Below are 57,671 nucleotides of genomic sequence, written 5' to 3'. Positions count from 1 at the left end.
GAAACCGAATTCAATATCAAGGAAGCCATTGAACTTTATCTCGATACGCTTAAAGAAGATAACCAGCCCATTCCAGAACCTACCGTTCGCGTTAAGGCAATTACCGTAGCTGCCTAAATTCGCGATCGCACAATCTTCAAAAGTGTTAAGGTAAAGAACAGCAACGCAGTCGAGCCGGAAGAAAAACTAGGTGTTGAACCCAAGAAAACGAGGAATTACTCGCATCGTCAGTACAACGCTGCTGCTCGTACTCGCAACCGGCTGTACGAAACTATCGGGCAATCGTAACGCTTCCCCCGCCGCAGCCCAACGTTCCCGTTCTGAAGGCGGGCCGATTGCTGCCGATGTCTCGATCGCGCGCCTCGATACCCTAACCGCCCCGATTGAATATGCGGCCACGACGCGCCCCTTCCAAGAAGTGACGCTGCGATCGCAAGTGGAAGGTCGTCTGTTAAGCTTAAATGTTAATGTGGGCGATCGCGTCGCGCGCGGACAAACCCTCGCCCGGGTCGATGATTCCCTCCTCCTCGCCCAAGTCGCCCAAGCCAGTGCCGAACTCGCCGCCCGAGAATCCGAACTCGCCCAAGCCCGCGCCCGAGTGGGCAGCGCCCAAACCCAACTCGAACGCACCCGCGTCGAACTGCAACAAGCCCAAAACGATGCCGCGCGTTACGCCGAACTCGCCAAAGCCGGGGCCACCGCCCAGCGCGAAGCAGAAACCTACCAAACCGCCGCCCGAGTTGCCCAACAAGCTGTTCTCGCCGCCACCCAAGAAGTCCGCAGCCAGCAGCAAGCCGTCGAATCCGCCGCCGGACGCATCGCCGCCCAACGCGCCGCCGTCGCCCAACAGCAACAGCGCCGCGCCTACGCCAGTTTGGTTTCGCCCCTAAGCGGTGTCGTACTCGAAAAACTCAGCGAACCGGGAAACCTCGTCACTCCCGGCGGCGAAGTGCTGAAGTTGGGGGATTTAGCCCAAATTAAAATTGTGGCTTCTGTCTCCGAGTTAGACTTACCTCGCTTGCGCCTCGGACAAAGCGTAACGGTGAGTTTAGATGCCTTCCCCAAGCAGACGTTTAACGGTACGATCGATCGCATTTCTCCCCTAGCCGACGCGACAACCCGCCAAATCCCGATTGAAATTCTCCTGCCCAACCCCAACGGCGAAATCGGTAGCGGTTTGCTCGCGCGAGTGCAGTTTCAAGGCGATAAGCAACAGCGCGTTATCGTCCCCGAAGCAGCGATTCGGGAAGCGGAGGGCAAAGGTGCAACAGTTTTTGTCGTCGGAGAAGATAAGAAGGTGACAGCGAGGGAAGTAACCATCGGCGAGCGATCGGGCGGTAAAATCGAAATTAGAGTCGGCTTGCTGCCCGGAGACCGCTTCGTTGTCAACAGCAACAAACCGCTGAAAAATGGCGACACCATTCGCCCGAGCATTTTATCGCAACCATCCCCGTCTTAAGGGTGACGGGGTGACGGGGTGACGAGGGGACTGGGGAGAGGGAGTGAGAGAGAAATTCTAACAGTCGTTTAAGTGTTTATTATTCACCATTCACCATTGATTATTCATTAAACCGGGGTGATGTTCTTAAATAATGGGCGATTTTGCGGATCTTATATTATTCATTCTTCATTAAGAACGCGAAATTGCGGAAACGCTGCTGCATCATGTGTAGATAACATCAAATTTTAATCTATCGCAAGAGAGGGATGCAGTGAAGCACGAAATTCGCTATAAGCCCGCATTTTCCGCTATTTTTGTCAGATTAGACCCGGGCGAGAGCATCGTTGCCGAAGCGGGGGCAATGGTAAGCATGGATGCAAAACTGACGATGAAAACGCAATTTTCCGGCGGCATCCTCAGCGCCCTGATTCGCAAATATTTCGGCGGCGAAACGATGTTCGTCAATACCTACACCAATCATACCCGCGAACCGCTTTCGCTCGTCCTGACTCAAAGCGTCATCGGCGACATCGAAGCGCTCGAACTCAAAGGGCGGGAAATGTGCTTCCAACCGGGCGCATATATCGCCCACACTCCCGGCGTACAAATGGGCGTGCGCTGGGCGGGTTTCAAAAGTTTAATCGCCGGAGAAGGACTCTTTAAACTGAAACTGGGCGGGCGAGGAATCGTCTTTTTTGGCGCTTACGGCGGACTGACGAAAAAGCGTATTTCTGGGGAATTCATCGTCGATACCAGTCACCTCGTCGCCTACGAACCGGGTATCAAAATGGGCATCGGATTGGCGGGGGGATTAGTCGGTTCGGTGACATCCGGCGAAGGATTAGTCAATCGCCTGTCTGGAAACGGCGTAATTTACCTCCAATCCCGCAGTATTGACGGTTTAGCCGGATTTTTGCGCAATAAATTCCGTTAATTGTAAGGAGAGCGAGCGTGGATATCGAAATTTTACATCAACCCGACAGCGCGATCGCGCGCGTTACCCTCAACGCTAACGAAGAAATCGTCGCCCAAGCCGGTGCGATGATTGCCATGAACGCTAACATCAACGCTAGCACCACCCTGCGCCAAGGGAAAGGCGGCGGCATTCTCGGCGGAATTAAGCGCGTACTCGCCGGAGAATCGCTATTTTTAAGCGTCTTTCGTTCCCCCGTTGCTAACAGCGAAATTTTCCTCGCACCTAAGCTAATCGGCGATTTATTCACCTATAACTTAAGCGGGCAAGAATTAATCGTTCAAGCGACCTCTTATCTCGCTTCCGAACCCGATGTCGATATTACAATCGGCTTTCAAGGTTTGAAATCGTTCTTTTCGGGAGAATCGATTTTTTGGCTGGTTCTCAGCGGACGCGGCAAAGCTTTATTAACGTCTTTTGGCGGCGTTTACGAAATTGATGTGAATGGCGAATATATCGTCGATACCGGGCATATTGTCGCTTTTGAAAAAAGCTTAACCTTTAAAATTGGCAAAGCCAATTCAAGTTGGGCGGGTGCAATTTTTGGGGGCGAAGGTTTAGTTTGTCGCTTTCAAGGTCGCGGAAAACTCTATTGTCAAACGCATAATCCAGGTTCCTTCGGAGCGACAATCGGAGCCAAATTACCGCCTCGATAAACTGTTTGAGTCTTAATACTGTTCATCCGTTCAAATATTTGCAAATCTCGAACGATAGAGTAAAAAAAATCATGGTTCAGGAAATTGCTTACCAAATAGAACATTCTCCCGCTTATGCTTCGTTAATTTTAACCTTGCAAGCCGACCAGATGGTATTAGTCGAATCGTCGGCAATGGCAGCGATGGATGCAAACATTAAGATGAAGTCAAAAATGAAGGGCGGCGTAATGAAAGGCATCGGTCGAATGCTGAGCGGCGAGTCTTTATTTATGAGCGAATTTACCGCCGAAAAAGCGCGAGGAGAGTTGTATATTTCTCCTGGGGTTCCGGGCGACGTGCAGCATTATCGCCTTCAAGCAGGGCGTGCTTTGATGATGCAATCGGGCGGTTTTGTGGCGTGCAGTCCGACTGTTGAAATCGATACAAAGTTTCAGGGATTTAAAGGCTTTTTTAGCGGCGAATCGTTGTTTTTAGTGCGCGCGACGGGAGAGGGCGATATTTGGTTTAGTTCCTACGGCGGGATTATCGAAATTCCGGTTTCGGGGGCGTATATTGTCGATACGGGTTATATCGTCGCGTTTGAGGATTCTTTGCAATACAGTGTGGAAGCGATAGGCGGGTTATCTTGGCGATCGCTAAAAACGGGGATTTTAGGCGGTGAAGGCTTAGTTTGTCGTTTCCGAGGAGAAGGAAAACTATGGGTACAATCGCGCAATCTTTATCCAATGCTAAACTTTTTAAATCCGTTCCGTCCGGTGAATAGTAACTAAAAGAAATTTATGCTCGTGAAAGCTCAACCTAGTGATTTTGATTCAAACGGCTAAAATCGAACAGTTTCCCGCGATCGCACAACTCAATATCGAAGCTTATCGCCAATATAGCGATCGCTTAAGCCCCGAAAATAGGACAACTTTGCAAACGAATCTGCGTTCGGTTGAAAAAGTTGCAGAACGGGCAGTATTTCTAATTGCAATGCTGTCGGACGAACTCGTTGCTTCTGTTGCCTATTGTTCGTCCGGAAATTCTCTTGCACCAATCCCCTCAGATTGGGCATCGGTTTTGTTACTCGCCGTTTCACCGCACCACCGCAGACAAGGAATTGCGCGAGCTTTACTTCGGGTTTGTATCGATCGCGCGACGCAAGATAAAGCCAAAACCATCGGATTATTCACCAGCGAACTAATGACAGATGCAACACAACTTTATCTCTCTGTTGGTTTCGAGCGAGATTGCGAAATTCCACCGCGACTCGGATTGTATTATTGGCGATACAAGCTCGATCTTAGCGCCCTAGAATCTTCGGTTTGAGCCAAACGAGCCTGAGTTAGTTTAGATTTTATCGTTCAAATTTTACGACGTACTCAAACTCTCATGACGCGAGAACATTACAGCGATCGCAACCCACCCCCTAACAATCGACAACTGCTCGTTATCTTAGGAATCTTGGTTGCCTTAATTATCGGAGCAATTTGGGCATTAGGACTATTGCTTGATGGATTAATCGGGCTAATTCCTCCCCAAGTCGAGCGCAGTTTAGGGGCGATTATTCTTCCGGCTTTCGAGCAAAAAGCTGAATCTTCTCCGACTCAAGATACGCTCAACAAACTCCTCACTCGCCTCGAAACCTCTCTCCCCCCAGAACAGCAAAAAGAACATAACTATTGCCTTTTTTATATTCCCGATGATACCGTGAATGCGATTGCCCTCCCCGGAGATGTAATCGTCATTTATCAAGGTTTGCTCGCTCAAACGGAATCAGAAAATGAATTAATGATGGTACTGGGACACGAGTTAGGACATTTTGCCCATCGCGATCATTTACGGGGAATTAGTCGTAGTTTGTTGCTAAGCGTTGTTGCTGGCACGATTTTCGGCGATGGTGGCGCTTTAGGAGCGTTGGCCGGAAATCTCGTGCAGAAAGTGGGGAATGCTAGCTTTTCTCAGTCTCAAGAAGCTGCGGCTGACGAATTTGGTTTAACCTTATTAAATGCGACTTACGGACAAGTCGCGGGGGCAACTGACTTTTTTTCCCGCATGGAACAAAAAGAGGGACGAAATTTAGCAATCTTATCGACTCACCCGCCCTCAAAAAAGCGCGTGCAAAAGTTACAGCGTTTAATTAAGGAACGCAACTATAGCATCGGGGAAAAAACTCCCCTGTCTTTATAAGCTAAGAACCCCAAAAATATAAAAGAAACGAAGAAACTGCAAAAATAGTTGTCGAAATATCAACTCGCGATGGATAATAGAATGTTATTCAACGACCGATAAAAGATCGTGCAATTAACCCGAGACAATCGAGTTGCTATCCTCCTCCACCAAGGCGTTCGCAATCGCGGCGGCAAAACTGGTTTAGCCTATCTTCGCTACGGAGAAGCGCCCGTTGTCGCCGTCATTGATGCCGATTGTCCGGGGGAATCATTGCGCGAGTTAACCGGAATTCCCTGCGATGCGCCGATTGTCGATTCTGTCACCGAAGCGCTAGCTTATCATCCCGATGTCCTGCTGATTGGCTTAGCGCCGACAGGAGGTAAGTTACCTCCGGCGTGGCAGCAGGAAGTAAAGGAGGCAGTAGAAGCGGGTTTGTCCTTGGTGAATGGCTTGCACGCTTCCATGCAAGGGATTGTGGAGAATTTGCGCCCCGGGCAGTGGATTTGGGATATCCGCCAGGAACCGCCGGGATTAAGCGTGGCAAAAGGCAAGGCGCGATCGCTCCCCTGTCAGCGTATCCTAGCAGTGGGAACCGATATGCGCGTCGGCAAAATGTCGGCTTGTTTGGAGTTACAGCGCGCGGCGCACAAACAAGGGCTAAATTCTCGCTTTATCGCCACCGGACAGGCGGGGTTGATGATTGCAGGGGAAGGAATTCCCTTGGATGCGGTGCGCGTCGATTTTGCAGCGGGTGCGGTAGAAGCGGCGGTTTTGGAAGCAGGGAAAGATTGCGATATTTTGTTTATCGAAGGACAAGGTTCGCTGCTGCATCCCGGTTCGACAGCGGCATTACCGTTAATGCGCGGCAGTCAGCCGACGGGGTTGATTTTGGTGCATAAAGCGGGACAAGAATCGATTCATAATTGCCCGGATATTTTCATTCCGCCGCTACCGGAAGTGGTGCAGTTGTATGAAACAGTGGTGCGTGCGGGCGGGGCGTTTTTTCCGGCGAAAGTGAAAGCGATCGCGCTTAATACCTCTAATTTAGACGAATACCGCGCCCAGCAGGAAATCGATCGCGTCTCAGAAGAAACGGGATTGCCCTGTTACGATGTGGTGCGGTTTGGGGCAGAAGATTTATTAAAAGACGCGCTTTGCGAAGCCGATGCCGTCTAACCCGTGCTTTGAGCGATTTCAGCCCCGCTTAATTACGTTATACCAATTCTCATTGATTTTGCACGATTCCCGAAGAGGGCATCATTAGCGTCAACTTAAGGTGAAACACTTAGCCCGCCAGGAACTCAAGTTCCACAGCGATTAGCTGAAACCCGTTGAAACGGGTTAGATACATCTGAATTTTCCAGTCCTCTGAAGAGGACTTGAGCTATTAGCCTTGGGTTTGAACCCAAGGCGGGCTAGGTGAGCAGGTTTAAGCTTAAGTTGACACCCATGAACATTGTTATGCCCCTACGACGAAAAATTTAGTGCATCGTAACTAAGAATTGGTATTAGCCGGATTTGAGATTGGCCCCGGCTTAGTTCTAATTCTTCGATTCCCGAACTCAATGCAGAGTTTTTAAGGGAGTCAATAAGCAGCCCCAAGTCTTAACCTTTGGCTTAAATTAAGTTAAATACCCCGCTTTTATAGAGTTGTCAATAATTAAAAGAACCATTCTATATTTCTTGGCTGAATTATCCCTAAAATTTGCAGGGGGCAAGTAGCAGTCGCCATGACTAAAGGAGTTTCTGTGGAACGCAACCAATACCAAATTCCGTCTTTCCGTTTCATGCGGTAATCAATTGAAATCGTCTCGCCCCATTGCAAAACGCTATAGCACTGGTAATGTTCGGAAACTCGGTTTAAGTCGTCAGGGTGAATCAGAGTACCCAGGGCAAGCTGGCCCATAAGCTGAAGATCTTCTTCTGTATAGCCCAGCAGAGTCGCCACAGAGCAACTCGTCCAAGTCACGTGCTGGTCGATTAAGTCATAAATATAGATGCTACCTAATGTATGAGGGAGTTGAGCTTGAAGCAATCCCAAGGTTTGAAGAACCTTTGAAGAAAGCAGGGTTACACGAGGTTTAGCGCAGGTTATAGGGATAGTATTCACTGTTATTGCTCCTTAATTTTTTCTTAGAGCAGCAGTACGATTGCTTTTTCCAGTGTCGTTTTTTTTTGTAAAGAAACTGTGAGGAGCGAAAACGTTGGCGGGTTGCCATTTTGAATATTTCTCTACTTGCCAGTCCTGAATCCCTGCGGCCCACAACGTCAAGTTCTTCTGTTGAAGTTCTATCGGGAGAGGGTGAATCGCTTTTCGAGCGCTGAAAACCTGCAAGGCTTATTTGACTCGGGTTCCAAAAAGCTTGTCATTCTCCTCGTAACATGAGTTAAACTTGCTTTAAAAGAGTATCAAAAAACTTAATAAAAGTTAACTATTGAGCGAGTGAAAACTCATATTTGTAAGTGAATAGCATTGTGCTATAAAAATCTATGAAAATTTTAGTGGTAGAAGACGATTTCACTGTCGCTCATACCTTAGAGCTTTTATTTTCAAGCTATAACTATGCAGTGGATAGCGTGGACGATGGTGAGAGCGGCTTACAGATGGTAGAGGCGTTTGAATACGACCTAATCTTACTTGATGTTATTCTCCCGAAACTCAATGGAATTAGTTTGTGCGAGCAGTTGCGATCGCGGGGATTTAAAAATCCGATTTTATTGTTAACCGGGCAAGGAGCAGCCCAACAAAAAGCGCTCGCGCTCAATAGCGGAGCCGATGATTATGTCGTCAAACCTTTCGATGCGGAAGAATTAATCGCGCGAGTGCAAGCCTTACTGCGGCGAGGAGGCGAGATCGCTCAACCGATTTTAAGCGGGGGAAAACTATCCATCGATCCGGGCCGCCGTAAAGTTATCTACGACACCTCGTTACTATCCGTAACGCCTAAAGAATACGCGATTCTAGAACTTTTTTTGCGATCGCCCCAGAAAGTTCTCAGTGCCAGCGCAATTCTCGATCGCGTCTGGACTTCCTTAGAATATCCCGGAGAAGAAGCCGTTCGGGTGCATATCAAAGAATTGCGGCAAAAATTAACAGCGGCGGGCGCGCCCAAAGACTTCATTAAAACCCAACATCGGGTCGGCTACCAATTAAATCCCCTCTACTCATCGGTATCGAGCGATCGCCTTAACCCAGAACCAACAAAGCCGAAAGTTGACGCGCTGACTGAGGCTAACGAAAAATTGCGTTTAGCTCTCGAACAGTTGCAAGCGACTCAAACCGAATTGCAGCAAAAGAATCGGGAGTTAGAAATTGCCCATCGAACCATCGAGCAACAACGACAACGAGAAAAGGCTCTCAGCGAGAGCGAAGTTCGATATCGCACGCTCTTCGAGGCGATTCACGAAGGAGTTAGCCTCTGCGAAGTGGTGCGCGACGAGAGCGGTTGCGCGATCGACTATCGGTTCATAGAAATCAACGCCGCAGCCGAGAAGATCATGGGGATTTCCCGCAATGATGCGATCGCTCGCCTCAGTACCGAAATGCTTCTCGGTATCGACGACGGATGGCTGTGCAGCTATCAGCAAATGGTAGATTCCGGCGAATCCATGCGCTTTGAACATTACATCGAACAACTCGATCGCTGGTTTGAGGTGACGGTTGTCCCCGATGGCAGCGATCGCTTTGCGGTGCTTTACGACGAGATTAGCGATCGCAAACGGAGTGAGGAAGCTTGGCGCGAGTCGGGAGCTAAATATCGATCGCTGTTCGACTCGATTGATGCGGGTGTCTGTCTGTTCGAGCAACTGCCCCTTCGAGCCGATGGGCTTCGCGACTACCGCTATCTCGCCATGAACCCGGCAATGCAAGCCATGTTTGGCATTCCCGACTTGAGCGGTCAGTCGATCCGCGACAACTTCCCCGACGAGAGCGAGGACTGGTACGACACCTACGATCGCGTGCTGGAGACCGGAGAAGCACTCCGTTTCCAGCGCGAGTCCGAACCTCAAGGAATGGTACTCGAGATGTTTGTTACCCGTGTCGAGGACGGCTCGGGACAACGATTGTTAGCCGTTATGCAAGACGCGAGCGAGCGCAAGCAGGTTGAAGCGGCTTTGTGGGAGAGTGAGGCGAAACTCGCAGCAGAACTGGCTGCTACGCAAAAGTTACAGCGAATCAGCACCCAATTAATTTCCCAAGAAAATATCCAAACTCTTTACGAGCAGATTCTCGATGCAGCCATTGCGATCGTGCAGTCCGATATGGGCAGTCTCCAAATCTTCGACCCGGAACGCAACCAACTGCACTTGCTCTCCTACAGGGGATTTGACCCAGAAATAGCAGCGTCGTGGGAATGGGTGGCAGTTGACGACCAAACGGTTTGCGCGATGGCCCTAGCCAGCAAAGAACGCGCGATCGTCTCCGATGTGGAAAACTGCAATTTTATTGTCGGTACGGCGAATCTCGACTCTTTTCGCCGCTGTGGTATAAGAAGCGTGCAGTCTACACCGCTGATTTCGCGAGATGGTCGCCTGGTGGGAATGTTTTCCACTCATTGGCGCGAAACTCACGAGCCATCAGAACGGGAATTGAATCTAATCGATGTCTTAGCGCGACAAGCTGCCGATCTCATCGATCGCAAGGAAGCTGAGATTGCCTTGCAAGAAAGCGAGATTCGATTCCGTCATTTCGCCGAAAACAGCCATGCCCTAATTTGGATGACAACATCTACCTCTTGGGCGAACTGCTACGCGAGTTCCGCTTACGAGACGATCTGGGGACGGTCTCGCCAGAGTCTCATCGAGCAACCGGAATCGTGGCTGGAGGCAATTCATCCCGAAGATCTCCCCATCGTCGAAGCCCAACTGGAACAGCAACGCCAAGGACGCGCCAGCAATGTCGAATACCGGGTTTTGCATCCAGACGGCTCGGTGCGCTGGATTTCGAGCGCGAGCTTTCCGATTCGCAATGAAACCGGAGAAACCTATGGTTTCGGCGGTATCGCTGAAGATATTAGCGATCGCAAACTCGTTGAAAATGCCTTAAAAGAAAGCGAAGCTCGATTTTCGGCCGCCTTTAACCATGCCGCGATCGGTATGGCACTGAGCGACCCGCAGGGGGACTTCCTGCAAGTCAATCCGGCTTTGTGCGAGCTTACTGGCTACAGCGAAGCTGAATTAATCGGGATGAACTATGCTATCATTACCCACCCCGACGACTTCGAGACCTGCCAGCAGTCCGTTGCTCGATTGTTGACCGGAGAGATCGGCGCGTACCATATGGAAAAACGCTACGTCCACAAGCAGGGTCATATCGTTTGGGGTTTTTTGAGTACGACTTTGGTTCGGGACGAACGGAACCAACCGCTCTACTTTATCGCTCAGATTCAAGATATTAGCGATCGCAAACAAGCCGAACACCGTCTCCGACAGCAAGTTCAGCGGGAACGATTGGTCGCGGATATCGCCGGGGATATTCGGCAATCGCTCGAACTCGAGGTCGTATTATTGCGCACCGTCGAGCGAGTGCGGCAAGCCCTCGATAGCGATCGCGCGGCAGTCTTTCGCTTTAGCTCGGATGGAGGCGCGCAGGGAATTGTCGAATCTGTCGGCGAAGGCTGGCTGTCGCTGTTGGGAACGGTTATCTTCGATCCATGCTTCAGCGATCTCTACGCCCCGAGCTATCTTCAGGGGCGAGTTTCGACTATCTCCGATCTCGATCGCTCGAACCTCAATACCTGTTATATCGAGCTTTTAAAACCCTTGCAAGTCATGGCTAGCCTAGTCGTCCCCATCATACAAGGAGAAAAGCTTTGGGGCTTGCTCGTCGCCCATCATTGCGCCACTCCCCATCACTGGCAAGCTTGGGAAGTCGATCTGCTCGAGCAACTCGCGACTCATCTCAGCATTGCCATTCAGCAATCGGAACTGTACGAGCAAACGCGGCGCGAGCTATTGGAACGCAAAGCCGCAGAACAAAAAATCCAGGAACAAGCGGCGTTGTTGGATATTACCTCGGATGCGATTCTCGTGCGCGACTTCAAGCATCGCATTCTTTACTGGAATCGCAGTGCGGAGCGAATGTATGGTTGGTTAGCTTCCGAAGCGCTCGGTCGGAATGCGAATGAGTTGTTGGGCGAAAATGGCGAGCAAGTTTCGGAAATTACCAACATCGTATTAGAGTTAGGAGAATGGCACGGCGAGCTTCATAAAGTTGCGAAAACGGGTCGAGAAATGATTATCGAGGGACGGTGGACGCTTGCCCGCGACGCGGAGGGTCAACCGAAATTTATTTTGTGCTTGAATACTGATATTACCGAGCAAAAACGACTGGAAGCTCAGTTTTATCGAGCGCAACGCTTGGAGAGTTTGGGGACGTTAGCGAGCGGGATTGCCCACGATCTCAATAATGTACTTACGCCTGTCGTGGCGATTTCTCAGGTGTTGCGGCTGAGGCTGCCCGATCTCGATTCGCGATCGCTGGAAATGTTGAAGGTGCTGGAGGAAAGCGCCAAGCGCGGCGCTAAGACCTTGGAACAGATTTTAACGTTTACGCGGGGTCGAGGAGAAGAGCGCGGTCCGGTCAGTATCGCGCCGGTTTTACAGGAAGTGGTGAACCTGATCCAACCGATGCTACCGAAATCGATTTCGATTCGTCAAACGATTCTCAATCCAATGCTGTGGTGGGTTTCGGCGAACTCGACTCATTTACAGCAGGTGTTTATGAATCTTTGCGTGAATGCTCGCGATGCGATGCCCGATGGCGGGATTCTTTCGCTTTCGATCGAGCATGAGTCTGTAGATCTGGCTTTTACGCAAACGAATTTAGAGGCGCGACTGGGCGATTATGTCGTCGTTACGGTTGCCGATACGGGAACCGGAATTCCCCCAGAAGTGCGCGATCGCATCTTCGAGCCTTTTTTTACGACGAAACCGCTGGGACAAGGGACGGGTTTAGGACTGGCGATGGTGCTGGGTATGGTTAAAAATTACGGCGGTTTCGTGCAAGTTAACAGCGAGATGGGACGCGGTACGGAAGTTAAGGTTTATCTTCCCGCGCTTGAGAGCAATGCAACGCCGACTCGGGAACGACAGAACCAGTTGGATGGGGGTGGGAAAATCATTGCAGTTGTCGATGACGATCTTGCTGTACTTGAAAGCACGCGATCGCTGTTGGAATGCTGTAACTATAGGGTATTATCGGCTAGCAGTGGGGCGGAAGCGATCGCGCTGTTCGAGCGCCACCCATCGGAGATTAGTGCTGTAATTGTGGACATGACAATGCCCGTGATGAGCGGGATTGTTGTCATTCAACGACTGAAGGAAATCGCTCCCACCGTTAAAATTATTGCTATGAGTGGGTTATCCGCCAATTACACCCCCGCCCTAGCTGTTGGAGCTAACTTCTTTGTCAGTAAGCCCTACCATCCGGATAAGCTACTGGAACGACTCCAGGTTTTGCTGAGGGAATGACGCTGCTTCTTAAGAGCAAGAGTAATGTAGAGTATTTAAGAGGTCGATATCCGAGTGAGAGAATCTGAATGACAGTAAACATTTCAACAGTAGATTTGTTTTGTGGTGCTGGAGGATTAACACATGGATTTGAGCAAGCGGGGCTTCCAGTCAAAGCTGGATATGATATAGATCCAGCCTGTCAATTTCCCTATGAATACAACAACAAAGCACAATTTATACTGAAAAATGTGGAAGATGTCAGTAGCGGAGAGCTTGTCCAACATTTTCAGGGAAGCAAAATTAAGGTTCTAACAGGATGCGCTCCTTGTCAACCATTTTCAACCTATTCGAGACGCTATAAAGATAGAAGTTCTAAGTGGAAGCTATTGCAGGATTTCCGTCGTCTTGCGGAAGAAAGTAAGCCGGATATTATTTCAATAGAGAATGTCATCCAGTTGCAGGCTCATTCCGTGTTCGATGAATTTCTTCAGTTTCTCAAGAAGAATTACTATTATTTTGAATTCAAACAAGTGAATTGTATGGATTATGGGATTCCTCAATCTAGAAAGCGGCTAGTTTTACTGGCATCAAATCGGGGAGAAATAAGATTAATTTCACCCACCCATAACTTGAATAATTACGTTACAGTCAGAGAAACAATTGAGGATTTAGAACCGCTTTATGCTGGGCAAGTTTCTGCCAGGGATAGATTGCATAGAAGTAGCAAGCTTTCCGAACTGAATTTACGACGTATTCGTGCCTCTAAACCAGGGGGGACTTGGCGAGATTGGCCTGAATACTTACTAGCTAAATGTCATATTAAAGAAAGTGGAAAAACTTATCCAGCCGTATACGGTAGAATGGAATGGGAAAAACCAAGCCCAACAATTACAACTCAATGTTTTGGTTTTGGGAATGGGAGGTTTGGTCATCCCGAACAAGATAGGGCGCTCTCTCTTAGAGAAGCAGCTTTATTACAAACATTCCCACCAACCTATCAATTTGTATCTCCAGATAGACCAGTAGCTATTGATTTAGTAGGTAGATTAATTGGTAATGCTGTTCCTGTTAAGCTAGGTCAAGTTATTGCAAAAAGCATTTTAATTCATCTCGAAGAGTTTAATTAAGGACTTACCTTAGCGGTTGAATCTAAATAATCTTTATTGTCTAAATACTGTTCAATATTATTCAATATTTGTCTTAAATATCGCACAGTTTTATTTTTTATATCTAATAATTCATCAGCAGTTTTATCTTTCCCAACTTCTTCAAATGTCTTAAATCCGTGTGCTAAATCATTTCTGTTAGTCTTAACAGTTAACAGGTCGCTACCGCGACCTGTTTTTGCATGGTCAGTCAAGTCAGTAAATCCATACTCGGTTGCAGTTTTTCTGATCTGCTTGCTGTCAAGATTACCAGAAAACAGTTCTTGCTTATCAAAGCTTGCAGCGATAATATCTACTGAAATGGAAGTTATGCTTGAAAATATCCTGTCAGGATTCCGCTTCTTCAAATTTTTAAGCACCACTTTTTTGAGTTCGGGTCTAATACTATCGTAAGAAATTCCTTGGGATTGTAGCTCGTCAAATATTGCCTCAATTGCATTTCTCATTGTGGCTTCGACTAAGTTATATAGCAGTAAAAAGCCACTCGCTTTCAAAGTCTTAATCAATTCTGAGTCAATTTGTCGCGTTCTGAGGGTCTGACTTCTTCCACCCATACTTAACTTAATCGTTCCCTGCTCCAAATTTTTCAAGAATACAAAATATCTACTTACTTCCTTGGAGCGCTTTTGAAAGTCTTCAAATAAGGTGCTAGTCATGATTTAGCGAGCAGTTGGTCTCGAACGTATTCAATGCGCTTTATCACTTTAGGTCTAGAGTTACTAGCATCTGAAGTTGTATAGTCTTTAAATTTTGGGGACTCTAACCAATCTATTGAGTTTATGTGAAGGTCTGGCTGCTTTCTTAATGCTAGTGCGACACCTACAGAGATTGCCTCAAAACGGATTCTAGGTGTTTTTACATGACCTTTTGATTTACTAAAGCCATTGGGAAAGTATTTTTCCACAAACTCTAGCATCTGCTGGAACTCAGAGCGCTTCTCTGCTATATTTAGCTCCGAGTTGTTGTGCTTCTCTAAATATTGATTCAGAAATTCATTAACCTTTCTCTCAAAGTTTTTATAGTTATCTAAGTAAGCAAAAAAGCGGAGTACAAATTCTTCAGGCTCGCGTTTATCGATCAGGGCTTTAGAAAACGGGCATAATTTGCGGAATTTAGGCTCTTTTGCTAATTCTTCAAGGAGATCGACAAACGGACCGGGAGATATACCTCTACGTTTTTCCATATCATTGAGCTCAACACTGCCGCTATTAATACGTTCAAACATATCTCTTCTAGTCTCTTCATCCGCTTTTTCTGTCAAGACAATCATGCGAATTGTAGCTCGATTAAAACGTCTTTGTCTTGCCAAAGGCAGATCTCTAAACTTAAATCCATTCAGCTTCTCTAACTTTTTGAGTTCGCGGAGTTGGAGTTCATTACTCAAAAATCTATCTAACGTGCGGATACGCTGCGTTCCATCGACAATTTCTAAACGCGCTAAATCTTCTGTCTCCTCATCTTCTTGTTTCGGGCGTAGATCTGCCACAAAGATGTAGGGAATAGGAAGCCCTAATAAAAGGGATTCAATAAACTTTGATTGTCGAGATTCCTCCCAAATCATCTCTCGTTGATAATCTGGCACATATAATTCGTTAGTATCTTCCTCTTCTCCTTCTCTATATTTTTGAACCAGCACTTCCACTGGGTATTCTTTTGTCTCATAATCGACAACTTTTTTCTTTTCCCGAATTTCAGCTTCGGCTGCCTCTTTCTGCTCTGTTGTAATCTCAACTTCCTGTGAAAGTTTGGAAGATTTCTGCATCTGACTATCTGGCTCCAAAAAAAAGGAGTAAATCGAGAGATTGGAGAGCTTCAAGACGATTAAAGCTCCCCGATGGTGAGTGTTAAATATCCAACTCAGCGAGGTTTAATTTGGGTCCGTAGGTTTCAATGAACTCGCGACGGGGTGCGACGCGATCGCCCATTAATACAGTAAACACGCGATCGGCTTCGGCTGCATCTTCAATTTCAACCCGCTTAATCGTCCGGCTTTCGGGATTCATGGTTGTATCCCAGAGTTGCTGCGGCATCATTTCCCCTAAACCTTTAAACCGTTGGATGGTGTAGTTGGCGTTGGCGGGGAATTGCGCGATCGCTTGTTGCAGTTCGCGTTCGGTGTAGCAATATTGATGGTTGCGTCCGCGTTCTAATTTATAAAGCGGCGGACAGGCAATATAAATATAGCCGCGATCGACCAAATCCCGCTGATAGCGATAGAAGAACGTCAGCAACAGCGTGCGAATGTGCGCCCCATCAACGTCCGCGTCGGTCATGATTAAGATGCGGTGATAGCGCAGTTGCGCCGGATCGAATTCTTCGCCTTTAATCCCCAAACCCAAGGCAGCAATTAAGGCTTGAATTTCGTTATTTTTGTAAATTTTGGCATCGTCGGTTTTCTCGATGTTCAAAATTTTACCGCGTAAGGGGAGGATAGCTTGGAAACGGCGATCGCGACCTTGTTTTGCACTATTGTGAACGAAAATACCGCTCGCTAGCGCAAAGTTATGGGTATGCGGAACTTCGATATCGTAAACATCGACGCGATCGGTCAAATGTTCGATAGAGACAATACGGTGATTGTAATTCGCGACGGCTTCTAACACTTTCTCGGTTTCGCCATTAAAATAGCGATCGCACGTTACCGAAGTTTCCGATCGCATTTCAATTTCCTGCGTCGATAGCCACACTTCCAACTGCGGATCCCAAAGCCTTTCTCCTTCGTCCGATACCTTACGATACAACGGCATCAAAGAATCATCAGGTGTTAACTCCGCTGCCGGTTTATAACTTCCATCCCGCAGCATGAAACGATGATCCGGCGTACAAACTAACACTTCTCCATTATCGAGAAGCAGCCGAACAACTTCTGCGCTAGCCTTCGTCATCCGCGCGTTAACGATACGCTCGATGCCGATTTTTCCATCGTGACGAATTGTATAGCAGAAGTTTTGCTTGCCGCTCGCTTCTTCTGCCACCAATTCTTTAAAACTGAGATTGCGCCCGTCAGCTAATGCGACCAAAGTATCGCCATCAAAACAGCCGCCCGCCGAATCGCCCTCCACGATAAAGATTTCCGATTCGCTCGGATCTCGCGAACTGCAATCGGCTAATTTCCCCGGTAAAGGCGACGATTCCAACACCGATTTGCGCCGTACCAAATCTCGCGCCCGCCGCGCCGCTTCGGCTGCTTTGAACGATTGAATCGCTTTCTCTAATACCGCATCGGCAACTTGCGGATTGAATTCAAAATATTCGTTGAGAACTTCCCCAACTAAAGAATCGACAATGCCTCGAACTTCGGTATTCCCTAACTTGGTTTTAGTTTGCCCTTCAAATTCTGGGTCGGGAACTTTAACAGATATAACTGCTGTTAAGCCTTCGCGAACGTTTTCTCCGCCTAAGTTCGGTTCGTTATCTTTGAGTTTATTTCGCTTGCGAGCGATGTTATTCATCGTCCGCGTCATGACGGTTTTTAGCCCTTCTAAATGAGTTCCCCCATCAATAGTACGAATGTTATTGGCGAATCCTAAAATGTTATCGCTGTAGGCATCAATGCACCATTGAAAGGCAACTTCGATCGCGACTCCATCCCGTTCGCCTTCGACATAAATAATATCTTGATGCAGGGCTTCTTTTTCCCGCGTCATGTAGGTGACATATTCTTTGATGCCGCCTTCGTAGCAGTAGGTTTCAACGCGCTCTTCTTCAAGGCGGCGATCGCTAAAGGTAATCTTAACCCCTGCATTTAAATAAGCCAATTCCCGCAAGCGTCCGGCGAGGGTATTGTAATCAAACTCGATGCCATCGGTGAATATTTGCGTATCGGGGAGAAACGCAACGGCAGTTCCAGTGCGATTTTTCTGCTTATCGGGAGTGACTTCTAAGTCCGTGACGGGAATGCCGCGTTCGTAGCGCTGGCGATGACTTTTATTATCTCGCAAGACCGTTACTTCGACCCATTCCGAGAGGGCGTTAACGACAGAAACGCCGACACCGTGAAGTCCGCCGGAAACTTTATAGCCGCCGCCGCCGAACTTTCCGCCCGCGTGTAAGATGGTCATTACGGTTTCGAGGGCGGATTTACCGGTTTTGGGGTGTTTGTCGGTAGGAATCCCCCGTCCGTCGTCAGCAACGCTGACCGAACCGTCGGGCTGAATATCGACCTCGACATGGGTACAATACCCCGCTAAGGCTTCATCGATCGCGTTGTCCACAACCTCGTAGACTAAATGGTGGAGTCCCCTCGGTCCGGTGGAACCGATGTACATTCCGGGTCGCTTGCGAACGGCTTCAAGACCTTCTAGAACTTGAATTTGCTCGGCGCTGTAAGTGCTTGTCATGAAATTTCTCCAACAATCGTGAGGAGCCGAGTCGGGACTCCTTTATGACAAAATCTTTAAAAATTCTAGCACAAAAGGGTTACTGCCTGCATTAGAGGCGTTTCAGCGCAACTTTCTTGGGGGGATGCACCCTCCCTATTTTGCCGAGATTGAAGGGGTGAGGGTATTGAGGGGCGAGGAATGAGTCGGGTTTGCCGTTGATGGTTGGCGATTGCAGCGTTTAGAAGCGGGATCGCTGCACTAAAAGTCAAAATTACCTAAGAATTCTAACACAAAAGGCTTCGCTGCCTGAAAAGCGCAGATTTAAAGAAAAAATCAAGCTTGACCGGATTCTATGGAATTGACGTTGAGGGAGCGGCGGAGGAAGATAGTGAGGAAAACATGGAGCGATCGAAATCAAAAGGGCAGGAGTTATGGTTTTTAATCCAGTTGCCTTGAAGTTATATACTCTTCAAAAAGGGTCGAGGGGCGATGCAGTCGAGGCTTGGCAGCGATTTTTACTCGATAATAAGTATCCTGTCGGTGCGGTTGATGGCGGCTATGGTAACGTTAGTACGCTAGCAACGCGCAACTATCAGGAAAAAAATGGCATCTTTGCTACGGGTGTCGTTGATATTCCGACTTACACTAAAGCGCTAACGCAAGGTTTTGTGTTTTATGTTGCTAACATTACAGCGAAAATGCTGCTGAGTTATATTAACTTTGGGGAAGCACAGGTTAAAGATCTCCAGCAAAGCTTAAACGCGATCGCATCCCTCAAACCCGCCTTAACCGTCGATGGCGACTTCGGTTCGATGAGTACGCGCGGTTTAGCCGAAGCCTACCGCCTCCAGTCTACTAACTTGCGATCGCTCCTCGCTCAACGCCTCTCCGCCGCCACCAAACAAAAGCTTGGCGCAGACTTAAACCCCGCCCTCGATATTTTCTGCGAATACGCGCGGCGACAGCGACAGCGATTGAGTGGTCCTCATTGGGTGAACTATTTCCCCGCCAGCAACTCCATCGATACCCTTGTTTCCCCCTTCCGCCAAAAGGTGCAAGCTTTTGAACGCGCCCTGCGCGAAGCAGGCGCAACTATCCAAGTCAACAATACCTATCGGCCGCCGGAACGGGCCTACATGATGCACTATAGCGTCAAGCTTAAAAACGGCGACATCTCCCCTACCGACGTTCCGGGAATGCCTGGGATTGATATTTCCTGGGTTCATTATACCAATGCTATATCCCTGCAAGCGGCGCGAGATATGGTCAATGCCTTCGATATCGGCGATAATCCGGCGGCCTTGCGATCGCGCCATACCCAAGGACTCGCGATCGATTGGGTGATTAGTTGGACGGGAACGATTAAAGTGAAAAATGCTAGCGGTACTCTCGTCACCATCGGCGAACCGCGATCGGGCGGCGAAAATCGGACTTTGTGGACGGTTGGTGCATCCTACGGAGTCGTTAAACTAAGTTACGATCCCCCCCATTGGTCGAGCGATGGGAATTAATAATGAATAATGAATAATGAATGGGGGAATTATGAATTATGAATTATGAGTGATGAATGGGGGAATTATGAATGATTAATTTAGCCCTTTTTAATGGGTGTAGGGGCGAATGGCATTCGCCCTTCTTGCTAAAAATATTCCGAGATTCCGGAACTTTAATCTCGAGACAACATCTTAACTTTCGACCCATTGAATGAAGATTGAGTTCGCTATGAAACTCACCGCGATCGCGTCTGCCACTTTCTTAACCTTATCGCTTTCTTTCACGCTTGCCTCGACCGCAAAAGCCGACGAACTGACTCAACCTTGCCGCGCTTCTTTAGATGCGAGCGGACAGGTTGACGAAGAAACCAATAACTGCCCGCTGTATACAAAAAACTTTTCCATCATCGGCACTTTTGCGAGTGAAAGTTGGCAAGCTTCATTCAGTCAGTGGGAGCCCGGTTACTATGTTCTCCATTTAAAAAATAAGAGTAGTGGTAGAACATTAAACCTTGCGGGTTTCAATGTAGGCGGTACGACAAATCGACCTCAATATCGATTCGAGGATGAGGATAGTCACGGCACTTTTATCGTCTCCTTCCGCTACTCAGATGCGAATACCATCCGCTTAGAAACTTTCTATAAAAATCATCCTCTCGACAATCAATTGCTAACTCGCATCTCAGAGCGAGTTCTAGGCGGGCCATGAATTCTCCCCTAATTGTTATTTGCGGCGCGACGGCAACCGGAAAATCTGGTTTAGCCCTCGCGATCGCGCAACGTTTAAACGCGGTAATTATCAGTGCCGATTCTCGCCAAATCTACCGGGAATTCGACATCGGCACTGCCAAACCTACCCTCGAAGAACAACAACTCGTTCCCCACTACCTTATCGATATTTGCGATCCCACCGAAACCTTAACCCTCGCCGAATATCAAACTCTGGTTAACAATTCTCTCCCCCTCTCCCCGTCCCCCCATCCCCTCCTCGTCGGCGGAACGGGACTTTATATCAAATCCATCGTCAAAGGCTTAAAAATTCCCCGCGTCTCCCCACAACCCGAATTAAGATTGAGTCTGCAAACTTTAGGGCAGCCGCAATGCTATGCTTTTTTACAACAAATCGACCCTTTTTCTGCAAAAAAAATTCACCCTAACGATACAGTACGAACGTTAAGAGCGTTGGAAGTTTTTTACGCGACCGGAAAGCCAATTTCCGAACAACAAGGCGAATCGCCCCCTAACTATCCTATCCTTCAAATCGGATTAGATTGCGATGTTCCTGCCTTAGATGCTCGCATTAAACAACGCACCGATACAATGATAGCAATGGGTTTTATTGAGGAAGTGGAAAGGTTAGGGATAAAATACGGTTGGGATTTACCCTTACTCGATACATTAGGCTATGCGGAGATCGGGCAGCATTTAAAAGGAGCAATTACTTTAACTGAAGCGCGAGATTTAACGGTTCTACATACGCGCCAATTTGCGAAACGCCAACGCACTTGGTTTCGTGCCTACCCAGAAATCGAGTGGTTTAATGCGGATAGTCCCGATTTGTTAGAAACAGTCTGGCAGCGAATCGTTAGCTTTTTGTTGTGAGTATTAAAAATTAAGACCGATAAGCAAAAGGATATTCAGGTTGTCGTGCTTTTCCCCAAGCACACATCAAGTCGGTAATCGGTTTAATAGATTCGCCGTCTGGCGTAAGCGAATATTCAACGCGAGGCGGTTTTTCTGGGTAAACATGACGGTAAATTAAACCGTCTGCTTCTAATTCCCGTAAGCGTTCGGTTAACACTTTTTGGGTAATTCCGGGTATCGATCGCTGCAAGTCGCTGAAGCGGTACGTTCCTTGCGATAACCACCACAAAATGACGCACTTCCACTTCCCACCGATCGCGTCGAGGGTGACTTCTACGGGGCAATGATACTTCTTCTCTGGCATCTTTTCTCAATTTTCAGTGAGTTTCCGTTTGGTAACGATTAATCGCTTGTGTTAAGTAAAACTAAAGCGAACCGAACGCTGTTCTAGTCTGTTTCAATTGTGTACCATTATCTGGAACCTCAGCCATGACCGAAACGATTTTAGTAACCGCCGCAAACAGCAATGTTGGGCGCGAAGTTGTTAAGCATCTCGTTGCAATGGGCGCTAAGGTACGGGCGGCAGTGCGATCGCGCGCTAGCGAACTTCCCCCCGAAGTCGAACGGGTTGAATTCGACCTCAATCGACCGGATACTGTGCGTTCTGCCTTCGCTGGTGTCAATAAAGCGTTTTTAATGACTCCCCTCGCACCGAACCTGGTTGAATTCGATTTAACCTGTTTGGAAGCGGCAAAAGCATCGGGAATCGAGCAGATTGTTAAACTTTCAGTAATGGGTGTGGATACTGAACCCGATCTGCTTTTAGGGCAGAGTCACGGAACTTCGGAAAGCGCGATCGCCTCTTCAGGTATTCCTTATACCTTTTTACGCCCGAACTCTTTCTATCAAAATTACATCATTTATACCAGTGCCAGTATTAAAGCCGAAAATGCTTTTTATCTCCCTCTAGGCGACGGCAAAATTAGTTTCATCGATATTCGCGATGTTGCTGCTGTTGCTGCACGGGTTCTGATGCAAGGGGGTTATCAAGGTCAAGCTTACACCTTAACCGGCTCAGAAGCTCTTAACAATTCCGAGGTTGCGAGTATTCTTTCTGCGGTATTGGGGAGAACAATTACCTATGTCGATATCCCGCCCGAAATTGCTCGTCAAGCGATGCAAAGCAACCAAATTCCCGAAATACAAATTGATATGGTTTTAGGGTTGTACGATCGCCAAAAAGCCGGAGATTATGCAACAATTTTACCGACCGTGCAAGATATTACTGGCAAACCTCCGATTCCCTTCGAGCAATTTGTTCGCGATTACGTTGATGCTTTTAAGGTTGAATATTGAAGCGATTTAATTGATCCCAAAAAGCTAACCCGCCTAACTGCCCAATTAGAAAAACATTGCGGCAAGCGGCGGGTTCCGAAACGAACGATGGTAATGAACGATTATTTGATGTTACTCTCTAACTAAAGTTTTACTTTTTTCTAGCAGTATTCCTTCGGTTTTTTTGCATCTTAACGCCGTTTCAGGTGTGATGATTATGGCTCTTACTCGGAGCTAGCTTAAAGCATCCCAACCATTTGTTTCAACTCATTATTACAGTAAACAACAAATGCTAGGCGAATAAGAATCCATCTTCTGTTGTGTTAATGATGCGGGTTTTGGCTAACAGTGCCGGAATTTACTGCCCAGACCCCAAGCCGGAAGCACAAGCTTGAATCTGATTGTTTTAGCGAAGTTTCTTTTGCCTTCGTTGTGCTTACTTATTAAGTTAGCATTCTTTTTGGGTGGCGATCTATCCTTTGATTAATCTTTACAGTTCGTAACGCCCTTAAATATTTGCTTAATGTTTCGTAGAGATCGGCGAGGGTTGTCGGACTTGAGGTGGGTTCCCTCAAAATTGCCTGCGGTCTGGAGCTTACAACTGCTAAGGTAAAGAGGATGTGACTGCTAAGGTGAAGATGTTGCCTTCTTCTTCCGACACCCCGCTAGAAAAATTAACTGACTCCCAAGAGCAGCGGATGCAAGTGCAGAGAAAGCGGGACATTCTGCTGCTGATAGAACATTTAATCTATTCTCAAGAGACGACGGTTAAGATGATTCTGGATGCGCTCTACGATGTGGGTGCGGTGAATTGGATTGATGTTCGCTTTCAGGCACATCCGGTGAATCGCACGATGAAGTCGATCGCGCGACTGTCGAAACCCGCATTCAGAATGTTGGCGTTGCGCTGGTTTAAGCAAAATTGCCCGCAGCTAATCGTGAATTGGCTGTACTCGCAGGTGCAGTTTAAACCGGAAAAGCTGCCGAAAAAAATCGAGCAGACTCTGACAGAGAAGCCCGGAGAGCATAGTAAACTCTTGGTTGTGCGCGATCGCGAGGTGAAAGAGTTGCGATCGCAAGTCCGCCTGCTGACGGGAACTTTGGTAGCCGCGATCGCGCTTTTGGGCGGTACGAGTTTTTGGCTGGGGTATAATCTCCAACTCGTGCAGACCCAGCAAGTCAGCGCCCCCCTGACTAAAACCTCAGTCAGTAGCGATCGCTAGGATTGGGAAAGCTTTGTAGTTCGTAATTCGTAATTCGTAATTCGTAATTCGTAATTCGTAATTAACCCCTCATCCCTCACCCCTCATCATTCACAATTCACGCCTAATGTGCATTAGAAGCCGGAACTCCCATTCTACTGTTCTTTCTCCCCTCGCATTTTCCCCCTTTAGTAAGCTACTGTGTACACACATCTCGATCGCGGAACCGTTTCGGAACATTCCGATGTCTCAAGAGCCGATGGCTCGTTTCTCTTTCTCAATAAGCTTGAGTTGTTAAGAATCAACTCTGAATTGTGAAAGCCTTGCCTAGCAAGGCTTATACAGATTGGGGGTCTCAATTGTCTACTTGTGTGTACACAGTAGCTTTAGTAAGGGGGGTTAGGGGGGATCGGGAGAGGGGCCGGGGGTGAGGGATATCAATGCTTTCGGATAATTCAGCATTCATCATTCACAATTCATAATTCCGCATTCATCATTCTTCACCCCTCCCGGTTCGGATAACCGTACAACGCAAACTGTTGCGTCCTGTCGCCGCAATTCGCTACATTAGCACTCGGAAGGTGAGAGTGCTAAAACTTGCTTTCCGCTTACTTTAACTTCAGGAGTAATTTAGGAATAACCCCTATGGCAGCACTAAGCATTAACGTTTCTACCGTTACCCCCCTCGCCGATCGCGTCTTCGTGAAAGTTAGCGCTTCTGAAGAAAAAACCGCAGGGGGCATCTTATTACCCGACACTGCTAAAGAAAAACCCCAAGTCGGCGAAGTTGTGGCAGTTGGTCCCGGCAAGGTCAAAGACGACGGCAGCCGCGTTGCCTTAGAAGTCAAAGTCGGCGACCAAGTTCTCTACTCCAAGTACGCCGGTACTGACATCAAACTCGGCGGCGAAGACTACGTTCTCTTATCGGAAAAAGACATTCTGGCGGCTGTCGCATAATTTTTCGCGATCGCCCTCGGTCAAATCTTAACTTTAAAACCCTCACCCACTCCATTTAACCTGCATCCATAGATTATGGCTAAGAGCATTATTTACAACGAAGAAGCCCGTCGCGCCCTCGAGAAAGGCATCGACCTTCTCGCTGAAGCCGTTGCCGTGACCCTCGGCCCAAAAGGTCGCAACGTCGTTCTCGAAAAGAAATTCGGCGCGCCTCAAATCGTTAACGACGGGATCACGATCGCCAAAGAAATCGAACTCGAAGATCACATCGAAAACACGGGCGTATCCTTGATTCGTCAAGCTGCCTCGAAAACCAACGATGTCGCCGGAGACGGAACCACCACTGCAACGGTTCTCGCCCATGCGATCGTTAAAGAAGGCTTGCGCAACGTTGCTGCGGGCGCTAACCCGATCGCCCTCAAACGCGGTATCGACAAAGCCACCGAATTCCTCGTCGATAAAATTGCTTCCCACGCCAAATCCGTCGAAGATTCCAAAGCCATCGCTCAAGTCGGTTCTATCTCTGCCGGAAACGACGAAGAAGTCGGTCAAATGATCGCCGATGCGATGGATAAAGTCGGTAAAGAAGGCGTGATTTCCCTCGAAGAAGGCAAATCGATGACCACCGAGTTGGAAATTACCGAAGGGATGCGCTTTGAAAAAGGCTACATCTCCCCCTACTTCGTCACCGACACCGAACGCATGGAAGCGGTTCTCGAAGAACCCTACATCTTGATTACCGATAAAAAAATCACCTTGGTTCAAGATTTAGTTCCCGTTCTCGAGCAAGTCGCCCGCTCCGGCAAACCGTTAATCATCATTGCCGAAGACATCGAGAAAGAAGCCCTCGCTACCCTGGTTGTTAACCGCTTGCGCGGCGTACTCAACGTTGCTGCTGTCAAAGCACCGGGATTTGGCGATCGCCGCAAAGCGATGCTCGAAGATATCGCCGTTCTCACTGGCGGTAAAGTGATCACCGAGGATGCTGGCTTGAAGCTCGAAAACGCTAAGCTCGATTCCCTCGGAACCGCGCGCCGCATGACCATCACCAAAGACAACACCACCATTGTTGCTGAAGGCAACGAAGCAGGCGTAAAAGCGCGTTGCGAGCAACTTCGCCGTCAAATGGACGAAACCGAATCTTCCTACGACAAAGAGAAGTTGCAAGAACGTTTAGCTAAACTCGCTGGCGGTGTCGCTGTCGTTAAAGTTGGCGCGGCGACTGAAACCGAAATGAAAGACCGCAAACTTCGCCTTGAAGATGCCATCAACGCGACTAAAGCAGCGGTTGAAGAAGGCATCGTTCCCGGCGGCGGTACCACCCTCGCCCATCTCGTTCCCGAACTCGAAAAGTGGGCAACCGACAACCTGCAAGCTGAAGCCCTCACGGGTGCAATGATTGTCTCTCGCGCTCTGGCTGCTCCTTTAAAGCGGATTGCTGAAAACGCCGGACAAAACGGTGCGGTTATTGCCGAGCGCGTTAAAGAAAAAGACTTTAACATCGGTTACAACGCTGCTACTAACGAGTTTGTCGATATGTTTGAAGCGGGTATTGTGGATCCTGCTAAAGTGACTCGCAGCGCGCTGCAAAACGCCGCTTCGATCGCGGGTATGGTCTTAACGACCGAGTGTATCGTTGTCGATAAGCCGGAAAAAGATAAAGCTGCTGCGGCTCCCGGTGGCGGCGGCGACTTCGACTACTAATTATCCAAAGGCTGAATCGGTCTAAAAATCGATTTAAATTCCGGTCGAACGAAGGCAGTAAAATGCGCTTTGTTCGACCGGATTTATTTAGCAATTTATAGTTTTGAATTCCGAATTAGAGCGCTACTCACCGAAGAATGAACGCTCTCTAAAGCTGAAAGCATTGGCTGGTGGGCGCTGCCCACCCTACTTAATGTCCTAACCGATCTGCCTAGCGCTATTGACCATTATTCCTAACTCCAATCCGGGCGCAAATGCTTGGCGTTACCGAGGTAAACGTGAATCATTTTGCACTGAGGAAGGGGCGTGTTGATTTGGATGAGGACGCGAATACAGCGCTCTAGGCTCCCTTCAACGTGCATCTGCTGGCAGTCGAGGAGAGGGACGCTATCCCAATGGGGACGTTCGCGCGCGATCGCGGCGGGAAAGATGGCATCTAAATCGCGGGTGGCAGTGAATACGACGTTAACAATTTCTTCGGGATCGAGTTGATTGCGCTCCTCTAACTCGTCGATCAATTCCCGCACTGCGACTGCGATCGCTTCTTCTGTGTTTTCTGAAGCGGTTGTCGCCCCGCGAATAGCCCGAACTTTCCAATCCACAACACAATCCTCCACTGTTCTCATCTCGATTGTAAATTTTGCTGTGGGGATTTTTATCCTTTCTCAGTCAATCTCAACAATCTCGATTTTAAGGACGGTACAACCATAACGGCTGTCCGCTGGTACTCAGTTCAAATTCTACCCAGTTAAGGGCGCTGTGAAAGCGGGGTTTGCTTTGGGTTTGTCCGGAAAGCAGGCGCGAGAGGCGAGATTTTTTCTCTTCGATGGTGGTGCATTTGGTTTTTTCGGGATCCAGTCCGACGAGTTCCGCCGTCCAGCGGCGCGCGTCTTCTTCGGTTCCGAGGCGATCGATGACTCCGAGGGCTAGGGCTTGCTGTCCGGTGAAAACGCGCCCGTCGGCAAAGGTTTTGACGGTTTCGACGGCTAGGTTGCGTTCGCTGGCGACGGTTTCGACGAACTGTTGGTAGCTGGTGTCGATGAGTTCTTGGAGGATGTGGAGTTCTTCGGGGGTGGCTTCGCGATCGAAGGCAAGGATATCTTTATAAGGCCCGGATTTGACAGTTTTGAAGGATACGCCGATTTTATCGAGCAGGCGTTCGAGGTTGTTTCCGCGCAGAATTACGCCGATGCTGCCGGTAATTGTGCCGGGGTTGGCAACGATTTTATCGGCTCCTACGCCGACGTATACGCCCCCAGAGGCGGAAATGTTGCCGAAACTAGCGACGACTTTTACGCCTTTTTCGCGCAGGCGTTTGAGGGCGGCGTAAATTTCCTGGGAGTCGCCAACCGTGCCGCCGGGAGAGTCGATGCGGAGTAGGAGGGCGGGATATTTGGCTTCTTCAATGGTTTTGAAGGCTTTGAGCAGGCGTTTGCGCGTTTCTGAGGCGATCGCGCCCGTAATTTCAACTCGAGCAATTTGTTTGCGTTTCTTGGGTTTAAAAGGCCAAACCATTGAATACTAAGTTTTTGATTATAACTAATCCTATTATAAATAGTTTCAGGAAAAATGGCAAAAATCAAGCTGTGCTAAAGAAGCATTGTTTGAGGTAGGCGTTCTGCGCTGCCTATTCTTATTTTTCAGTTTCCAATTTTTTAGGCTCGATAACCCTGCTTATCTTTTACAAAGATTGAATTAAAAGCGAAAAGCTAAGCAAAGATGTTAAACTTTTTGACGACCTATGACCGATCGTCAAATTTTATCGGTAGTTTCCAACTGTGTCGATGGTCTTGCTTTTGTGAGATCGCAAGTTAAGAGGTCTAGAAGCTCATTAACCCAAAGCGGCACTAGCGAAGATTTTGGGGATGGTAATTTTTATACATTAAGCACGATTCAGTTGCTTAAGTTGGTAAAATTGCTCTTATCTTGCAATCATGAGAGCCGAAAAGAAGAGTGATAAAGGAGCCGAACAAGCCAAAGCGCAGACGAGGTGTAATTCTTACCCTACAAGGATTGCAGAAGCTAGAAGCGGCTAAAGCTGAGGCAGAATTTCGGGATAACGGTGGGGCTAGGTATACTTTAGAAAAAATTAGCGATCGCACGGGGTTGGCTATCAATACCGCGATGAAGATCCACGCACGAGAAGTTGGAGTCGATCGCAATACGCTCAAAAGGTATTTCCGCGCCTTTAACTCGAGCTTGGAGGAAGGCGACTATTTCTGGGTATTTCGTCAGGGCGATAGGGTTGAAGAATCGGATAGCCCACCCCCACCCAAAAACGAACTCGAGGTGGAATTGCCAATCGGTCAAGTCCCCTTGGATTCATGCCTCTATATCGAGCGCCCCCCGATTGAGCTTCAGTGTTACAAGACTATTTTGCAGCCCGGAGCGCTGATCTGCATCCAAGCACCCCGCCGCATGGGAAAAACCTCCCTAGTTGCAAGGATTCTCCAGAAAGCGACCGAGCAAGGCTATCATACCGTCGCGATCGATTTTCAGTTAGCAGACCGGGAAATCGTCCAAGATTTAGATAAGTTTTTGCGGTGGTTTTGCGCCAACGTCGGTTTGGGACTGCAACTGGAAAATCAGATGGCGGAATATTGGGACGATATTTTTGGCAGTCAGATTAGCTGCAAGATGTACTTCGAGCAGTATTTGCTGGCTGCAACCGATAAACAGATCGTCATTGCTTTAGACGAGAGCGATCGCTTGTTTGCCCATCCCAACCTAGCCAGCGACTTTTTCGGATTGTTACGAACTTGGCACGAAGAAGCCAAAAATCGGGAGATTTGGCGGAAACTCCGCTTAATTGTGGTGCGCTCTGCCCAAATGTATATCCCGCTGAGTGCTAATCGATCGCCCTTTAACGTGGGGCTACCGATCGAACTGCCGCCCTTTAGTTGCGAGCAAGTGCAGGATTTGGCGAAACGGCAAAAACTGGATTTGTCGGTTGAAGAGGCCGAGCGACTGAGGGTTTTTGTCAACGGAAATCCTTATTTAGTACGATTAGCGCTTTATCATATCGGGCGCGCTGAAGTCACGCTAGAGCAAGTGTTGCAAACTGCTTCGGTTGCTGAGGGAATTTATCGCGATCGCTTACAGCGAGAACTCTGGAACCTCCAACAGGAGCCGGAGTTACTAGCAGCATTTGCGCGCGTTGTCAAGAGCAGTACGCCGGTGGAGTTGGGTTTTGTGGAGGCATCGAAACTGAAAAGTATGGGATTGGTCAATTTACACGGCGATCGCGCGACAGTGAGTTGCGAGTTGTATCGGCAGTATTTCCGCGATCGCTTTAAGTAGCCGTCGATCAATAAAATCATCAGTCGTTCTAGTTACGCAATTCGTCTATTTTCATAACCCCAATCATAGAGGTCTAGGTGATGAAACGTTCCTTCTTGATTTTAATGGCTATTTCAATAGTTATTACCGCAGGGTTTTCCCTAGCCGTAAAAGCGACAAATTATACCGATCCGAACATAGTTTTCACATCTAAATTACCGTCAGACTTAGCTACCACAGACGACAAAGCAGAAAATTTTAATCCATTCTCTTGGCAGTCTTTCGTGGCACTGAACTGGCCAACCGATGAAAACGGGAATCCAATCGAACCCGAAAACCAATCAACTATTGGTTTATATCCTGACGCACCAAGGGTTTGGCAATGCTACGAGCATCCTGAAGAAGTATTTCAACAGGATGGACAAACCTCTACCGAGTTGCATAAAAAATGTGAAAAAACGATTAGACTTGCCCTATCGAAAGAAGGAGAAGAAGCCGATGAAAGAGAAGGCAACGATAGGCCGAAAGAAGTTAAGCTTCCCTTAATTGACCAACAGAAAAACTATGTCGTGTATGAAATTCGAGTTAATCCAGATGAAGCTAAACAAATTCGCGATAACGGTTGGAATGAAATCAAGAAACTAGAGAAGTACGATACTCTAGACCAATGTAAAGAAAAGGAAAACAAGAAAGAGAATTGCAATTTATTTCAGTTTTCCACTAGCGACGGAGCAAGACCGATCGAAATTAAGGCAGCATGGCGGGTGTTCGATGCAAGCACTTCTTCCCTAGAAAAAGCTCGTTATTATACGACTAAGCAAACTTTACATATTCCCGCGAAATACAGCACGACTGGCCAAGACATCGAAGAAGAAGTCGAGCTAGGTTTGATCGGTTTTCATATCGCTCAAAAAACAGCCAATAAAAATTGGATTTGGTCTACGTTTGAACAAGTGGATAATCTAGAGGTAAATGTTCCCCCAATTTCTCCAAGTTTAAAGCCAACTTTACGCAACCTGGATTGTAATGTGAACAACAAGTGCTTACCAGATAACACGAGAGATAAAAATGAGACATACTTCTGGCGAAAAGAATCACCTCATGCAGTGACGAAAGAGCAGAATGGAGAAATGAAAGAACTAGAACCAACGCAGGTACAGCGGCTAGACCACAGAGGCCCGTCTCTAAGCACGAAAAAACTGAATGAACAGTGGCGAAAAAAATTTCAAGAAATTAATTCAGTATTGCAATATTACCAACTTATCGGCACGGAATGGATGTTTGGACTTCCTTGTGGTTTATTCTCAAATAATACCAATAATTGTGCGGGTATTCCTGTAAGCCAGTTTTTCAATAGTCCAACTAATTTTATATTTTCTCCTGTAGCAAATGTAACGATGGAAACCTATACTGAACCTCAGAATTCTTCTTGTGTAAAGTGTCATGCTGGGGCTAGGCTCACCCAAGATCGAAAAAGGAGTACAGATTTCAGTTTTCTCTTAGATGAGTATGCTAAATAGTTCTGCCAAAAAAGATAGAAGCCAAGAAAAGTTTTGTTTCAGCGAACTTAAGGGTATACTATAGTAACAGTATTGCAACCCGTTTTTTCTCTCGTTAATTAGGAGTAAACTTATGACCGATAACCAAAATCGCACTCAGTTTGATATCCGCAAAACTTTGGTCAATTCGTCGGAGGGAAGAAAAGATTTCGAGCGCCTGCTTGCCGCTTGGATTGGAGATAGTGATAAATTCAATGAGATAAGAGCGATAATGCCCCTCGCTTGTAGGCAAATGTCTCAACTGATCGCGTGGACATGGTTAGATGATGCGGAAACGGAGGAGGAAAAGGAGTTAAAGACAAGATTCACACAGGCACTTAATATCCAGGCAGAGCATAACCAACCTCAATATAGCCAGGAAATTTCCGATCTCCTTACCGGGAAAGAAGCACAAGGAACTCTTACTTTACCAGAGCAATACAAGAACCTTGCAGGAGACTTCCAGGAGTATGTTTATACAGAGGATTTTGTTCAATATTTCTATTTTGAAGTCGTGAAAAGTCCTGACGGTTATATCGCCTTTGAGGGAGATAAGCCAGACGATAAAAACTCGAAGATTATTGCAGGACTTGCATATCCCCCTCGACCTGAATTAGATGAATCCCAAGTAGAGGAGTTAAAAGCTTGGGCTACTGGCGAATCGGGCGAGGGATGGGAACCCCCTCAACAATGGATTGTGTTAGCTTCATTATAAAATTGCTTTTCTCAATTCTGTAAATCCACCCTAAGTTTTTAGAAAATTCATACTCGTTCTCAATCCAGGGTGGAAACTCCTTTTTTATATTCACGAAAAGCCCCTAACTTAATATTTTCAACTAAACGCTTCTCGTTGCAAAAGCCGGTCTAGTAGGGTGGGCAGCGCCCACCTATCAAGACTTTGATGCTTTTAGTGCCGCTTATTATCGGGCAAGTAGCCCTATATTTATTGTTTAAAAAAACGATACTGCTAAAATATATATGTTAAATAGACCAAAATTTAAAATTAATTTTATAGTAGAAACTTTAGGCTCGGAAAGTTTATTCCTTATAGCAGAAAACGAGTCAATATTACTAAACGGTTCTCTCTATCAACTCTTAGCACCCTTAATTGATGGTCAACATACTGTTGATGATATTGTCAGTATATTGCAAGATCGGGTATCTTCCACTGAGATTTATTATGCACTCATGCGGATGCAACAGAAAGGTTACATCGTAGAAAGTGATGATGCTCTACCATCTACAATTGCAATGCTTTGCAATGCTTTGAACCTTGACTGCAAGGAAGCATACCGCCGATTGAAAACTACCCAAGTAGTCGTGAAAAGTTTAGGCTCTATCCCTAGCACTGACTTGATTTCATTGTTGCAATCTCTTCACATACAAGTAGTCGCTGAGGAAGGAGATTTAGAAATTGTTTTAACTGATGATTATCTCCGAAAAGAACTAGCTGTTTTTAATCAAAAAGCTATAAAGTCATCGCGTCCTTGGATGCTAATTCAACCTTTAGGAAATACGGTTTGGATCGGGCCAATTTTTTATCCCGGTCAAACGGGTTGCTGGGAGTGTTTAGCCCAACGTTTGCGAGGAAACAGACCCGTTGAAGCATTCATCCAAAGGCACAAAAATATCGCAGCGCCTTTAACTCCCCCGCTCAATTCATTGCCTTCTACTTATCAAACTACTCTAAGTATGGCGGCTACGGAAATATTGAAATGGGTTTTACAGGGAGAAAATAAACAATTAGAAGGTATTCTGGTTAGCTACAATACTATTTCTTTAGAAACGCAAAAGCACGTTTTGGTCAAGCGTCCCCAATGTCCGATTTGTGGAGAAATGGGAAATAGAATTAATCGGAAACCCCTACCTATCGTGCTGGGAAGGCGAAAAAAGACTTTTATTACAGATGGAGGACACCGTTGCGTTGCACCTGAAGAAACGCTAAGGAAATACCAGCATCATATTAGTCCGATTACAGGAGTTGTGCGATCGCTAGAAAAAGTGTTTTCAGAGCCGAATAGCTCGATCCATACTTATGCAGCCCAGCATCATTTCGTCACCCTGTTCGACGATATTAATGGTTTACGTCAAAATCTTAGCGGTAGAAGTGCGGGCAAAGGAAAAACCGAAGCCCAAGCTAAGGCAAGCGCTTTTTGCGAAGCAATCGAGCGCTATTCTGCTGTATTTCAAGGAGACGAAATCGGGCAAAAAGGGAATTACCGAAATCTGGGAGAAGTGGCGATTCATCCCAATCGCTGTATGAATTTCAGTCAAGCCCAATATAAGAATCGGCAAGAATGGAATGCCAAATGTCATAGCTGGTTTCAAAAAGTTCCCGAACCTTTTGATGAAGAAAGAGAAATTGATTGGACACCCGTTTGGTCTTTAACTCATCAAACTTTTAAATTCCTGCCTACGGCTTATTGCTATTTCGGCTATCCTCAGCCTGTTAAGCCGGATTGTTGGGCGGATTCCAATGGCTGTGCTGCGGGTAACACCTCAGAAGAAGCAATTTTGCAAGGATTTATGGAATTAGTAGAACGAGATAGCGTTGCCTTGTGGTGGTATAATAGAGTGAAAAGAGCGAGAGTCGATCTAGACAGTTTTAACGAGCCGTATTTTCAAGCTCTCAAAGATTATTATCAAACCCTGCATCGCGACCTTTGGGTTTTGGATATCACCAGCGATTTGAATATTCCGACTTTTGCAGCAATGACCAGAAGAAACGATCGCGCGGTAGAAGATATCGTATTGGGTTATGGTTCCCATTTTGACCCTAAAATTGCGGTGCAAAGAGCCTTAACCGAGGTCAACCAGATTCTTCCTGCCGTTTTTTCCGCCAATGCCGATGGCAGCACCGATTACCGAACCTACGAACCGCTAGCGATTGACTGGTGGAAAACGGCCACCCTGGAAAATCAGTCGTATTTGGTTCCTGATGAAAGCCTTCCTGCCAAAGTATGTGCCGATTATCCCCAGCTTTGGAGCGATGACTTGCACGAAGACGTAATGACCTGCCAACAGATTGTGGAGAAACACGGTATGGAAATGCTGGTTCTCGATATGACGCGACCCGATATCGGATTGAAGGTAGTAAAAGCGATCGTTCCGGGAATGTGCCACTTATGGAAACGCTTAGGTTCGAGACGGCTTTATGAAGTTCCCGTGCAATTGGGTTGGTTGAAAGAACCGACACCAGAAAGTCAACTCAACCCATTTCCGATGTGGATGTAAAAGAAATTTCCCAGATCTAAAATTATGCTGAACGGATTTCAAATCGTCGATGCAGATGCTCACGTCTTTGAACCCAACGATATGTGGGGAAAGTACCTCGAACCCGCCTTTAAAAGCTTTGCACTTTCACCCGATTTGAAAATCAAAGGTGAAAGTATTTATCAAAAAATGACGGAGCGAGTAGCGGTAAAAGAAGCTAAACGAATCGGTCGCTCTCACCCCGCATCGGTACTTAATCGCTTCAACGCCGAATCTCAAGTGCGAGCGATGAAATTAATGGGAATCGATATCGCTTTTAATTACCCGTCCTATGCTTTATGGATTTTAGCGATCGATACCATAGCGCCCCAACTCGCTGGCGCATTCACCCGCGCCTACAACAATTGGCTGCAAGACTTTTGCAGTTACGATCCTCAAATTCTCAAAGGTGTCGGAGCGATTAATTTTCACGATCCCGAACAGATGGTTTCGGAATTGCAGCGAATTGCCAGCTTTGGCTGGAAAGCCGTCTTTATGCTGCCGAATCCGGTTAAAGGAAGACTGTTAAGCGATCTGGCCTACGAACCATTTTGGACGGAGTGCGAGCAATTGGGCATCGCGGTAGGTCTTCATACAGCCGCTCACGCTCGCTTGGCAACGGCTGGGGCAGAGCGATTTAATACCCGTTTTGCGCTCCACGCCTGCGCTCATCCGATCGAACAAATGATGGCATTGTTAGCCTTGATTGAAGGCGGGGTGTTAGAACGCCACCCCAAGCTCAAAATCGGCTTTCTAGAATCAGGCTGCGGCTGGCTTCCTTATTGGTTGTGGCGGCTGGATGAAGAATACGAGAATCTTCATTGGGAGGTTAACGACAACGTGAAAATGAAGCCATCCGAATACTTTCGCCGCCAGTGCGTTATTGAGATCGAGCCATCTGAGCCGTACATCCCTGAGATTATCCGATATATCGGCTCTGATAACTTAATTTTTGGTTCCGATTATCCCCATGTCGATCACAAACCAGATATTGTTGAGAGAGCCGTAGCCCTTCAAGAGCAACTCCCGCAAGAAACGGTACAAAAGATTCTCTGGGATAACTCGGTTCGTTTTTACGGATTAGAATGATAGGGCAGAGGGTGGAAGGGGGAAGCCATTGATGCCAATGTTTCAGCGACTAAGAACCTCATAATCGCCTTGGTGGTTGGGATAAAATCCTCGGATTTGGGAAAACCTAATTGATTGAGAAGCAGGTGAGTTTTCATGGTAACTATTTGCAATTACCAGGTTACAGAAAAACTTTACGAAAGCCAAAACTCGATCGTCTATCGCGGATATCGCGAAAATGAAAGCCAATCCGTCATCCTTAAAATGCTTAAGGATGTCTATCCCTCCCCAGAAAGAATCGCTCGTTTTAAACGAGAGTTTGAAACGACGAAAAGTTTAGATATAGAGGGAGTGGCAGATGTTTATAGCTTAGAAAGCGACCAAAATCGGTGGGTTATGACCGTTGAAGATTTTGGGGGTGAATCTCTCATAGGCTTAACCAAAAATATCAAGTTGAGTATTGGAGATTTTCTCGGAATAGCAATTGAAATCACGGAAATTATCGGGCAAGTCCATCAGCGGTATATTACTCACAAAGATATTAATCCAGCTAATATTATTTTTAATCCAACAACTCATCAAATCAAGCTGATTGATTTTGGAATTTCCGCAGCGATCTCCAGAGAGAATATACCGTTAGGGAATCCCGATAAGCTAGAAGGAACATTACCTTACTTATCGCCGGAACAAACGGGACGGATGAATCGGTCTGTGGATTATCGCACCGATTTTTACTCGCTTGGCGTTACATTTTATCAGTTATTGACGGGGCAATTACCGTTTATAAGCAATAATGCGATCGAGTGGGTGCATTCTCATATTGCCAAGCAACCGATTCCACCTCACCAACTCAACCCAGAAATTCCTCAGCCTGTGTCTGAAATTATTCTCAAGCTGATGGCGAAAAACGCCGAAGACCGTTACCAATCAGCTTACGGTTTGAAAGCAGATTTAGAAGAATGCTACAACCAATGGTGTTCTAACAAGCGGATTAATGAATTTAATCTCGGTCGGCAGGATGTTTGCGATCGCTTTCAAATTGCCCAAAAACTCTACGGACGAGAAACCGAAATCAATACTCTACTCGCTGGTTTTGCCCGTGTCTGTGAGGGCAGCAGCGAACTGATGTTGGTTTGCGGATATTCTGGAATTGGGAAATCAGCTTTAGTCCGAGAAGTTTACAAGCCAATTACACAGCAACAGGGGTATTTCATTGTAGGAAAGTTCGACCAATTTCAAAGAGATATTCCCTACGATGCGTTGGTACAAGCACTGCGCTCTTTAGTGCAGCAACTATTGACGGAAAGCGAAGCCCAAATTGCAGAATGGCGCAACAAACTGTTAGCAGCACTTCGCGAAAACGGTCAGCTAATTGTTGATGTTATTCCAGAACTCGAACTAATTATTGGCGCTCAACCAACCGTACCAGAAGTAAGCCCAACGGAAGCCCAAAATCGCTTCAACCTCGTTTTTCAAAATTTTATTCGGGTATTCACTCAACCCGAACACCCCCTCGTCATTTTCTTAGACGATTTACAGTGGGCCGATCGAGCTTCTTTGCAATTAATTAAATTACTGATGACCGCGCCAGATAACCATTATCTATTTGTTATTGGTGCTTATCGAGATAACGAAGTCAGCGAAGCTCATCCCTTGATGTTAACGATCGATGAAATTCAAAAAGCCAAGGAAATCGTGAATTTCATCCAGTTGTCGGCTTTGGATTTACCGAACATCAATCAATTAATTGCCGATGCCACTAAATGCTTACCGCAGCAAAGCTTACCTTTAGCTGAATTGATACTGGCTAAAACTAACGGCAATCCCTTTTTTATCAACGAATTTTTAGAAGCTTTATATAAAGAACAGTTATTAAAATTTGATTTCGATCGCGGTAGCTGGCAGTGGAACCTAGAGCAAATTCAAGCTAGGAATATCACCGATAATGTGGTAGAATTAATGACCGATCGAGCTAAAAAAATAGCGGAAGAAACGAAACAAGTTCTAAAGCTAGCAGCTTGTATCGGTAATCAATATGACCTGCAAACTTTAGCGATTGTTTCGCAAAAATCGGCTCAAGAAACCGCCAAAAACTTATGGCCTGCAATTGTTGAAGGATTGATTCTGCCCCTGAGCGATGCCTACAAACCGATCGAGCTTGATGTTGATGGTTGGGAAGAAAAAGTTAATGTTAAATATAAGTTTGCTCACGACCGCATTCAACAAGCAGTTTATTCCTTGATTCCGCCAACGGAAAAACAAGCGGTACATTGGCAAGTGGGCAAACTGTTATTGCAAAATACTCCCCTCGATAAACAAGAGCAGAAAATTTTCGATCTCGTCAATCAACTGAATTGGGGTTTGGATTTAATCGAGGCACAAAAAGAGCGCTCCGAACTGGCGCGATTAAATTTAATTGCTGGCAAAAGAGCAAAAGCTTCATCTGCTTATAAATCGGCATCTCATTATTTGCAAATTGGTTTGAAATTGCTGGATAAAAATAGCTGGCAAGAGCAATACGATCTGGGTTTAGACCTGTATGTAGAAGCAGCAGAAGCGGCGTACTTGAATGATGAGTTCGAGCAAACGGAAGCATTAGCGAAAGTCGTACAAAAGTACGCAAAAACTGTCTCGGATAAGTTAAAAGTTTATCAAGTTCGGATTAGAGCTTACTGTAACAACAACCATCAATTATTACAAGCGGTAAATATTGGGCGGGAAATACTGGATCTGTTGGGCGTACACCTGCCAAAAAAACCGAGTAAAGCTGATACTAGCTTGGCTTTAGAGAAAGCTAAATCTGCATGGTCTGGTAAAAAACCTTCAGAATTAATTAACTTGCCAGCGATGAGCGATCCTGAGAAACTGGCTGCGATCGCAATTCTTTCCGAATTAATTCACCCCACCTACGAAGCATTCCCGCAGCTTTTACCTTTCATCGCCTCAAATATGGTCGGTTTGTCGATCGAATACGGCAATACGGCTTTGTCGGCTCAAGGATACGCTGCTTACGGGATGATTTTGTGTGGAATGATGCTGGATTTGGATGCTGGTTACGAGTTCGGTCAACTGGCTTTAAACTTGGTGGAACGTTTCAATGCCAAAGAACTAAAATGCTGGGTTACTTTCCAAGTCAATGCGTTTACAATTCCTTGGAAAAAACATTTTATCGAAGTATTCCAACCCAGCTTGGAATCTTATCAAATCGGTTTGGAAACAGGAGATCTACAATATGCCGTTTTTGGTGCATACACTTATTGTTATCATGCTTACTGGATGGGTAAAGAACTCGGATGGCTAGAGCGAGAAATCGCTAAATACAGTCAGGGAATGGCTCAAATAAATCAAAAGCACGTACAGAGTTATCAAGACAGATATTGGCAAGTTGTATTGAATTTGATGGGAGAGTCTAATAACTCTTGGCACTTGGTTGGCACGAAGTACGACGAAGAAAAAATGCTGCAAATTATCACCGAGTCCAATGATATTTATTCAATTTTTGAAATCTATCTCCAAAGATTAACGCTTTGCTATTTATTCAAAAATTTAGATATAGCTATAGAAACCGCACCAATCGCAGAAAAATATGTAGGTGGTGCATTAAGTACAATTCTAGTTGTTTGTTTTTATTTTTATGATTCTCTGGTAAGGCTAGCTGTTTGCGAGGAAAGCCAAAAAATTAAACAAAAACAGCATCTCAAAAAAGTAAATGCTAACCAGAAAAAGATGGAAGTATGGGCGCACCACGCCCCCATGAATTTTTTGCATAAATTCTATCTGGTTGAAGCAGAACGCGCTCGCGTGTTGGAAAAAAATACGGAAGCCAGAGAATATTACGATCGCGCGATCTCCCTAGCCCAAGAAAACCAATATCTCAATGAAGAAGCGCTTGCTAACGAACTCGCAGGCAAATTTTATCTCGCTAAAGGTCAAAACCATGTTGCCCGTCACTACCTGCAAGATGCACACTACGCTTACCAAAGATGGGGAGCGCAAGCCAAGGTCAAAGACTTAGAAGAACGATATCCGCAGTTTTTAGCTCAAACTATTTCCGGTTTCCCGCATACGACCCTAACTATTTCAACCACGACAAGCGGAGAAAGTTTGCAGCGAAACTTGGATTTTTCCAGCGTTCTGAAAGCTTCCCAAATGGTTTCCAGCGAAATCGTGTTGGAAAAGTTATTGGCGAAGTTGATGAAAATTGCGATCGAGAATGCAGGCGCTCAAAGAAGTTTTCTCATCTTACCTTCCCCGACTAAACCAGAAAATGAGGAAATTAACTGGGCGATCGAAGCTGAAGCGGCTGTAGAGGGCGATCGCATGACGATTTTACAATCGATTCCTATTGATTCTGTAGATGCTGCAACGGGCGTTTCTTTGCTGTCAACTGCAATTGTTCACTATGTCGCTCGCAGCCAAGAAAATGTCGTCTTGAATAACGCTACTGAGGAAGGGCAATTTACTGGCGATGCTTATATTCTCGCCACTCAACCCAAGTCTATCCTCTGTACGCCCCTCCTCGATCGCGGTAAACTTGCTGGTATTATTTACTTAGAGAATAATCTCGCGATCGGCGCTTTTACTCCCGAACGAGTCGAAACTTTAACAATCATTGCCGCTCAAGCTGCTATCTCGATTGAGAATGCAACGCTTTACGAACAGTTAGAAGATTATAACCGAACCTTGGAGCAGAAAGTTGAAGAACGCACAAATGAACTCTCCCATACCCTAGATATTCTCAAAGCCACGCAAGCGGAGTTAGTGATTGAAAATGCGCTGCTACGGAGTGCGGAAGAACCACAGAGTTATAATTACCAAGTCGGCGGCAGTTTGCCTATCGATGCGCCAACTTATGTGGTGCGATCTGCCGATCGATATTTATATAAAGCCTTAAGACTCGGACAGCTTTGTTATATCCTCAATACGCGACAAATGGGGAAATCCAGCTTGCGCGTCCAAATCATGAAAAGGCTACAATCTGAGGGTTTTGTTTGTACCGCGATCGATGTTTCTACGATTAGTAATTCCCAGACCACTTTAGAGCAGTGGTACGCAGGCTTGGCTTACCTTTTAGCCAGCGGTTTTAATCTCTTAGATAAAGTCAATATTCGGACTTGGTGGCGGGAACGAGACTTTTTATCCTCCGTGCAGCGGTTATCAGAGTTTATCAATGAAGTGTTATTAACAGTTATCTCTGAAAAAATTATTATTTTTATTGATGAGATTGATAGCGTCCTCGACCTTCAGTTTGACAGCAGCGCCTTATTCGGTATTATCCGCACTTGCTATAATAAAAGGGCGGATAGTTCCGACTACCAGCGCTTAAATTTTGTTTTATTAGGCGTAGCGACTCCCTCCCAACTCATTCAAGATAGAAATCGCACGCCTTTTAATGTCGGTCAAGCAGTTCAACTCAACGGTTTTCAAGCGCATGAAGCGCAGCCCTTATTGCAAGGTTTAACCCAACGAGTTAGCAATCCGCAAACGTTGCTTAACGAAGTCATCGCTTGGACGGGGGGACAGCCTTTTCTCACCCAAAAAGTCTGCCAACTGATTTGTAGTTCTGAGGCTTCTATTCCGACTAACGACGAAGCTGCTTACGTGGAAGGGTTAGTGCGATCGCACATTATCGAAGATTGGGAATCCCAAGACCAACCAGAGCATTTACGGACAATCCGCGATCGGATTTTGAGCGATAAACAGCGTGCAATTGAACTGCTACAACTTTACAGAGAAATTTTAGATCGAGGGCAAGTTTTAGCGGTTGATAGTTTAGCAGAAACGGACTTGATAATGTCGGGGTTAGTCGTTAAGAAAGGGGATTATCTCCAAGTCAATAACCGCATTTATGAATTGATATTTGACGCGCGTTGGGTGCAAAAATATATTTGATTTAACCATCCTCATGCGTCTCTTCCCCGATAAAATAGACCCTTAACTCCTGTTGCAAAATCTTCCGCGCCTGGGAAATTCGCTTGCAGACATTCTGATAGGTGATATTTTGTCGCTGGGCAATTTCTAAATAGGTGAGATCTTGATAAAAGTGGAGAATAAATGTCTCGCGCATCCGTGTCGGTAAGTTATCAATTGCGCGACGAATAATCATCTGTCTCTCGCTATTATCGAGTTTGATGTCTGGCGTATTCTCAACCGAAACCCGTCCTTGCTCCTCAGCAAAGATGTAAACTTCGATATCCTCAACTCGATTTGCTCTGCGACTGCGCTCTCGATGAATATCCACGCACAGGTTCCGTACTAGCGTTGTCAGCCAAGCTTTAAAGTTAGCAATTTTCCCGGCAAACTTTTGCGTTTTCTCCCAAGCTTTCAGCATCGCCCGACTAAGCGCATCTTCCGCATCTATTGGGTTCCCGTCCATCCACTTAACGCAGCAACGATAAAGATAATCTCGATACTGCTGCCATTGCTGCCAAAATTCTGACTGTATCTCTACGGCGAGGTCGCTCGGGTTTGACATGGTAGATGTTGGAGAATCTATTTTCATGCCTACTCGTATTAGGTCTATAATATTACTTGTTGGATATTTGGCGATTAAGCGCGCGATCGCTCTTAGCGCTTCGCTCCTTCAATCCTGCTTCATCTGCCCCGCCCCTGTCAGTCGGAAAAGTCGGATATATTGAGTCGGAAAAGTCGGCAGTACCACAGGAAAATGTCCCTGCCCTCCTTCGCAAGATAGAGAAAATTTTCTCAAGTTAAGTAATTTCGCTGTTATCTTAAAAAAAATTAACAAACGCTGAGGGCTATTTAGAATGGGACTTGTAGCCCTCGCTGTCAGTGAATATTCCTTTAAAGAATTAAAACGTCAAACTTGAGTTGTGCAATTCAATTAGGAAGTGCAAACTAAATTTAGTGTTTTTACCGAGCTATTGTACAAAAATAGAAAAAAGTTTGCTCGCTAGCTAAGAAAAGGGTGCAATCTGGTAATCAATATGAACTTTAACTAGACCAAGATGCCTACCGAGCGATCGCAAACGGAGGTGATTGACACAATGCAAATACTCTGCCCGAAAAGTATCAGGTCAATTATGACAAGCGAAGAAGCACTCCAACTTATAGAAGCACTCTTAAACGCTCAAACTGGGAAACAACTAACTCTCCCAGAAAGAGAAATCCTTAAGGCAGCTTGGAACAATGAAACCTATACCACTGTTGCCGAACGGTTATATTTAAGCCTTGGTTATATTAAAGATTTAGCTGCTGCGTTATGGCAATGCCTTTCAAACGTATGTGGAGAAAAAATAACTAAAAATAACTTTCGACGCATTATGGAAGAGCAAAGCAACAAAAATCCTTCTACTCCAGACAATCGAGGGGAAAGAGATTCTCATCGAAATGAACATCCTAAAGGTAACATTTTAATTATTGACGACTCAATTAAGAACTTAGAATTCTTAACAAAAGTATTGAGCAAACGGGGCTATAATGTTCGCGGTGTCACCAGCGGTAAGATGGCATTAATAATAATCCGCCATCACTCACCCGATCTGATTTTACTGAATATTGAAATGCCCCTAATGAATGGCTATGATATCTACCAATCCTTAAAAGCGGATGAAGCCAGCGCGGACATCCCGATCGTTTTATTAAGTGCGCCCTACAAAATCACCAATAAGGTGAGAACGATAAAAGTGGTTGGAGTTGATATGGCTAAAATTTTTGAGCCAGAAGAATCTCTCGGCAAGGATTCAAATCTCCTCAATATTCAGCAGCAAAAACTCCAGCTAATGAAGCAAATCGAACAGTATAAACAAACCTCAGAGATTCTCTCCCAATCTCGAACTTTACTGACGAGTTTGTTGAACAATTCTAAAGATGGTATTGCTGCCTTAGAAGCGATAAGAGATACGACAACCGAAGAAATCGAAGATTTTTCTTGTTTGGTTTCCAATCGCGCCTTTGCTAAAATCTTAGGTCAAAAACGAGAAGAACTCATCGGTAACACCATTCAGAAAAAGTTGATAGAGCGACTGACTCCGACCCTGTTTGATTTACTCGTAGAAGTTGTTGAAACGGGAGAAGAAATCGAGCAAGAATTTTATTGGGAAAATGACGACCAGCAGAACTGGTATTGCTTGAGTGCTGTAAAATTTGCAGATGGTTGTTCGATTACCATCCGCAATATCACAGAGTTCAAACTTCTGGAACTCAGAATGAAGTTAGCCGCGCATTTCCAGTAAGTTGCTAGAAATACAAAATCGAGTTCAAGCTGTCGGGAAATTTTGAATTTTTCCCTCGCTCTCCGGTACAATTCCGAACCGAGGCGAGGGTTAAATTATTTAAAGCTTCGAGGACAGTAAGCTCGGACTAAATTTATCGCTCCTTACCCCCGATTTACATTCCCATAATTTCGTAACCGGCATCGACATATAATACTTGTCCGGTGATGCCGCTGGCTAAATCGCTACACAAGAAAGCTGCGGCGTTCCCGACTTCGGTTTGCGTCACCGTGCGGCGCAGGGGTGCAACTTCTTCAACGTGGTGAATCATATCGAGAATGCCCCCGACGGCAGAAGATGCGAGGGTACGAATCGGCCCTGCTGAGATGGCATTAACGCGGATATTATGAGGTCCCATTTCGGCGGCGAGGTAGCGCACGCTCATCTCTAAACCGGCTTTTGCGACTCCCATTAAATTATAGTTGGGGATCGCTCTAACGCCGCCTAAATAGGTGAGCGTGACGATACTGCCGCCCTCGTTCATTAAGGGTTTAGCCGCCCCTGCCAAACGACCGAGAGAATAGGTACTAATTTCTAAAGCTTGGGAAAAGGCTTGGCGAGAAATGGCGCTAAAATCGCCGGATAAACCTTCTTTATCGGCAAAGGCCAAACAGTGAATTAAAATGTCGAGTTTGCCCCATTTATCGGCAACAGTGTTAAAAGCTTCTTGAATTTGCTCGTCATTTTGAACGTCGCAGGGAACAAAAATGCTAGGCGCGATCGGTTCTTCGACTAATTCGCGCACTTTTTTCTCAAAGCGTCCCTTTTCGTCGGGAAGATAAGTCACGCCTAAGTTTGCACCGGCAGCGTGGAGTTGTTGGGCAATTCCCCAAGCAATGGAGCGATTGTTAGCAATACCAGTTACGAGGGCATTTTTTCCGCTTAAATTTAGCATAGTGTTTGAGAGAAAGTTTTTGACCTCCTTACCGTAGTTGTAGGGCGATGAAGTCAATATCCATTGCCCGGTTTTGACTTCATGGCAACTGCCGTCACGGGGGGTCAGTAATCCCACCAATCTTACCATTACGGCTTGCGAGGGATAGGATTCGCCGTTGGGAGCAAACGGGTTAGTCGGTGAGGGCGGTAGGGGATTGAAGGGAATGGCAAAATTCCCTTGTCGATGCGACCGATCGCGTCTTGGGGGATAAAGCTCATGCTAGACTTAAAAAATTTAACGAGCGCAAACGCTGCGATCGGGACTTGCACGTGATAAGAGCCACTAATCCGGTTTCTGCATCGCTCTTTTCCAAGCTAACGGTTTTTCCTAGAAACCGAGTTTGCCTGCGTAAGTTCGACAATTGAAACAATACCGTTGTCTTGATAAGTGCGTAATGGATCTTTCGGTATCTCAAGATAAACCTCTAGCCACCGTATTCCGGCAAATTGGAAGCGGCTCGTTTCCGCCTGTTGTCGAAACTTGCGATCGCGGTAAAACCATTTTCTTCCCTGGCGATCCCGCCGAGCGCGTTTATTTCTTGCTCAAAGGCGCGGTGAAACTTTCGCGAGTGTACGAAGCCGGTGAAGAAATTACCGTGGCGCTGCTGCGGGAAAATAGCGTTTTTGGCGTACTGTCTTTAATTACCGGACAGCACTCCGATCGCTTTTATCACGCCGTCGCGTTTACCCCCGTCGAGTTGCTGTCGGCTCCCATCGAACAGTTTGAAAAAGCCCTTAAGGATAATCCCGATCTGTCGATGCTGATGTTGCGAGGTTTATCGTCGCGCATCTTGCAAACGGAGATGATGATTGAAACGCTGGCGCATCGCGATATGGGATCGCGCTTGGTGAGTTTTCTATTGATTCTCTGTCGGGATTTTGGCGTTCCGACCCAAGAGGGGATTCGCATTGACTTAAAATTGTCCCACCAAGCGATCGCCGAAGCGATCGGTTCGACTCGCGTCACCGTAACTCGCCTGTTGGGCGATTTGCGCCAAGAAAAGATGATCTCGATTCACAAGAAAAAAATTACGGTTCACAATCCCGTCGCCCTCAGCCAACAATTTACCTAAGCCAAAGCTTCGAGCTTTGATAAGCAAACTTGAAGCAAAATGGCTTTTTTCCAACTTCGCTTACACTATATGAGCAGGGAGGGCTGGCAAGCGCTCTGCCGATTGGCAATGCTCGATAGCTGGATGGAACGATTGGGGAATGCTCACTAGCGCTGCTATTTTATTGATCGCCCTTCTAATTTTAGGGGGTGCGATCGCGGTATTGGGCGATCGCTTGGGGACGAAGGTGGGCAAGGCGCGCTTGCGACTGTTTGGCCTTCGTCCGCGCCAAACGGCGACGGTGGTAACGGTTTTGACGGGAACGGCAATTTCGGCTTCGACTTTGGCAATCCTGTTTACATTCAGCAAACCCCTACGTCAGGGCGTTTTTGAAATTGATGAGATTCTCAAGCAAAAACGCATTGCAGAAACCGATTTAGGGGCGGTAAGAGACGAGAAGGCGCGGGTCGAGGAGGAACTCGCGAAGGTAACGGAGGATCGGCGCAAGGTGCAAGAAGGGCTGCTCTCAGCGCGAACTTTATTCGATCGCACTAATAAAGAGGTGACGGGTTTAAAAGGCGAGGTGAAAGGGTTGCGCGTCGAGCGTCAAAACTTGGCAGCACAGCGCCAAACCCTCGTCCGCCAGCGCGACGAATTGGCGCAACGATTGGCTCGGGAACGCCAAGCCCTGCTGAAACAGCGGGATGACTTGCTGCGCGCCTTTCAACTCGAGCGCGAACGAGTTAACCAGGAGCGTCAAAAATTAACGGCACAGCGCGACGAACTGCTTGCCCGACTGCCAGAACTCCAAGGGCGCGTGCGCGGACAGGAACAAGAACTCAACCAACGCCTTGATATCATTCGCCAGAAACAGCAACAAATTGCCGCCCAAGATGCGATTTTGCAACAGCGCGAGAAGAGTTTGCAACAGTTGCAAGTTCGCCAGCAGGCGTTGCAAGCGGAGTTAGATCGGCGCGATGAAAAGATTGCGGAACGCGATCGCGAGGCAGCCGAACGCGATCGCGCTATTGCTAAACTCGACGAGCAAATTTCCCAACGGGATGCGACTTTAATGCAACGAGAAGCATCTTTGAAACAATCGGAGGAACGCTTGAGCTTGTTGCAAGAGCAGATTGCTTCCCTCGCCCAAGACTACCAAGGATTGCGCCAGGGAAATGTCGCGATCGCGCGGGGACAGGTTCTCGGCTTCGGCGTGCTGCGAATTGTCAATCCGGCGGCGGCGAAGGATGCGATCGATCAGTTGCTTCGCCAAGCCAATCGTAACGCGATCTCCGCTACCCGCCCCAATAATAATAGCGATTTTAGCGATCGCGTCGTTCAAATTTCCCAGGCGCAAGTAGAGGAATTGACTCAGCGCATCGACGACGGCCAAGATTACGTGATTCGCATCCTTTCTGCTGGGAACTATGTGGAGCAGGAAAAAAATGTCTTTGTCGTTGCCGATGCAGCCCTGAATCGAGAGATTTTCAGACAAGAGGAAGCGATCGCTGCTGTTACTTTAGAAGCCGCCGCTGCGAGTCGGATGCAACTCGAAAATCAACTCGATTTATTACTAGCAACCTCTCAGTTTCGCGCTCGTCGGGCGGGATTACTCGGTGAAATTCGGGTGGGCGAAGGCGAAATTACAACCTTAGAACAAGTGGGAGCGCTGACCAATTTTATCGAGCAGATTATGAAAACAAAAGAGCCAATTGATAGTATTCAAGCGATTGCAGTCGAAACGGCTTATACTTCCGGCCCGTTAAAGTTAAAATTGGTAGCAATGCAACGCGGTTCGGTTGTATTTAGTACGCAATCTTAAATGAATGATGAATTATGAGTTATGAGTTATGAAGGGGGGAATTACGAACTACGAACTACGAACTACGAATTACGAATTACGAATTACGAACTACGAATTACGAATTACGAATTACGAACTATGATATTAGGATTCGATCCGGGGCGCGATAAGTGCGGTATTGCTGTTAAAGATAGCAAGGGGCAATTGTATTACCATCAAGTTGTCGATTCGGAAAGCGCGATCGCGACTTGTCAAACGCTCTGCCAAAAGTATCCCGTAACCCAGATCGTTATGGGCGATCGCACGACTTCAAAAACCTGGAATGCACAATTGTCAGAAAAAGTCAAGGTTCCGGTCGCCTTAGTAGACGAACATAATAGTACGATGGAAGCGCGCGATCGCTACTGGGAGATGTACCCCCCCAAAGGGTTAACTCGCCTCCTGCCCCAAGGAATGCGCGTTCCGCCGCGTCCTGTTGACGATATCGTTGCCATTCTTCTCATCGAACGCTACTTAAAACGTTAATTGTAGAAAAGAACTCCAGGAAGCCAGATTTGGTTTTCAGCCAAACCGAAAAGATCGATAATTAACAAACAGCGATTTGAGGGATTAAAGATGGTAGGACGAAAAATCTTAATGTTAGTGGGGGACTTCGTAGAAGATTACGAAGTTATGGTTCCCTTCCAAGCTTTGCAGATGGTCGGTCATACCGTTCATGCCATCTGCCCGGATAAAAAAGCCGGTGAAAAAGTCAGGACAGCAATTCACGATTTTGAGGGCGACCAAACCTATAGCGAAAAACCCGGTCACAACTTTATGCTCAATGCAAGTTTCGCCGAGATTCGCGCTGAAGATTATGATGCGTTAGTAATTCCCGGAGGACGCGCGCCAGAATACCTGCGTCTCAATCCCAAGGTTATCGCGATCGCGCAGCACTTCGCCACGTCTAATAAGCCCATTGCAGCCATCTGTCACGGCGCGCAACTCCTTGCCGCAGCGGGCGCGCTCAAAGGTAAGCGATGTTCGGCTTATCCCGCCTGCGGTCCCGACGTGAATCTAGCGGGTGGAGAATACGTCGATCTGGAAGTAGAAGATGCGATCGTCGATGGTAACTTAGTGACAGCCCCCGCTTGGCCCGCCCACCCTAAATGGTTGGCAGAATTCTTAAAATTGCTTTGACATACTCCCCAGCGTGAACGCACGGGGATTCTAAGCTCAGACAGCAATCGTAGAACCTGTCTAACATCGCTTAACTTAGAAAGTAGGGTGGGCAGCGCCCACCAGCCTTAAGTCAGTGCCATTGGTCTATATGCGATCGCTCGGAATCTCTTGCTTGGGGTAAGAATAGAGCCAGGAAGAACCAAAAAGTAAGGAAAGTCGGGAATTATCCCCAAACCGAACCCTTAACCGTATCTGCCAACCGAACCAAGGGAAGTGATAACATTACAAATAATGATTTATCCGCCTTTGGTAGTCGATCGCGCTCCTTAGCTTAACCTCAGCCATGTTTAAAAATCTCTTAGGCGACCCTAACGCCCGCAAGCTCAAAAAATATCAACCCCTCGTCGCCGACGTAACCTTGCTCGAAGAAGAGATTCAAGCGCTCTCCGACGACCAACTGCGCGGGAAAACCGCAGAGTTTAGGGCAAAATTAGAGAAAGCTACGAGCGATCGCATCGAAAAAGAAATCCTCGAGGACATCCTCCCCGAAGCCTTTGCCGTCGTGCGCGAAGCCGCCAAGCGCGTCCTCGGAATGCGCCACTTCGACGTACAAGTCCTCGGCGGAATGGTACTCCACGACGGACAAATCGCCGAAATGCGAACTGGCGAAGGAAAAACCCTCGTTGCCACCCTCCCTTCTTACCTCAACGCCCTCTCCGGTAAAGGCGTTCACGTCGTCACCGTCAACGACTACCTCGCCCGTCGCGACGCAGAATGGATGGGACAAGTCCATCGCTTCCTCGGATTGAGCGTCGGCCTAATTCAATCGGGAATGAACCCCGCCGAACGCAAAACCAACTACGCCTGCGACATCACCTACGCTACCAACAGCGAACTCGGCTTCGACTACCTGCGCGACAACATGGCCACCGCCATGAGTGACGTAGTGCAGCGTCCCTTCAACTACTGCATCATCGACGAAGTAGACTCGATTCTCATCGACGAAGCGCGCACCCCCCTAATTATCTCCGGGCAGGTCGAACGACCCACGGAAAAATACATGAGAGCCGCCGAAATCGCTCGAGAACTGGTTCGCCAAGCCGAAGAAGGCGACGGACTCGACTACGAAGTCGATGAAAAAGCGCGCAACGTCCTCATGACCGACGAAGGCTTCGCCAAAGCCGAACGCTTGCTCGGCGTGACCGACCTCTACGACCCCAACGACCCTTGGGCGCACTACATTTTCAACGCCATCAAAGCCAAAGAACTCTTCATCGCCGACGTAAATTACATCGTTCGTAACGGCGAAGTCGTCATCGTCGATGAATTTACCGGACGGGTACTGCAAGGACGGCGTTGGAGCGATGGATTGCATCAAGCCATCGAAGCCAAAGAAAAGGTTGAAATTCAAAACGAAACCCAAACCCTCGCCACCATCACCTACCAAAACTTCTTCCTCCTCTATCCCAAACTGGCGGGGATGACCGGGACGGCGAAAACCGAAGAAGCAGAAATTGAAAAGATTTACAAACTGCAAGTCACCATCATTCCGACCAACCTGATTTCCAAACGGCAGGACTTATCCGATGTTGTCTATCGCACCGAACCGGCAAAATGGCAAGCCGTCGCCGAAGAATGCGCCGAAATGCACCAACAGGGTCGCCCGGTTTTAGTCGGAACGACCAGCGTTGAAAAGTCCGAGTTGCTTTCAGATTTGCTCCACAAAAAAGGCATTCCTCATAACCTCCTCAACGCGCGCCCGGAAAACGTCGAACGGGAGTCGGAAATCGTCGCCCAAGCGGGACGCAAAGGAGCCGTTACCATCGCCACGAACATGGCAGGACGCGGAACCGATATCATTTTGGGCGGTAACTCCGACTACATGGCGCGATTGAAAGTGCGGGAATACTTCATGCCGAAAATCGTCATGCCAGAAGATACGGATGCCCTCGTTGCTCCCGGTTTCGGACGCAAGCGAGACCGCTCCCAAGGGTTTGGCGGCGACATGAAAAAGAAGAAAACTTGGAAAGCAACCGTCGATCTTTTCCCGACCGAACTGTCTCCTCAAACCGAAGAATTATTGGAAAGTGCGGTTAATTTTGCCGTTCAACAATACGGACTGCAAAGTTTAGGAGAATTGGAAGCGGAAGATAAGTTGGCAGTGGCTTCGGAAAATGCTCCGACTAGCGACCCCGTGGTTGAAAAGCTGCGGGAAGTTTACAAGCGCATCCGTAAAGAATACGACCAATTTACGCGCCGCGAACACGATGAAGTCGTTTCTTGTGGCGGGTTGCACGTCATTGGGACGGAACGCCACGAATCGCGTCGCGTCGATAACCAATTGCGGGGACGCGCCGGACGGCAAGGCGACCCCGGTTCGACAAAGTTTTTCCTCAGTTTGGATGATAACCTGCTGCGGATTTTTGGGGGCGATCGCGTTGCCGGTTTGATGAAAGCCTTCCAAGTCGAAGACGATATGCCCATCGAGTCGAAAATGCTGACTCGTTCTCTTGAAGGCGCGCAGAAAAAGGTCGAAACCTTCTACTACGACACCCGCAAACAGGTGTTCGAGTACGACGAAGTGATGAACAATCAGCGCCGCGCCATTTATGCCGAACGTCGCCGCGTTTTGGAAGGATTAGACCTCAAAGAACAGGTCATCGGTTACGCCGAACGGACGATGGACGATATCGTGGATGTTTTCGTTAACCCCGAACTGCCGCCGGAAGAGTGGGAACTCGATAAAGTGGTCGAGAAAGTGAAAGAGTTTATTTATCTGTTGGAAGATTTGCAACCGTCCCATTTAGAAGATATGACGGTGAGCGAAATTAAAACTTTCTTACACGAAGAAGTTCGCAAAGCTTACGACCTTAAAGAGAATCAAATCGAACAGATTCAACCCGGTTTGATGCGACAGGCAGAACGGTTCTTTATCTTGCAGCAAATCGATACCTTGTGGCGGGAACACCTGCAAGCAATGGATGGATTACGCGAATCGATTGGGTTGCGCGGTTACGGTCAAAAAGACCCGTTAATCGAGTACAAGCAGGAAGGCTACGAAATGTTCTTGGAGGTGATGACCGATATTCGTCGTAATGTCGTGTATTCGCTGTTCCAGTTCCAGCCGCAAGTCCCGCAAGCGGTTTAACGTTCTAAATAATGTTCGCGATGGTGCGTTACGCTCTGGCTAACGCACCCTACCAAGTTCTTGTGTAGGGTGTGTTAGGCGCGAGCCAAATTTGCGAAAATAAGAATTGATTTTTCGGCGCGCCGTAACGCACCATTAATTTGAGTGACACTTCAGGGCAGCAGTTTTTATTAAGAAAGTAGGGTGTGTTAGCGACAGCGTAACGCACCTCATAATTTGATTCTTACTGCCATTATTCTGAGTTATATAGCGTTGTTCGCTTGCGTGAGGTACAGTTCCAAAAATCAAATCGGTAGGGGCGCTGTTTTCACGGGGCGGCGCTTGATTGTCGAGGGAACCTCGACAATCAAGCGCCCCTTGAGGTTCCCTCGAAAATTGGAGCCGCCCCGTAGGGGCGAATGGTATTCGCCCGCTGGGTGTACCTCATTCATGTGAAAACTGCTATATCTCTAGGTTTTTTAATTTTTAATTTTTAATTGGTATTACTCGATTTTCACTCGGTTGGCATTTGTTTAATGAGTTCCATTGTTTTGATACTGACGGTGCAAACCCGTTGCAACAGGTCAATCACGGACTCCTTATAGTCAGCAAACTTGTAAGTATTGAAAAGTTTCGCGATCGTCGGGTCTTTCGGTTTTTTCTCTTTATATTGGTCGAGTATCCATTCTAGGGCGCAGCGGTTGCCAAGTTTGTATTCCCACGCGATCGCGGGAACCCCCTCTAATGTCGTCGCCGTATCCACAAGTATTTTTCCCTCAGTTTTCTCCGCCTTCAATTTTGCTTTAGGAACCGTGGGTTTAATCGGTTTACTGGAGTCAGGGGCGGCTGTCGGAAGCAGAGATTCTTGCACGGCTGCTTCGCTTTTTGCCTTCGCGGAACCTTTCTCAATTCGGCGTAAAGGATAAGGTTCGATGGTTTCATAGTTCAAGTGCAAATCCATCAACTCTTTGCCCCAAGCTGCCCATTGCTGGAAGTCGGGATAGAAGGGGAGACGAGGAAATTCTCGTTTGAGATTGAGTTCGTATTTGCTGCGGTAGGTGGGGTGGTGGAGAACGGCGTAAGTGTAATGGAAGATGGCTTCTTTGGTAATGGTGGAGTCGTTGTAATGGGTTTGGAATTGGGTTAAACCCCAATCGGTGATGTTATCGATGCGGTTTCCGTTTTCGTCGTAGCGGTAGAGGGGAAGGCATTGGGCAGTAGTACCCACTAAATGCAAATTAGGAATACAGTCTGCTGCCGTTAAAATAAAAGGTGATTGCGTGCCAACGTCTGTACAGAAAATTACTGCATTGTCTTCTTGTAAGTATTCAGGGGCTGAGCTTGCATTTAAAGCTGTTTTATACTTATATGCAACAAATAAGATAAATTTACAGAGCAGAGTAAAAAATGCCGTTTTTTTTGTACCAGCTACAGAAATTGCATATTTTGTCAACACTAGAATCTGAATAGTTGCGTTTTTTCTGTCCTGATTGAAAATGTTAGGGATTTGATAAGTCATCCCATTGAAATGTTTATCCGAATAAAAATATTTTTTTATAAATGGCCGCCACGAACTAAGCACTACTGAACTATACTTATATTTTTTTGGGATTTTACGTTCTATGTACTTATTCAGTTCTCGATCCCACTTAATATCAAGTTCTCGTCTTTTTCCTTGTTCTAAACGCTCTTGATAAACTTCCACAAAATACTTCATCCGCTCAATCAAAGCATCTTTTGAGAAGTCGTATACCCACTCGTCTCGTTGAGTCTTGACTCCTGCTGAAAAAAGCTGAAAAACTGCCTCCTGAGATTTTCCCGCTTTAACCGCCTTATCAATCAACGGCAATAAACTATCAAAATCGTTATCCGTTAAATTAATCCAATTCGCCTTGCAATCCGGCGTAACGCGATCGAACGGAATATCCTCAAATCGCGTCCGCTCGAACCAATCGAGCTTTTCTTCCTTGGTTTGCTCGTCCTGTAAAGTAAAGTAGAAAATTTTGGCCGTATTCATATCCACACTCGCTGAATTGGATAAGCATCAAAAGCCGCATCCGCACTCACAAGAGCTAGAGAATGATTGATTGCTTGGGCGACAAGAATGCGATCGAATGGGTCGCGATGATGAAGAGGCAATCGACGAAGTTGAACCGTATCCCTCATCAAAATCGGTAATAATTGAAAGCGTGTTTCTGCAAACCTTGCTTCAATTTCATCAAAGTCAGCCTGCAAAGAGAGTTTACCAATTGTTAGCTTAATTGAAATCTCCCAAAAACTTGCAATACTAACAAATACGTCCTCTGTCTCCTCAATCCTGTCTCGCGTAGAAACTGGCAAATTAGAATCGTTTTCTGACAACCAGATAAATGTGTGAGTATCTAGCAAAAGAGAGGGCATTACATATAGTCCTTGAAATCTTCTAACGGCTCATCAAAGTCATCCGGTAAAGGTAAAACAAATGTTCCCTTCATCGAGCCTGCAAAACGTTTCTTTTTAGGCTTTTCCTGTGCTTCTTCAGGCTTTCCATTAGCATATTGACTGACCAGAAATTCGGTATACAAAAGAACTGCTTGTTTTACGGAGTCAGGCAGCTTTTCTACATTTTTCAAAATAGTGGCTTCTATTGTCATATTTTTTGCTCCTTTCGCGCTCGGACTAAAAACATTATTGCAATCCCCGTTTGAATGCCAAAGACATTATTTTTCGTGCCAGAAATTTTAGGATTGTTCCTCACATCTGACTGAGTATCGACAATGTAAATATAATCGAACTCGCGCTCGACACACTTGCGAAAGCCATCAAACGTTTTAGAATCGATAAACGAGCGATTTGTAATAAAAGCAATTATACCATTTTCGCCAAGACGGTCGGAAGCCCATCGATAAAAACGGGTATACATATCGTAAACCACAATTTGATTTTGAGCCGTCCCTTCTTTGATATAACTTTCCTTAATTGCTTTATCAATTCCTTTATAAAACCGATTGGCGTTGCGCTGATTAAAGTTATCCTGATGAGCATTATAAGGCGGATTCCCAATAATCACCGAAATCGTTCTTTCGTTCTGCTGCTGAATTCGCGCCGTATTCTGCACGCTCATTGCAAACAAATCGAATTGATGCCCCGCTACCGTACAATGATCCAGCGTATCGACTAAACAAATATTTTTGAACTCCTCGTAATGCCCCATCTTTTGCTGATAGGTGAACTCAATATTTAAATTGGCAATGTAATAAGGCAAAATTGCCACTTCATTGCAATGAATCTCATGCTTGTATTTATGCTCCAACTTAGAAGCAGGAAGATATTCAATCAGTTCCGTCACATACGTTCCCGTTCCCGTGCAAGGATCTAAAATTTCCACCCCCGGATCGCTTAACAATTTACCGAAGTGTTTGTGGACTAAATAATCCGTACTTTCGATCGCGAAACGAACGATTTCATTCGGCGTATACACGATTCCCAGGCGGTCTGCTGCCTTCGGATTGTACGCTTTGTAGAAATTTTCGTACACCGCTTTGAGAAACTTCTGCTTTTCGTGATGGTTGGCAATATTCTCCGACTTGCGCCGAATCACCGCATAGTAATGCTCGATACTCTTGAGCGTATTTTTCCGCGTCGCCCCCGTAAAAAATGTATTGATAATCTCCGACAGTTCCCGCGCAATATTATTTTCGCGGTGGAATTGGGAATCGTGGAAAATATTAGTAAAAATATCCTCCGTGAGAATGTGCTGAATCAGCATCTCATGGATATCAAAAATCTCAATTTCTGGGTTAATCGACTGGCGGCAAACATCCAGAAAGGTATTGCGCCGATCGCAAAACTGGCGATTGTTTGCTTCCTGCTGCGTAATAATATCTCGCAGCGCCACCAAAATATGGGGAATATCTTCCTTGAACTTGTGAATTGCTGCCCGAAAATCTTTCACTTCCGGGCGTTCGTAATCGACGAAAAAATTCAGCAACTTATCGAGTGATTCCGCATCTCGCATCGAAACCCGAGCCACTTCTTGACTCTGTTGAATCAGCACCGCCGTCTGAGAATCCTCAAACAAAATATTTTCGTCCGGATAGCCTTTCTCAAACTTCTTATCAATTTCTTCATCGAGTCGGTCGTATTCGTCCTTACTTTCCCACCAACCATGCTCGAGTCGAATCGCATCCTTTACCGTACCATCCGGAAACACCGTTGTATTAAACTTCGTTTTGTAGTCCAGTTCTGGAATTAGCAGATAGTTACGCGGCGCGCAGTATTCATTCAGTAACCGCTCGAAGGCATTGCGAATACTGGTTTCTTTTTTAGAACCGCCGTAGCGAATAATTTTTTCAACTTCCGCCTGATACTGCGTCACCCGCAATCTGGACATAGTATAACTCCTGAATTTCCAATCGCTTTATTTAAGAGACAGCTTAATATTCCTTAAAATCTTCTAGAGGTTCGTCAAAATCATCAGACATCGTAATTTTTCTAGCTAAACTTCCATACCCATACTTTTTTTCGAGCATTGCATTCTTAGCCGGATCGCTCGACTCCATTGATTCATTAAAATCTTCAGGCAAGGGCAAAACAAAAATTCCTTTCATCGAACCTGCAAAACATTGTTTTTCTGAGTCTTCTTCCGTCTTATCGGGAAGCACCTCTGCGTACTGACTGACTAAAAACTCCGTGTAAAGAAACACAGCTTGTTTAACGGAGTCAGGCAGTTTTGCAATGTTGGTCAAAATTTTTGCTTCTATTGTCATGTTTTTTTTCTTCCGGGTTCTTACTAAAAACATCACCGCAATTCCCGTTTGAATTCCAAACACATTATTTTTCGCTTCGGAAATCTTAGGATTGTTCCTTTACCGGCTAGTAACGTTCTTAAACAGTCCGATGTGCGTTGAGTCGCAGCAGCATGGGGAGGCTGTTGGGGGTTCATAGATAAGATTTGCCCTTCTACCAGTTCGACGCGATCCTCATGAGTGAGAATTTGCGCCTTTATCATGCGGTGATAATCCTCGACAGTCCACAATTTTACGGGCGTTGCGGTCATAAAGCCACTCCTTTCTAAGGGGTGATAGTCGTCGTCAAGTGGGTATTGACCTTGCTCTACCTTACTCCTTCATACCAATTCCCAATCGCAATGCAATAAATTTTTCGCTTTGCGGGACATAGCACTGCTATGTCCTCTTAGGAAATCGTGCTTTTAGAAATGGTGCGTTACGCTTCGCTAACACACCCTACTTAGTTCGGGCTAAGTTCTTGTGTAGGGTGTGTTAGGCGCGAGCTAAATTTGGGAAAATAAGGATTGATTTTTCGGCGCGCCGTAACGCACCATCTTTAATACTCTCCTGAATGGGCGAGGTATTACTGACAACAATCATCGCCAGTCATTCGCTTCTAGAATTTTGACATCTTCTCTGAGTTCTGCCAAATCGTAATGGAGAGGAATTTGGCGACGTGCAAGTAATTTTTGGAACTCTAGCTGACTCATCCTAGCAAACTGACTCGCCTGTCCGAGGGTAAACCGTTCCTGTTGAAACAGCAAAACTGAAATTTCTCTCAGCAACTCAGCGTCAGACATTTGGAGTTGCTGTAATACTTCGTCGGAAATAGTAACGCTCATCGATAAACCCTATTTGTGAATTCTTCCAAATCTAGAATATACGATCGCTTCATGATGCTACGCTAATTCTTAATACCAAATCCGGTTGCGATACCCACCGAAAGAATTAGAGAAAATGTAACCAGTGATAATGTGTTAAATTTTTTATTTCCTCTTTCATTTCACTCAGG

General features: G+C 46.5%; 45 protein-coding genes and 1 pseudogene (1 of these 46 running past the window's edge). 30 read left to right on the top strand and 16 right to left on the bottom strand.

The window, feature by feature from the left end; all coding sequences use genetic code 11:
• From H6G50_RS16935 to H6G50_RS16900, 8 genes are all read left to right on the top strand, one after another.
• A protein-coding gene (locus H6G50_RS16935) for a type II toxin-antitoxin system HicB family antitoxin (protein WP_190718694.1) crosses the window boundary here: on the top strand, nucleotides 1-117 show its 3' portion. 99 nt of this gene lie to the left of the window's left edge; the window shows 117 of its 216 coding nt (coding positions 100-216); the start codon falls outside the window, past its left edge; the stop codon is at nucleotides 115-117.
• Nucleotides 118-190: 73 nt separating this feature from the next.
• Complete coding sequence (locus H6G50_RS16930) at nucleotides 191-1,459, top strand: efflux RND transporter periplasmic adaptor subunit (RefSeq protein WP_190718692.1); 1,269 nt, start codon at nucleotides 191-193, stop codon at nucleotides 1,457-1,459.
• Nucleotides 1,460-1,712: 253 nt separating this feature from the next.
• Complete coding sequence (locus H6G50_RS16925) at nucleotides 1,713-2,375, top strand: TIGR00266 family protein (RefSeq protein ID WP_190718689.1); 663 nt, start codon at nucleotides 1,713-1,715, stop codon at nucleotides 2,373-2,375.
• A gap of 17 nt (nucleotides 2,376-2,392) precedes the next feature.
• Nucleotides 2,393-3,070 carry a TIGR00266 family protein gene (locus H6G50_RS16920; protein ID WP_190718687.1) on the top strand — a complete coding sequence of 226 codons (678 nt, stop codon included), beginning with the start codon at nucleotides 2,393-2,395 and terminating at the stop codon, nucleotides 3,068-3,070.
• A 71-nt stretch (nucleotides 3,071-3,141) separates the two neighbouring features.
• The gene (locus tag H6G50_RS16915; protein WP_190718684.1) at nucleotides 3,142-3,840 is read left to right on the top strand and encodes a TIGR00266 family protein; all 699 of its coding nucleotides are present in this window, start codon (nucleotides 3,142-3,144) and stop codon (nucleotides 3,838-3,840) included.
• Nucleotides 3,841-3,871: 31 nt separating this feature from the next.
• Nucleotides 3,872-4,378, top strand: coding sequence for a GNAT family N-acetyltransferase (locus H6G50_RS16910; RefSeq protein ID WP_190718681.1), 507 nt, complete (start codon nucleotides 3,872-3,874; stop codon nucleotides 4,376-4,378).
• Between the two features lie 63 nt (nucleotides 4,379-4,441).
• Complete coding sequence (locus H6G50_RS16905; protein WP_190718678.1) at nucleotides 4,442-5,239, top strand: M48 family metallopeptidase; 798 nt, start codon at nucleotides 4,442-4,444, stop codon at nucleotides 5,237-5,239.
• 108 nt (nucleotides 5,240-5,347) lie between these two features.
• Nucleotides 5,348-6,397 (top strand): DUF1611 domain-containing protein, encoded by a 1,050-nt coding sequence (locus H6G50_RS16900; RefSeq protein ID WP_190718675.1) that lies wholly within the window; start codon nucleotides 5,348-5,350, stop codon nucleotides 6,395-6,397.
• Nucleotides 6,398-6,881: 484 nt separating this feature from the next.
• Here the strand turns inward: H6G50_RS16900 and H6G50_RS16895 are convergent, their stop codons facing one another.
• A complete protein-coding gene (locus H6G50_RS16895) occupies nucleotides 6,882-7,331 on the bottom strand; it encodes a PAS domain-containing protein (protein WP_190718673.1) in 450 nt (149 codons plus the stop codon).
• A gap of 380 nt (nucleotides 7,332-7,711) precedes the next feature.
• Between H6G50_RS16895 and H6G50_RS16890 the strand changes: the two genes are divergently transcribed.
• Both H6G50_RS16890 and H6G50_RS16885 read left to right on the top strand, forming a co-directional pair.
• Nucleotides 7,712-12,694 (top strand): PAS domain S-box protein, encoded by a 4,983-nt coding sequence (locus H6G50_RS16890; RefSeq protein ID WP_190718670.1) that lies wholly within the window; start codon nucleotides 7,712-7,714, stop codon nucleotides 12,692-12,694.
• Nucleotides 12,695-12,762: 68 nt separating this feature from the next.
• A complete protein-coding gene (locus H6G50_RS16885) occupies nucleotides 12,763-13,803 on the top strand; it encodes a DNA cytosine methyltransferase (RefSeq protein ID WP_190718667.1) in 1,041 nt (346 codons plus the stop codon).
• On the opposite strand, the gene H6G50_RS16880 is transcribed toward H6G50_RS16885, so the two are convergent.
• The 3 genes from H6G50_RS16880 to gyrB form a co-directional block, all read right to left on the bottom strand.
• A complete protein-coding gene (locus tag H6G50_RS16880) occupies nucleotides 13,800-14,498 on the bottom strand; it encodes an MAE_28990/MAE_18760 family HEPN-like nuclease (protein ID WP_190718665.1) in 699 nt (232 codons plus the stop codon). The two genes, H6G50_RS16885 and H6G50_RS16880, sit on opposite strands and share 4 nt — an antisense overlap.
• Nucleotides 14,495-15,604, bottom strand: coding sequence for a DUF262 domain-containing protein (locus tag H6G50_RS16875; RefSeq protein WP_190718662.1), 1,110 nt, complete (start codon nucleotides 15,602-15,604; stop codon nucleotides 14,495-14,497). The genes H6G50_RS16880 and H6G50_RS16875 overlap by 4 nt, the downstream gene beginning before the upstream one ends.
• An 82-nt stretch (nucleotides 15,605-15,686) precedes the next feature.
• Nucleotides 15,687-18,182 carry a DNA topoisomerase (ATP-hydrolyzing) subunit B gene (gene gyrB, locus H6G50_RS16870; protein ID WP_190718659.1) on the bottom strand — a complete coding sequence of 832 codons (2,496 nt, stop codon included), beginning with the start codon at nucleotides 18,180-18,182 and terminating at the stop codon, nucleotides 15,687-15,689.
• Nucleotides 18,183-18,595: 413 nt separating this feature from the next.
• Between gyrB and H6G50_RS16865 the strand changes: the two genes are divergently transcribed.
• The 3 genes from H6G50_RS16865 to miaA all read left to right on the top strand — a co-directional run bounded on the left by H6G50_RS16865 (nucleotide 18,596) and on the right by miaA (nucleotide 21,259).
• Nucleotides 18,596-19,675, top strand: a complete 1,080-nt coding sequence (locus H6G50_RS16865; RefSeq protein ID WP_190718656.1) for a peptidoglycan-binding protein — start codon at nucleotides 18,596-18,598, stop codon at nucleotides 19,673-19,675.
• A 193-nt stretch (nucleotides 19,676-19,868) separates the two neighbouring features.
• Nucleotides 19,869-20,366 carry a hypothetical protein gene (locus tag H6G50_RS16860; protein ID WP_190718653.1) on the top strand — a complete coding sequence of 166 codons (498 nt, stop codon included), beginning with the start codon at nucleotides 19,869-19,871 and terminating at the stop codon, nucleotides 20,364-20,366.
• A complete protein-coding gene (gene miaA / locus H6G50_RS16855) occupies nucleotides 20,363-21,259 on the top strand; it encodes a tRNA (adenosine(37)-N6)-dimethylallyltransferase MiaA (protein WP_190718650.1) in 897 nt (298 codons plus the stop codon). The genes H6G50_RS16860 and miaA overlap by 4 nt, the downstream gene beginning before the upstream one ends.
• Nucleotides 21,260-21,269: 10 nt before the next feature.
• Here miaA and H6G50_RS16850 read toward each other — a convergent pair whose 3' ends face one another.
• Entirely contained in the window at nucleotides 21,270-21,605 is a 336-nt protein-coding gene (locus H6G50_RS16850; RefSeq protein ID WP_190718646.1) for a helix-turn-helix domain-containing protein, read from the bottom strand.
• Nucleotides 21,606-21,730: 125 nt separating this feature from the next.
• On the opposite strand from H6G50_RS16850, the gene H6G50_RS16845 reads away from it, so the two are divergent.
• The 4 genes from H6G50_RS16845 (at nucleotide 21,731) to groL (ending at nucleotide 26,439) form a co-directional block, all read left to right on the top strand.
• On the top strand, nucleotides 21,731-22,597 hold the full coding sequence (locus H6G50_RS16845; RefSeq protein ID WP_190718643.1) for an SDR family oxidoreductase: 867 nt from the start codon (nucleotides 21,731-21,733) through the stop codon (nucleotides 22,595-22,597).
• A gap of 599 nt (nucleotides 22,598-23,196) precedes the next feature.
• A complete protein-coding gene (locus tag H6G50_RS16840) occupies nucleotides 23,197-23,799 on the top strand; it encodes a hypothetical protein (RefSeq protein ID WP_190718640.1) in 603 nt (200 codons plus the stop codon).
• A 624-nt stretch (nucleotides 23,800-24,423) separates the two neighbouring features.
• Complete coding sequence (gene groES, locus H6G50_RS16835; RefSeq protein WP_190718637.1) at nucleotides 24,424-24,735, top strand: co-chaperone GroES; 312 nt, start codon at nucleotides 24,424-24,426, stop codon at nucleotides 24,733-24,735.
• A 75-nt stretch (nucleotides 24,736-24,810) separates the two neighbouring features.
• Nucleotides 24,811-26,439, top strand: a complete 1,629-nt coding sequence (gene groL, locus H6G50_RS16830; protein WP_190718634.1) for a chaperonin GroEL — start codon at nucleotides 24,811-24,813, stop codon at nucleotides 26,437-26,439.
• A gap of 233 nt (nucleotides 26,440-26,672) precedes the next feature.
• On the opposite strand, the gene aroH is transcribed toward groL, so the two are convergent.
• Both aroH and sppA read right to left on the bottom strand, forming a co-directional pair.
• Nucleotides 26,673-27,041, bottom strand: a complete 369-nt coding sequence (gene aroH / locus H6G50_RS16825; protein WP_347239951.1) for a chorismate mutase — start codon at nucleotides 27,039-27,041, stop codon at nucleotides 26,673-26,675.
• An 88-nt stretch (nucleotides 27,042-27,129) separates the two neighbouring features.
• Nucleotides 27,130-27,954 carry a signal peptide peptidase SppA gene (sppA, locus tag H6G50_RS16820; protein WP_190718628.1) on the bottom strand — a complete coding sequence of 275 codons (825 nt, stop codon included), beginning with the start codon at nucleotides 27,952-27,954 and terminating at the stop codon, nucleotides 27,130-27,132.
• 438 nt (nucleotides 27,955-28,392) lie between these two features.
• On the opposite strand from sppA, the gene H6G50_RS16815 reads away from it, so the two are divergent.
• From H6G50_RS16815 to H6G50_RS16790, 7 genes and pseudogenes are all read left to right on the top strand, one after another.
• Nucleotides 28,393-29,739: an AAA-like domain-containing protein gene (locus H6G50_RS16815; RefSeq protein ID WP_347239950.1), complete on the top strand. Its 1,347-nt coding sequence runs from the start codon at nucleotides 28,393-28,395 to the stop codon at nucleotides 29,737-29,739.
• Nucleotides 29,740-29,819: 80 nt separating this feature from the next.
• A complete protein-coding gene (locus tag H6G50_RS16810; RefSeq protein ID WP_206756574.1) occupies nucleotides 29,820-31,238 on the top strand; it encodes a hypothetical protein in 1,419 nt (472 codons plus the stop codon).
• 112 nt (nucleotides 31,239-31,350) lie between these two features.
• On the top strand, nucleotides 31,351-31,971 hold the full coding sequence (locus H6G50_RS16805; RefSeq protein ID WP_190718623.1) for a hypothetical protein: 621 nt from the start codon (nucleotides 31,351-31,353) through the stop codon (nucleotides 31,969-31,971).
• Between the two features lie 263 nt (nucleotides 31,972-32,234).
• A pseudogene (locus H6G50_RS24580) lies at nucleotides 32,235-32,462 on the top strand (adenylate cyclase); the annotation flags it as partial.
• 285 nt (nucleotides 32,463-32,747) lie between these two features.
• Nucleotides 32,748-34,490: a TOMM precursor leader peptide-binding protein gene (locus H6G50_RS16800; protein ID WP_242032862.1), complete on the top strand. Its 1,743-nt coding sequence runs from the start codon at nucleotides 32,748-32,750 to the stop codon at nucleotides 34,488-34,490.
• A gap of 24 nt (nucleotides 34,491-34,514) precedes the next feature.
• A complete protein-coding gene (locus H6G50_RS16795) occupies nucleotides 34,515-35,597 on the top strand; it encodes an amidohydrolase family protein (protein ID WP_190718617.1) in 1,083 nt (360 codons plus the stop codon).
• A gap of 135 nt (nucleotides 35,598-35,732) precedes the next feature.
• Nucleotides 35,733-41,468, top strand: coding sequence for an AAA family ATPase (locus tag H6G50_RS16790; RefSeq protein WP_190718615.1), 5,736 nt, complete (start codon nucleotides 35,733-35,735; stop codon nucleotides 41,466-41,468).
• 1 nt (nucleotide 41,469) lies between these two features.
• On the opposite strand, the gene H6G50_RS16785 is transcribed toward H6G50_RS16790, so the two are convergent.
• Entirely contained in the window at nucleotides 41,470-42,051 is a 582-nt protein-coding gene (locus H6G50_RS16785; protein WP_190718612.1) for an RNA polymerase sigma factor, read from the bottom strand.
• Between the two features lie 568 nt (nucleotides 42,052-42,619).
• Between H6G50_RS16785 and H6G50_RS16780 the strand changes: the two genes are divergently transcribed.
• Nucleotides 42,620-43,771, top strand: a complete 1,152-nt coding sequence (locus H6G50_RS16780) for a response regulator (RefSeq protein ID WP_190718609.1) — start codon at nucleotides 42,620-42,622, stop codon at nucleotides 43,769-43,771.
• A 154-nt stretch (nucleotides 43,772-43,925) separates the two neighbouring features.
• On the opposite strand, the gene fabI is transcribed toward H6G50_RS16780, so the two are convergent.
• A complete protein-coding gene (fabI, locus tag H6G50_RS16775; RefSeq protein ID WP_190718607.1) occupies nucleotides 43,926-44,705 on the bottom strand; it encodes an enoyl-ACP reductase FabI in 780 nt (259 codons plus the stop codon).
• 436 nt (nucleotides 44,706-45,141) lie between these two features.
• Here fabI and ntcA point away from each other — a divergent pair, with 436 nt between their 5' ends.
• From ntcA to secA, 5 genes are all read left to right on the top strand, one after another.
• Nucleotides 45,142-45,819, top strand: a complete 678-nt coding sequence (ntcA, locus tag H6G50_RS16770; protein WP_190718604.1) for a global nitrogen regulator NtcA — start codon at nucleotides 45,142-45,144, stop codon at nucleotides 45,817-45,819.
• Between the two features lie 139 nt (nucleotides 45,820-45,958).
• Nucleotides 45,959-47,620, top strand: a complete 1,662-nt coding sequence (locus H6G50_RS16765; protein ID WP_190718601.1) for a DUF3084 domain-containing protein — start codon at nucleotides 45,959-45,961, stop codon at nucleotides 47,618-47,620.
• A gap of 120 nt (nucleotides 47,621-47,740) precedes the next feature.
• Complete coding sequence (locus H6G50_RS16760; RefSeq protein ID WP_190718597.1) at nucleotides 47,741-48,127, top strand: pre-16S rRNA-processing nuclease YqgF; 387 nt, start codon at nucleotides 47,741-47,743, stop codon at nucleotides 48,125-48,127.
• A 90-nt stretch (nucleotides 48,128-48,217) separates the two neighbouring features.
• Nucleotides 48,218-48,781, top strand: coding sequence for a DJ-1/PfpI family protein (locus H6G50_RS16755; protein ID WP_190718594.1), 564 nt, complete (start codon nucleotides 48,218-48,220; stop codon nucleotides 48,779-48,781).
• A 325-nt stretch (nucleotides 48,782-49,106) separates the two neighbouring features.
• Entirely contained in the window at nucleotides 49,107-51,911 is a 2,805-nt protein-coding gene (gene secA, locus H6G50_RS16750; RefSeq protein ID WP_190718591.1) for a preprotein translocase subunit SecA, read from the top strand.
• 493 nt (nucleotides 51,912-52,404) lie between these two features.
• On the opposite strand, the gene H6G50_RS16745 is transcribed toward secA, so the two are convergent.
• The 7 genes from H6G50_RS16745 to H6G50_RS16715 all read right to left on the bottom strand — a co-directional run bounded on the left by H6G50_RS16745 (nucleotide 52,405) and on the right by H6G50_RS16715 (nucleotide 57,501).
• Complete coding sequence (locus H6G50_RS16745) at nucleotides 52,405-53,907, bottom strand: type ISP restriction/modification enzyme (protein ID WP_190718589.1); 1,503 nt, start codon at nucleotides 53,905-53,907, stop codon at nucleotides 52,405-52,407.
• A complete protein-coding gene (locus H6G50_RS16740; protein ID WP_190718586.1) occupies nucleotides 53,904-54,290 on the bottom strand; it encodes a type II toxin-antitoxin system VapC family toxin in 387 nt (128 codons plus the stop codon). Before H6G50_RS16740 ends, H6G50_RS16745 begins: the two co-directional genes overlap by 4 nt.
• Complete coding sequence (locus tag H6G50_RS16735; RefSeq protein ID WP_190718582.1) at nucleotides 54,290-54,523, bottom strand: DUF2281 domain-containing protein; 234 nt, start codon at nucleotides 54,521-54,523, stop codon at nucleotides 54,290-54,292. Before H6G50_RS16735 ends, H6G50_RS16740 begins: the two co-directional genes overlap by 1 nt.
• Nucleotides 54,520-56,262, bottom strand: coding sequence for an N-6 DNA methylase (locus tag H6G50_RS24225; protein ID WP_242032861.1), 1,743 nt, complete (start codon nucleotides 56,260-56,262; stop codon nucleotides 54,520-54,522). The genes H6G50_RS16735 and H6G50_RS24225 overlap by 4 nt, the downstream gene beginning before the upstream one ends.
• Before the next feature lie 43 nt (nucleotides 56,263-56,305).
• A complete protein-coding gene (locus tag H6G50_RS24220) occupies nucleotides 56,306-56,638 on the bottom strand; it encodes a DUF2281 domain-containing protein (RefSeq protein WP_242032860.1) in 333 nt (110 codons plus the stop codon).
• 32 nt (nucleotides 56,639-56,670) lie between these two features.
• Nucleotides 56,671-56,928 carry a Uma2 family endonuclease gene (locus H6G50_RS16720; RefSeq protein ID WP_190718580.1) on the bottom strand — a complete coding sequence of 86 codons (258 nt, stop codon included), beginning with the start codon at nucleotides 56,926-56,928 and terminating at the stop codon, nucleotides 56,671-56,673.
• A gap of 327 nt (nucleotides 56,929-57,255) precedes the next feature.
• Entirely contained in the window at nucleotides 57,256-57,501 is a 246-nt protein-coding gene (locus tag H6G50_RS16715; protein WP_190718578.1) for a UPF0175 family protein, read from the bottom strand.
• Nucleotides 57,502-57,671: the final 170 nt, after the last annotated feature.

Origin of the sequence: Oscillatoria sp. FACHB-1406, assembly GCF_014698145.1 — a bacterium.
Classification (GTDB): Bacteria; Cyanobacteriota; Cyanobacteriia; order Cyanobacteriales; family Spirulinaceae; genus FACHB-1406.
This window is presented reverse-complemented; position numbering and strand designations above follow the sequence as displayed.

Bases quoted from the DNA above. Each gene is read 5' to 3' on its own strand.
- H6G50_RS16915 (WP_190718684.1), top strand. From the start codon at position 3,142: ATGGTTCAGGAAATTGCTTACCAAATAGAACATTCTCCCGCTTATGCT.
- H6G50_RS16905 (WP_190718678.1), top strand. From the start codon at position 4,442: ATGACGCGAGAACATTACAGCGATCGCAACCCACCCCCTAACAATCGA.
- H6G50_RS16890 (WP_190718670.1), top strand. From the start codon at position 7,712: ATGAAAATTTTAGTGGTAGAAGACGATTTCACTGTCGCTCATACCTTA.
- H6G50_RS16885 (WP_190718667.1), top strand. From the start codon at position 12,763: ATGACAGTAAACATTTCAACAGTAGATTTGTTTTGTGGTGCTGGAGGA.
- H6G50_RS16880 (WP_190718665.1), bottom strand. From the start codon at position 14,498: ATGACTAGCACCTTATTTGAAGACTTTCAAAAGCGCTCCAAGGAAGTA.
- H6G50_RS16875 (WP_190718662.1), bottom strand. From the start codon at position 15,604: ATGCAGAAATCTTCCAAACTTTCACAGGAAGTTGAGATTACAACAGAG.
- gyrB (WP_190718659.1), bottom strand. From the start codon at position 18,182: ATGACAAGCACTTACAGCGCCGAGCAAATTCAAGTTCTAGAAGGTCTT.
- H6G50_RS16865 (WP_190718656.1), top strand. From the start codon at position 18,596: ATGGTTTTTAATCCAGTTGCCTTGAAGTTATATACTCTTCAAAAAGGG.
- H6G50_RS16860 (WP_190718653.1), top strand. From the start codon at position 19,869: ATGAAGATTGAGTTCGCTATGAAACTCACCGCGATCGCGTCTGCCACT.
- miaA (WP_190718650.1), top strand. From the start codon at position 20,363: ATGAATTCTCCCCTAATTGTTATTTGCGGCGCGACGGCAACCGGAAAA.
- H6G50_RS16850 (WP_190718646.1), bottom strand. From the start codon at position 21,605: ATGCCAGAGAAGAAGTATCATTGCCCCGTAGAAGTCACCCTCGACGCG.
- H6G50_RS16845 (WP_190718643.1), top strand. From the start codon at position 21,731: ATGACCGAAACGATTTTAGTAACCGCCGCAAACAGCAATGTTGGGCGC.
- groES (WP_190718637.1), top strand. From the start codon at position 24,424: ATGGCAGCACTAAGCATTAACGTTTCTACCGTTACCCCCCTCGCCGAT.
- groL (WP_190718634.1), top strand. From the start codon at position 24,811: ATGGCTAAGAGCATTATTTACAACGAAGAAGCCCGTCGCGCCCTCGAG.
- sppA (WP_190718628.1), bottom strand. From the start codon at position 27,954: ATGGTTTGGCCTTTTAAACCCAAGAAACGCAAACAAATTGCTCGAGTT.
- H6G50_RS16810 (WP_206756574.1), top strand. From the start codon at position 29,820: ATGAAACGTTCCTTCTTGATTTTAATGGCTATTTCAATAGTTATTACC.
- H6G50_RS16805 (WP_190718623.1), top strand. From the start codon at position 31,351: ATGACCGATAACCAAAATCGCACTCAGTTTGATATCCGCAAAACTTTG.
- H6G50_RS16800 (WP_242032862.1), top strand. From the start codon at position 32,748: ATGCTAATTCAACCTTTAGGAAATACGGTTTGGATCGGGCCAATTTTT.
- H6G50_RS16795 (WP_190718617.1), top strand. From the start codon at position 34,515: ATGCTGAACGGATTTCAAATCGTCGATGCAGATGCTCACGTCTTTGAA.
- H6G50_RS16790 (WP_190718615.1), top strand. From the start codon at position 35,733: ATGGTAACTATTTGCAATTACCAGGTTACAGAAAAACTTTACGAAAGC.
- H6G50_RS16785 (WP_190718612.1), bottom strand. From the start codon at position 42,051: ATGTCAAACCCGAGCGACCTCGCCGTAGAGATACAGTCAGAATTTTGG.
- H6G50_RS16780 (WP_190718609.1), top strand. From the start codon at position 42,620: ATGACAAGCGAAGAAGCACTCCAACTTATAGAAGCACTCTTAAACGCT.
- fabI (WP_190718607.1), bottom strand. From the start codon at position 44,705: ATGCTAAATTTAAGCGGAAAAAATGCCCTCGTAACTGGTATTGCTAAC.
- ntcA (WP_190718604.1), top strand. From the start codon at position 45,142: ATGGATCTTTCGGTATCTCAAGATAAACCTCTAGCCACCGTATTCCGG.
- H6G50_RS16765 (WP_190718601.1), top strand. From the start codon at position 45,959: ATGCTCACTAGCGCTGCTATTTTATTGATCGCCCTTCTAATTTTAGGG.
- H6G50_RS16760 (WP_190718597.1), top strand. From the start codon at position 47,741: ATGATATTAGGATTCGATCCGGGGCGCGATAAGTGCGGTATTGCTGTT.
- H6G50_RS16755 (WP_190718594.1), top strand. From the start codon at position 48,218: ATGGTAGGACGAAAAATCTTAATGTTAGTGGGGGACTTCGTAGAAGAT.
- secA (WP_190718591.1), top strand. From the start codon at position 49,107: ATGTTTAAAAATCTCTTAGGCGACCCTAACGCCCGCAAGCTCAAAAAA.
- H6G50_RS16745 (WP_190718589.1), bottom strand. From the start codon at position 53,907: ATGAATACGGCCAAAATTTTCTACTTTACTTTACAGGACGAGCAAACC.
- H6G50_RS16740 (WP_190718586.1), bottom strand. From the start codon at position 54,290: ATGCCCTCTCTTTTGCTAGATACTCACACATTTATCTGGTTGTCAGAA.
- H6G50_RS16735 (WP_190718582.1), bottom strand. From the start codon at position 54,523: ATGACAATAGAAGCCACTATTTTGAAAAATGTAGAAAAGCTGCCTGAC.
- H6G50_RS24225 (WP_242032861.1), bottom strand. From the start codon at position 56,262: ATGTCCAGATTGCGGGTGACGCAGTATCAGGCGGAAGTTGAAAAAATT.
- H6G50_RS24220 (WP_242032860.1), bottom strand. From the start codon at position 56,638: ATGACAATAGAAGCAAAAATTTTGACCAACATTGCAAAACTGCCTGAC.
- H6G50_RS16720 (WP_190718580.1), bottom strand. From the start codon at position 56,928: ATGACCGCAACGCCCGTAAAATTGTGGACTGTCGAGGATTATCACCGC.
- H6G50_RS16715 (WP_190718578.1), bottom strand. From the start codon at position 57,501: ATGAGCGTTACTATTTCCGACGAAGTATTACAGCAACTCCAAATGTCT.